At 39.7% G+C, this 52,813-nt stretch carries 37 protein-coding genes; 21 read left to right on the plus strand and 16 right to left on the minus strand.

Going from position 1 to position 52,813, the window contains the following annotated elements:
• Window positions 1-230 precede the first annotated feature (230 nt).
• The 4 genes from M1381_04550 to M1381_04565 all read left to right on the plus strand — a co-directional run bounded on the left by M1381_04550 (window position 231) and on the right by M1381_04565 (window position 6,438).
• Complete coding sequence (locus tag M1381_04550; GenBank protein MCL4478356.1) at window positions 231-2,168, plus strand: acetate--CoA ligase; 1,938 nt, start codon at window positions 231-233, stop codon at window positions 2,166-2,168.
• 131 nt (window positions 2,169-2,299) lie between these two features.
• On the plus strand, window positions 2,300-4,090 hold the full coding sequence (locus tag M1381_04555; GenBank protein ID MCL4478357.1) for a long-chain fatty acid--CoA ligase: 1,791 nt from the start codon (window positions 2,300-2,302) through the stop codon (window positions 4,088-4,090).
• A gap of 76 nt (window positions 4,091-4,166) precedes the next feature.
• Window positions 4,167-5,063, plus strand: coding sequence for an MBL fold metallo-hydrolase (locus M1381_04560; protein ID MCL4478358.1), 897 nt, complete (start codon window positions 4,167-4,169; stop codon window positions 5,061-5,063).
• 1 nt (window position 5,064) lies between these two features.
• Window positions 5,065-6,438 carry an FAD-binding protein gene (locus tag M1381_04565; protein ID MCL4478359.1) on the plus strand — a complete coding sequence of 458 codons (1,374 nt, stop codon included), beginning with the start codon at window positions 5,065-5,067 and terminating at the stop codon, window positions 6,436-6,438.
• Window positions 6,439-6,498: 60 nt separating this feature from the next.
• Here the strand turns inward: M1381_04565 and M1381_04570 are convergent, their stop codons facing one another.
• The 9 genes from M1381_04570 to M1381_04610 all read right to left on the minus strand — a co-directional run bounded on the left by M1381_04570 (window position 6,499) and on the right by M1381_04610 (window position 18,059).
• On the minus strand, window positions 6,499-6,915 hold the full coding sequence (locus M1381_04570; protein MCL4478360.1) for a ferritin: 417 nt from the start codon (window positions 6,913-6,915) through the stop codon (window positions 6,499-6,501).
• A 181-nt stretch (window positions 6,916-7,096) separates the two neighbouring features.
• The gene (locus tag M1381_04575) at window positions 7,097-7,816 is read right to left on the minus strand and encodes a pyridoxine 5'-phosphate synthase (GenBank protein MCL4478361.1); all 720 of its coding nucleotides are present in this window, start codon (window positions 7,814-7,816) and stop codon (window positions 7,097-7,099) included.
• A 5-nt stretch (window positions 7,817-7,821) separates the two neighbouring features.
• Window positions 7,822-9,912, minus strand: coding sequence for a diguanylate cyclase (locus tag M1381_04580; protein ID MCL4478362.1), 2,091 nt, complete (start codon window positions 9,910-9,912; stop codon window positions 7,822-7,824).
• Between the two features lie 322 nt (window positions 9,913-10,234).
• Window positions 10,235-10,558 (minus strand): septum formation initiator family protein, encoded by a 324-nt coding sequence (locus M1381_04585; GenBank protein ID MCL4478363.1) that lies wholly within the window; start codon window positions 10,556-10,558, stop codon window positions 10,235-10,237.
• 7 nt (window positions 10,559-10,565) lie between these two features.
• The gene (locus M1381_04590; protein ID MCL4478364.1) at window positions 10,566-11,915 is read right to left on the minus strand and encodes a S41 family peptidase; all 1,350 of its coding nucleotides are present in this window, start codon (window positions 11,913-11,915) and stop codon (window positions 10,566-10,568) included.
• Between the two features lie 82 nt (window positions 11,916-11,997).
• The gene (locus M1381_04595; GenBank protein MCL4478365.1) at window positions 11,998-13,398 is read right to left on the minus strand and encodes a YchF/TatD family DNA exonuclease; all 1,401 of its coding nucleotides are present in this window, start codon (window positions 13,396-13,398) and stop codon (window positions 11,998-12,000) included.
• On the minus strand, window positions 13,395-15,071 hold the full coding sequence (locus tag M1381_04600; protein ID MCL4478366.1) for an ABC transporter substrate-binding protein: 1,677 nt from the start codon (window positions 15,069-15,071) through the stop codon (window positions 13,395-13,397). Before M1381_04600 ends, M1381_04595 begins: the two co-directional genes overlap by 4 nt.
• Before the next feature lie 524 nt (window positions 15,072-15,595).
• Window positions 15,596-17,356 (minus strand): hypothetical protein, encoded by a 1,761-nt coding sequence (locus M1381_04605; GenBank protein MCL4478367.1) that lies wholly within the window; start codon window positions 17,354-17,356, stop codon window positions 15,596-15,598.
• A gap of 13 nt (window positions 17,357-17,369) precedes the next feature.
• Complete coding sequence (locus M1381_04610; GenBank protein ID MCL4478368.1) at window positions 17,370-18,059, minus strand: response regulator; 690 nt, start codon at window positions 18,057-18,059, stop codon at window positions 17,370-17,372.
• 128 nt (window positions 18,060-18,187) lie between these two features.
• On the opposite strand from M1381_04610, the gene M1381_04615 reads away from it, so the two are divergent.
• From M1381_04615 to hisD, 10 genes are all read left to right on the plus strand, one after another.
• Complete coding sequence (locus M1381_04615; protein MCL4478369.1) at window positions 18,188-19,411, plus strand: glycosyltransferase; 1,224 nt, start codon at window positions 18,188-18,190, stop codon at window positions 19,409-19,411.
• Entirely contained in the window at window positions 19,408-20,367 is a 960-nt protein-coding gene (locus M1381_04620) for a GDP-mannose 4,6-dehydratase (GenBank protein ID MCL4478370.1), read from the plus strand. The genes M1381_04615 and M1381_04620 overlap by 4 nt, the downstream gene beginning before the upstream one ends.
• Window positions 20,367-22,130 carry a hypothetical protein gene (locus M1381_04625; protein ID MCL4478371.1) on the plus strand — a complete coding sequence of 588 codons (1,764 nt, stop codon included), beginning with the start codon at window positions 20,367-20,369 and terminating at the stop codon, window positions 22,128-22,130. Before M1381_04620 ends, M1381_04625 begins: the two co-directional genes overlap by 1 nt.
• A gap of 140 nt (window positions 22,131-22,270) precedes the next feature.
• Window positions 22,271-24,691, plus strand: a complete 2,421-nt coding sequence (locus tag M1381_04630) for a DNA internalization-related competence protein ComEC/Rec2 (GenBank protein ID MCL4478372.1) — start codon at window positions 22,271-22,273, stop codon at window positions 24,689-24,691.
• An 89-nt stretch (window positions 24,692-24,780) separates the two neighbouring features.
• On the plus strand, window positions 24,781-25,806 hold the full coding sequence (gene gmd / locus M1381_04635) for a GDP-mannose 4,6-dehydratase (GenBank protein MCL4478373.1): 1,026 nt from the start codon (window positions 24,781-24,783) through the stop codon (window positions 25,804-25,806).
• On the plus strand, window positions 25,803-26,699 hold the full coding sequence (locus M1381_04640; GenBank protein MCL4478374.1) for a GDP-mannose 4,6-dehydratase: 897 nt from the start codon (window positions 25,803-25,805) through the stop codon (window positions 26,697-26,699). Before gmd ends, M1381_04640 begins: the two co-directional genes overlap by 4 nt.
• A gap of 265 nt (window positions 26,700-26,964) precedes the next feature.
• Window positions 26,965-27,816 carry a peptide chain release factor N(5)-glutamine methyltransferase gene (gene prmC / locus M1381_04645; protein MCL4478375.1) on the plus strand — a complete coding sequence of 284 codons (852 nt, stop codon included), beginning with the start codon at window positions 26,965-26,967 and terminating at the stop codon, window positions 27,814-27,816.
• A gap of 7 nt (window positions 27,817-27,823) precedes the next feature.
• Window positions 27,824-29,095: a UDP-N-acetylglucosamine 1-carboxyvinyltransferase gene (gene murA, locus M1381_04650; protein MCL4478376.1), complete on the plus strand. Its 1,272-nt coding sequence runs from the start codon at window positions 27,824-27,826 to the stop codon at window positions 29,093-29,095.
• Window positions 29,092-29,739 (plus strand): ATP phosphoribosyltransferase, encoded by a 648-nt coding sequence (hisG, locus tag M1381_04655; GenBank protein MCL4478377.1) that lies wholly within the window; start codon window positions 29,092-29,094, stop codon window positions 29,737-29,739. Before murA ends, hisG begins: the two co-directional genes overlap by 4 nt.
• On the plus strand, window positions 29,736-30,992 hold the full coding sequence (hisD, locus tag M1381_04660) for a histidinol dehydrogenase (GenBank protein ID MCL4478378.1): 1,257 nt from the start codon (window positions 29,736-29,738) through the stop codon (window positions 30,990-30,992). The genes hisG and hisD overlap by 4 nt, the downstream gene beginning before the upstream one ends.
• Before the next feature lie 13 nt (window positions 30,993-31,005).
• Here the strand turns inward: hisD and M1381_04665 are convergent, their stop codons facing one another.
• From M1381_04665 to M1381_04695, 7 genes are all read right to left on the minus strand, one after another.
• On the minus strand, window positions 31,006-32,661 hold the full coding sequence (locus M1381_04665) for a nucleotidyltransferase domain-containing protein (GenBank protein MCL4478379.1): 1,656 nt from the start codon (window positions 32,659-32,661) through the stop codon (window positions 31,006-31,008).
• A gap of 11 nt (window positions 32,662-32,672) precedes the next feature.
• The gene (ppc, locus tag M1381_04670; protein ID MCL4478380.1) at window positions 32,673-35,366 is read right to left on the minus strand and encodes a phosphoenolpyruvate carboxylase; all 2,694 of its coding nucleotides are present in this window, start codon (window positions 35,364-35,366) and stop codon (window positions 32,673-32,675) included.
• Window positions 35,367-35,555: 189 nt separating this feature from the next.
• Window positions 35,556-37,937 (minus strand): DNA topoisomerase (ATP-hydrolyzing) subunit B, encoded by a 2,382-nt coding sequence (gyrB, locus tag M1381_04675; GenBank protein MCL4478381.1) that lies wholly within the window; start codon window positions 37,935-37,937, stop codon window positions 35,556-35,558.
• Window positions 37,934-38,362 carry a helix-turn-helix transcriptional regulator gene (locus M1381_04680; protein MCL4478382.1) on the minus strand — a complete coding sequence of 143 codons (429 nt, stop codon included), beginning with the start codon at window positions 38,360-38,362 and terminating at the stop codon, window positions 37,934-37,936. The genes gyrB and M1381_04680 overlap by 4 nt, the downstream gene beginning before the upstream one ends.
• Before the next feature lie 8 nt (window positions 38,363-38,370).
• Window positions 38,371-38,697: a PilZ domain-containing protein gene (locus M1381_04685; GenBank protein MCL4478383.1), complete on the minus strand. Its 327-nt coding sequence runs from the start codon at window positions 38,695-38,697 to the stop codon at window positions 38,371-38,373.
• A 469-nt stretch (window positions 38,698-39,166) separates the two neighbouring features.
• Complete coding sequence (locus tag M1381_04690; protein MCL4478384.1) at window positions 39,167-40,549, minus strand: TldD/PmbA family protein; 1,383 nt, start codon at window positions 40,547-40,549, stop codon at window positions 39,167-39,169.
• Complete coding sequence (locus tag M1381_04695; GenBank protein ID MCL4478385.1) at window positions 40,539-41,831, minus strand: bifunctional folylpolyglutamate synthase/dihydrofolate synthase; 1,293 nt, start codon at window positions 41,829-41,831, stop codon at window positions 40,539-40,541. The genes M1381_04690 and M1381_04695 overlap by 11 nt, the downstream gene beginning before the upstream one ends.
• A gap of 680 nt (window positions 41,832-42,511) precedes the next feature.
• Between M1381_04695 and M1381_04700 the strand changes: the two genes are divergently transcribed.
• From M1381_04700 to M1381_04730, 7 genes are all read left to right on the plus strand, one after another.
• Window positions 42,512-44,077 carry a type I restriction-modification system subunit M gene (locus M1381_04700; protein MCL4478386.1) on the plus strand — a complete coding sequence of 522 codons (1,566 nt, stop codon included), beginning with the start codon at window positions 42,512-42,514 and terminating at the stop codon, window positions 44,075-44,077.
• Between the two features lie 128 nt (window positions 44,078-44,205).
• On the plus strand, window positions 44,206-45,441 hold the full coding sequence (locus M1381_04705; protein ID MCL4478387.1) for a restriction endonuclease subunit S: 1,236 nt from the start codon (window positions 44,206-44,208) through the stop codon (window positions 45,439-45,441).
• Window positions 45,438-46,658, plus strand: a complete 1,221-nt coding sequence (locus M1381_04710) for a hypothetical protein (protein ID MCL4478388.1) — start codon at window positions 45,438-45,440, stop codon at window positions 46,656-46,658. Before M1381_04705 ends, M1381_04710 begins: the two co-directional genes overlap by 4 nt.
• A gap of 31 nt (window positions 46,659-46,689) precedes the next feature.
• A complete protein-coding gene (locus tag M1381_04715) occupies window positions 46,690-48,390 on the plus strand; it encodes an AAA family ATPase (GenBank protein MCL4478389.1) in 1,701 nt (566 codons plus the stop codon).
• Between the two features lie 12 nt (window positions 48,391-48,402).
• Window positions 48,403-48,852, plus strand: coding sequence for a hypothetical protein (locus tag M1381_04720; protein ID MCL4478390.1), 450 nt, complete (start codon window positions 48,403-48,405; stop codon window positions 48,850-48,852).
• The gene (locus M1381_04725) at window positions 48,849-49,613 is read left to right on the plus strand and encodes a DUF1829 domain-containing protein (protein MCL4478391.1); all 765 of its coding nucleotides are present in this window, start codon (window positions 48,849-48,851) and stop codon (window positions 49,611-49,613) included. The genes M1381_04720 and M1381_04725 overlap by 4 nt, the downstream gene beginning before the upstream one ends.
• Before the next feature lie 111 nt (window positions 49,614-49,724).
• On the plus strand, window positions 49,725-52,736 hold the full coding sequence (locus tag M1381_04730; GenBank protein MCL4478392.1) for a type I restriction endonuclease subunit R: 3,012 nt from the start codon (window positions 49,725-49,727) through the stop codon (window positions 52,734-52,736).
• The last annotated feature ends 77 nt before the right edge of the window (window positions 52,737-52,813 follow it).

A 52,813-nucleotide genomic window follows, 5' to 3' on the forward strand; every position in this document is an offset into this window, starting at 1 on the left:
GATGCCGTGACACGCAGGATTAAGGGTACCTTAATGGAGCATTCTCAATTAAAAATGGCTGTCTAATGAATACGCTTACTGACATTTTCACGTGGTAATTAACTGACATATTGACGTGGCTTTAACATATGAAAGACTATGGTGTCATCTTTCATCGAAAAGTTGACATCTTAAAGAGTAAATATTAATGGAGATAAGCTGTCGATCCATATCATAAGGAGGAAAATCTGGTGCCTAAAAAACTTTACTGGAAAGGTTTTAAACAGACCGTATCAAATAGTAATATCCATGCATTTATGAAAGAGAATAAGATTAAAGATTTTGATACCCTTGTTAAACGTTCTCAAAAGGATATTGAGTGGTTCTGGGATGCCGTTAATAAATTTCTCGGTATAGAATGGTATACACCATACGGAAAAGTGCTTGATACAAAGAACGGGATAGAATGGCCAAGATGGTTTGTTAACGGTAAAATAAATATTGTTCACAATTGTGTCGACAGGCATATAAACACATATAGACGTCACAAGGCTGCTCTTGTATGGGAAGGCGAGGATGGGGCTGTTAGAAAACTCACATACCTTGATCTTTATCAAACGATTAATAAGGCTGCGGACGGCTTAAAAAAACTTGGAATTAACAAGGGTGATGCTGTAGGTGTGTTTATGCCAATGGTTCCAGAGACAGCAATAGTCCTTCTATCCATAGCAAAAATAGGGGCTATTTTTATTCCTATTTTTTCCGGATATGGTCCCGAGGCAATAGCATCAAGGCTTAATGACGCATCTGCAAAGGTGCTTTTTACAGCGGATGGCTTTTATAGAAAGGGTAGTATCGTTGAGATGAAAAAAACAGCAGATGCAGCTTTACGGGTGTGCGATTGTGTAAAACATACTGTTGTTTTTAAAAGGCTTAATATTGATGTTCCATGGACAGAATCAAGGGATATAAGCTGGGATGATTTTATAAAAGATAAGAGCGCTGTTGTGCCGTCCGAAAGGCTTGCATCGGAAACGCCGTGGATGGTCATATACACGTCAGGCACAACGGGTAAGCCAAAAGGTGCTGTCCATGTTCACGGCGGCTTTCTTGTAAAACAGGCAGAAGAGCTTGCCTTTCAGGTAGATCTGCAGGATCAAGATATCCTGTTCTGGTTTACAGACATGGGCTGGATCATGGGACCATGGGAGGTTGTCGGCGGACTTGCATTAGGCGGGACGATCTTTTTCTACGAAGGCGCACCGGATTATCCTAAACCTGACAGATTATGGGATATGATAGAAAGACACAGGATTACAGGACTTGGCATATCACCGACTGCCATAAGGGCTCTTATGCGAAACGGGGACGAATGGGTATCATCACATGATCTTTCAAGTCTTCGTATATTTGGTTCGACAGGAGAAACTTGGAATCCTGATCCATGGATGTGGCTGTATAAAAACGTTGGCCGGGGCAGATGTCCCATTATAAACCTGTCGGGCGGTACGGAAATCGGCGCATGCTTCCTTTCCGTACATCCTGTTAAACCTTTAAAACCCTGTTCGCTCGGAGGGCCTTCACTCGGTATGGATGTAGATGTATTTGATGAAAATGCAAAACCGATCCGCAATAAAGTTGGTGAACTTGTTTGTAAAAAACCCTGGCCCAGTATGACAAGAGGGATATGGCATAATTCAGAGCGTTACATAGATACATACTGGAGCAGATGGGCTCATGTGTGGGTGCATGGCGACTGGGCATCCATTGACAAAGACGGATATTGGTTCTTGCATGGCAGATCTGATGATACGATAAAGATAGCAGGGAAAAGACTTGGTCCGGCAGAAGTAGAATCGGTACTTGTTTCGAATAAAGCTGTTTCAGAATCAGCAGCAATAGGTGTACCCGATGAGTTAAAGGGTGAAGTACTCGTATGCTTTGTAATACTCAAGCAGCATTATGAACCCTCGGAAGAATTGAGAAAAGAGCTGATTCATCTTGTCGCAAATGCACTTGGCAAATCAATGCAGCCTAAAACAGTTAAGTTTGTTACAGAGCTTCCGAAAACCAGAAATGCAAAGATACTTAGAAGGTTTGTAAAGGCAAAATATCTTGGTGAGGAGATCAAAGATATCTCATCTCTTGATAATGTATCGGCACTCGTAGCTATAGAGCATGCTATTTGACCGGTAAATTGCAGTATTAAGTTTTTTATCTGTAAATGTGTCATTCGTCTTGCACAGGTAAAATCGAAGAGTGCAGAAGATATTGACTTAATTTAAATAAATGGCTAAAACCTTATAAAAGGAGGTATAATATGAAGTATAAAAGTATTCCTGGAATGTTTTTCTCGCAAGCCGACAAGTATGGGGATAAGCCTGTTCAACAATACAAAAGGGCAGGGCAATGGGTGAATATTACATGGAATCAAATGAAAGGTGAGGTAGAACATATTGCCCTCGGTCTTTTAGAACTCGGTTTAAACAAGGGTGAAAATGTCTGCATACTTGCTGAGAACAGGCCTGAATGGGCACATGCCGATCTTGGTATCGTAGCCGCCGGCGGTGTAAATGCAGCTATATATGCAACAAATACACCTCAGCAGGTTGAGTACATTATTAATGATTCAGAGGCACGATTTATATTTGCATCAAACAAATTACAGCTTGATAAGATTATGAAGATAAGATCTAACATCCCAAAATTAAAAAAAGTGATCGTATTTGACTCTCCCGATACAAACCCTGATCAGAATTTTATAATCAGTCTTGAATCATTAAAAAGCCTTGGCGCATCTGCAAAAGATAAAGCAGCTATTGAAAAACGTTATAATACTATACAGCCGGATGATCTGCTTACAATTGTATACACATCCGGTACAACAGGCGAGCCGAAAGGAGCCATGCTTACGCATAAAAATTTACTTACAAATTGTGAAGACGTTGAAGCATATGTGCCGATAAAGGATACGTACCTCGCTTTATCGTTCCTGCCTTTAAGTCATTCATTTGAGAGAATGGCGGGCTACTACACAATGCTGTTCTACGGCGCAACCATAGCATATGCAGAAAGTATAGATAAGGTAATAAGCAATATCGCAGAGGTAAAACCCAATGTTATGGTATCCGTGCCAAGGGTTTATGAAAAGATGTACGCAAAGATCATTGAAGGAGTAGAGACTGGTTCTTCTTCAAAAAAGAAGATATTTTACTGGGCACTTGATACCGGCAAACAAACAATGCCTTATAAACTTGGCGGTAAACCGATTCCATTTGGCTTAAATCTGAAATATGCAATTGCAAAAAAGCTTGTATTCAGAAAGATTAAGGAGATCCTTGGCGGGAGATTGCTGTTTTTTGTATCAGGCGGGGCTCCGCTATCTAAAGAGCTCGGCGAGTTTTTCTATGCCGCAGACATAATGATTATAGAAGGCTATGGATTGTCGGAAACATCCCCTGTCCTTACGGTAAACCCTTTTGGCAAAATGAAGTATGGAACAGCAGGCAAGCCTATTCCAAACTGTGAAATAAGAATTGCTCCGGACGGCGAAATACTGGCAAAGGGGCCCATGATCATGAAAGGCTATTTTAAAAAACCCGAAGCAACACAGGAAGTCATAGATAAAGACGGCTGGTTTCACACAGGTGATATCGGCTTTCTTGATAATGAGGGTTATCTGCATATAACGGATCGAAAAAAAGACCTTATTGTTACAGCGGGCGGAAAGAATATTGCTCCGCAGCCTATCGAGAACCTTTTAAAAATGAACAGGTATATCGAGCAGGTAGCTATGATAGGCGATAAAAAACCATACTGCGTTGCTCTCGTTACTCCGAAATTTGATGCAGTAGAGGCTTATGCAAAACAGAACAATATCCTTTACAAGGATAGAAAAGAGCTTGTTAGCAACACTCAGGTTGTTGCACTTATCCAAAACGCAATTGACAATGTTAATGCATCACTTGCCAAGTATGAAACCATAAAAAAGTTTAAAGTGCTTCCAACCGAATTTTCTCAGGAAACGGGTGAATTAACACCAACCCTTAAAATAAAAAGAAGGGTTGTTATGGAAAAATATAAGGATACAATAGAGGAACTGTACGTTTAATATAATAGATGAGCCGTTTATAAGGTCAAAGGGAGGAATCATTTATAAGGTTTGTCTCCCTTTACCTTTTATGCAAATGAAACATGTCAACGTGTACGTCATTGGTCATGAAGACCCGATCCTTATAGACACAGGCGCAGATTCGGATGAATCTTATAATGTCTTGTTAGCCTTTTTACGTGAACACGATATAAAGTATATCGATAATATTTATCTAACACACGGGCATATCGATCATTATGGGGCCGCTAAAAGATTAATCGACGATGGTATTGCTAAAAATGTGTACGCACATAAAAATGAGCTAAGCAATATAAGCAGATCTTATGATATGCCTTCATACGCAGAATACCTAAAACAATACGGAATACCCGAAGAGTTGTTCAAGGGATTAAAAGACACATCATCATATTTCGACACCTTTGCACAAATTCCGCTGCACATATCCATAATAGAAACCGGTACAAAGATAAGCTATGATGGCGGCACACTGGAGGTTATACATACACCCGGGCATACAAAAGGATGCGTATGCTTTTATGATAAAGATAAACGTATTATGTTTTCGGGTGACACTCTATTATCAAGACTATCACCCAATCCCCTGCTCGATGTTGATGATACAGGCGGAAGACGAAAAAGCCTTGTAGAATACATTGGAACATTAAATAAGCTTTACAACATGGATATTGAAAAAGTTTATCCGGGCCATTTTGAAATCATCAATGATCACAAAGCTATTATACAAAATTTAATGAACTTTCATTTCAAACGTATGATGCGAATACACAAGCTTATAAAGGATAAACCGGCTACGCCGTATGATATTATGAACATGCTTTTTAAGAATTTAAAACAACAGGAGCTGTTTCTTGGTATTTCAGAAGTCGTAGGGCATCTTGATCTACTTGAAGAAAAGGAAATGGTAACGAGTTTTGAACAGAACGGTTTAGTTTATTATACCGTAAACTGATATGTCTCTTCAAAAAGCTGTTATTAAACAATTAAAAAAGATCTGCCCTGACAGAGTATTTACGGATCAGGAATCTCAAACCCTTTACAGTTATGATGCAACAAAAATAGCCCATAAGCCGGATGTTGTGGTATTCCCCGTAAACGTAAAAGAGATTTCTGAAATTGTTAAGACAGCAAATAATGAATCGATCCCGGTTGTGCCAAGAGGGGCGGGTACAGGACTTACAGGCGGGTCTGTACCCATTATTGCCGGAATTGTTTTGTCTATGGAAAAAATGAATCACCTGTTGTCACTAAAAAAGCCCGATCTCATCGCTGAGGTCGAGCCAGGTATCGTAACGGGTGATTTACAGAATGCTGTACAGGAAGTAAATCTGTTTTATCCCCCTGACCCGGCAAGTCATGAATTCTCAACTATCGGAGGAAATATCGCTGAGAACGCCGGCGGCTTAAGGGCGATAAAGTATGGAACAACATCAAATTACGTGCTCGGGCTTGAGGTTGTTTTACCATCCGGAGACATTTTATGGCTTGGCAAGTACACGCATAAAGGCGTTGTCGGATACAATCTTAATGATCTATTTATAGGCTCAGAGGGAACTTTAGGCATAATAACAAGAGCTGTTCTAAAGCTCATTCCAAAGCCCCAAACAAAAGCTACTATGCTTGTTTCATACAGTGATGTACACACCTCTACAACAACCGTAACCGCTATACTTGATACTGGCATCTTACCATCGGCACTTGAGTTTATGGATCAGGCATCCATAAAAGCGGTATCTCTCTATCAGGGAAAGAATATATTTGACCTGCGTGCAGGCTCTGCCCTGCTCGTAGAAGTAGACGGCTCAGAAGAAACTATACGAGCAGATCTTAATAAGCTAAAAACCACATGTGAAAGATATTTACCAATATCTTTGGAGATCGCATACAATAATGACGCCGATAATTTGTGGAAGGCGCGCAGGGCAATTTCACCTGCACTTGCAAGAATAAAACCGGACAAACTGAACGAAGATATTGTTGTCCCCTTATCAAAGTTGCCGGAACTTGTGGCAGGTGTAGAGCAGATCGGTGCATCTTTAAACGTTCATTATGCAAATTTCGGTCATGCGGGTGACGGAAACATACATGTAAACTTTTTATACGATGCAAAAGATGTATCGGAGTATAAAAGGGCTTTAAGTGCGGTTGAACGGACATTTGATCTTGTTTTGAATCTGGGAGGCTCTATATCGGGCGAACACGGGGTAGGAATTACAAAACTCCCTTACATAACAAAAGAGTTATCCGCACAAACTTATAATCTTATGAAGGCTATCAAGGTGCTTATTGATCCCAACAATATAATGAATCCAGGAAAGGCTGTATGAGTTTAACCTAAAAAATACAATATCAGGGGCAGACACGCATGTCTGCCCTGAATTCTTTTATTACTGTTCTGCAAGTGTTGTAAATGTATTATGATGATCTTCTTCGTCTTCAAGTATGTCTTCAAACAGTTTCTTTGTAACCACATCATTTTCTGCAATAGCTGCTTTAATAATATCCCTGTAAAGTCCTATTGCGTCTTCCTCGTCTTTTATATCTTTGGCCAGTATCTGCTTTAGTTCCCCGCTTATTTCTATGGGTGTTGGTTTTACCGTTGGAATCCCACCAAGGTAATCAAGCCTTTCTGCTATTTTCTCAGCATGCTGCATCTCCTGAATGGCAATCTTTTTTATCGGCTCCCCGACAGCATCTGCAAATGGTCCTCTTATGATGACGTGCTGCCACATGTATTGAATGGAGACCTGAAGCTCTCTTGCGATAGCATCATTTAACATGTCTAAAAGTTTTTTACTTGCCATATTTCCTCCTTCCTATAATTTTCATAGTTCAATAACACTTTTTTGAAATAATTGCAAAGAAAAAAGTTATACAAACATGTTTAAATGCATAGATAATAGTAATCACTGTTACTGAAAACTATGATAAAATACTCAATAGGCAACAAAAAAGAACAGCTCTAATAAACGAGATTTACTGAATTCATCTTGTATTGATCTTTTCTTTCATCTCCCGCACAGCATGCTCGAGTCCGATAAAGACAGCCCTTGCTATAATGGAATGACCTATATTGTATTCTGTTATACTATCAATCTTTGTCAATGGTTCGATATTTACGTAGTTTAACCCATGTCCTGCTGCAATACCTAGCTTCAGTTTTTCCGCAGTTATAACCGCATTTATTATCCGCTGAATTTCTTTTTCCCGTTCGTCCCTTGTTTTTGCTTCACTGTATCGTGCAGTGCTTATTTCAACCACATCAGCACCTGCCCTATGTGATGCTTTAACCTGATCTATTTCTGGATCTATAAAAAGACTGATAATTATGTCTGCATCATGAAACAGCCTTATGTGTTTTTTAAATGTTTCCACATTCAAACTTACTTCAAGCCCTCCTTCTGTTGTAAGTTCTTCTCTCCTCTCGGGCACAATGGTTATGGTGTCCGGTTTAATATCAAGGGCTATCTTAATCATCTCCTGTGTAGATGCCATTTCAAGATTAAACTTTGTTTTGATTAGCCTGCGGGCAAGTTCAAGATCCCTGTCCTGTGTATGCCTGCGATCCTCTCTTAAGTGCATAACAATACTATCCGCTCCCGCAAGTTCAATAAGAGAAATCGCTGATACCGGATCGGGCTCTGCGATCTTTCTTGCCTGCCTAATGGTTGCTATATGATCTATATTAACCCCAAGCTTTTTCATAATTTTTAATCCTCATGTATAATATTAGCATAAATGGTAGTTTTATTTCTACCATTTTTTTTAGAATAGTAAAGTGCATTGTCAGAATGCTCTATAAGTTCTTGCTTATTTTTGGCGTCTTCTGAAAAACAGGCAACCCCTATACTTATGGTAATCTTAACACCTTCAATGTCTCCATCACCAAATGTTACTGCTTCAACTTTCTTTCTCAACCTTTCTATGATCTTGAATGCGCCATTCGTATCTGTGTTTGGCAGAACAACTACGAACTCTTCCCCGCCATACCTTGCAGCATAGTCAACATCTCTTATTGTCTGCATAACAATAGAGGCAAACTTTTTAAGGATAGTATCTCCAAATGGGTGACCGTACGTATCATTTATGGTTTTAAAGTGATCTATATCCATCATGACTACGGATAATTTATGCTTATATCTTTGTCCCTCCCTTATCTTTTCATCAAGATAACCCTGAAAATGCCTGTGGTTATACAGTCCTGTCAAACCGTCGGTAATGGAAAGTTTCTCTAATTTATCAAATAGTATGGAGTTATAAAGCGATATGGCGATCTGACTGATAAGTGTGTTCAGGATGATGCTTAGCCTTTCGCTTAGCGGCTTTTCCATAAATAATATTATTAACCCTACCTCTTCCTCCTTACCGAGTAACGATATGAATGATACATATTTGAATTTTTTATCCGGTTCATAAATATCACAGAGTGATGGCGAGATCTGCTTCATCTGCGATGTATAAAACTGATTAATTGAGCTTACATCTTTTATCTCTGCTCCACCAAGAATCATACCCGTATCTATAACAAATTCTTTATCGATAAGATTATCGCCGATTTCATAGGTCGACACAATTTCATACGTCTCCTCATTGCTTCTCAATGCAAATATCCCCGTATCCATGTTTGTAATCCTTTTGATCTCCTGCAGTGCAATAGTGCCTATCTCGGATGAGTTTATACGGCTTGAAAGATTTTTTACAAATATGTACATAGCCCCCTTTTCATACATATCGTACCTTAACCTGTACTGCAGTTCCATGTTATCCATAAGATCCACAATCTGGTTCGCAATTACAGTAAGAATCTTAACATGCTCATCCGTAAAAGCCTGCACCTCAAGGCTGTCTGCACATATAATACCTATCACATCATCATTTTTTATAACAGGAACAGCCATAAAAGATTTTATCCCTTCATTTCTTGTATAGTAGGGAATATTCTTTATTTCATCCTTCATCTCATTGAGCAGCACACTTTTTCTATTTTTCAATACCCAGCCGATATATGTATCATCATTGCCTACGGTATTATCCATATTGATCCACTCACTGTTTGATAATATTTCTCTGCCTTTTAACTGTAAATCCTTGTCTATAAGGTATAAAATAACTGTATACGAATGGATCGCTGAACGAATCGTTTCTACGATAGAAAATAACCTTTCATTCATCAACGTCATCAACCTGCTTCTTTCCTTCTTAAGCCCCTCTTCCGATATTATCTCCGAATACTTAGGGTTATCTTTTTCTGCTCCTTGAATTATATTGAATTTCACAGGTGCTTCCCTGAGCATGCTGATTTGATTTCGCAGATACTTTATTGTTATTGTTTGGTGCTTTAGTATTAGACCGATAGTTAATACCGTTAACGTTGAGATCACTGCATAAAAAATATCGTTATGCAGCGGCAAAGAATATATATAGGCTCTCAAAAATAAGATGCCAATACCATAGATCACTGCAAGCAATCCGGAAACAATTCCAAAGACAATCGTTATAATAGCAAATAACATGTAAATAGAAGCTGTAAAATTTGTTTTAAATGCGTAATCTCCGTACTGGAGAGCTATAATAAATACTATGCTCATAAATAAAGACAGCATTATATCTTTAATTGTTTGCTGATAATGTGAAAGCAGGTATATTAAGATTGTATAAACAAAAAATAATCCTATGAACGCGAGAAGAAACAGACTGAATTTATTGGAAACAGTACTGAATAGATAGCCTGATGACGCAACACCCAAAAAAATAACAAATAAGCTTATTACAATAATCTGCCTGACTTTTTGATTGCTCATATAAAACACATACCTTATTTACACAGTTAAACCAAAAAATGCAATAAGGAAGTCTGCTCATTTGTTCGGGGTACCCATGCAAGGCATGGGTCGGGAGTTATTTTTCCCTTTATTTCATTTAATCTGCCTTCAAATTTTTTCATAACATCATTGTCCCAGAGTTGGGTCATTGCGTATAAATTTCATAACGCCCCCAGCCCCTCTTATCTCAAGGAGTCAAGCCATCCCGTGTCCAGCATTATTTGTGTGTTAGTAAAGGGGAGGATTTGTTATAAATACATTTTTGGGTTAAGCAATATACTGCACTACATAAAATCTGAGATTAGTTTTGCGCTGGCTTTTGTTCTGTAGGTGCAGTAACAGGTATACCAATCTTATTCTTTTTGAATCTGATAATGATCTCGTTTTTTTTTGCCATACCAAGTTCTTCCCGGGCTATTTTTTCTATATAAAAATCATTATTTTCGAGTAACTTTATCTCTCCTGCAAGTTGTGAATCCTGCTCAAGTAAATGATCTCTTTTATTCTTTAGCTGTGAAACGGTTTTTTTTGATTTCCATAAATCGTATAAGCCGCCGCGCGAGAATATCGTATAAAATGCAAGAGCTAAAGCAAATATAAACAGAAATCTATTAAACCACTTCATCTTAAGATCATTCCTTCGCCTGCGTTACCTTTCCAAACATGTATATGCCTTGCAATATGTCCAGTGCACGTTTTATCTCATTATCCTTAAATAGTTCCTGTTCGTAATTAGTTTCTTTGTTGTTCTCTGTTTTCTGCAATGTTTCCGTCGCGGGGAAATGGCCTTCAAGGTCTTTTTCTCTAATAGCGAATATGTTGGTTGATTCTACACCAACGATTTTTTCTTCATGCATGGTTATATCAGGCTGTATGCCTTCTGCCTGAATCGATTTGCCATTTGGAGTATAGTAAAGCGCCGTCGTAAGCCTGAGTGCAGAGCCATCGTCAAGAGGAATAATGGTCTGGACAGAACCTTTCCCAAAACTCGGTGTACCAACAATGATTGCTCTACGATGATCCTGTAACGCGCCTGCCACTATTTCTGAAGCGCTTGCTGTACCGCCGTTGATAAGTACAACTATAGGATAATCGGGTTCTACATCCTTTCCATCCGCCTTAAATTGGATTTGCTGATCCGGCAACCTGCCTTTTGTATAAACAATCAAGCCGCTCTTAACAAAGCGGGAAGCAACATCAACAGCCTGATTCAACAATCCACCGGGATTATTTCTAAGATCAATGATCAAACCACGAACATTATTGTTTGTCTTTTCATGTATGGCTTTAAGGGCTTTTTCCAATTCATTGTTTGTTGTTTCCTGAAATTGTAAGATCCTTATATAACCATAATTATTATCCAGGACCGCATATTTTACACTTTTAATCTTTATGATCTCCCTTGTAAGAACGAAGTTCCTGGGTTGCTTGAAACCTTCCCTCATAATGGTTAATGTAACTTTTGTCCCGATTGGTCCCCTGATCATGTTTAATGACTGCTCGAGTGTCATTTCCCTGGTAAATTTACCGTCTATCATAACAACCCTGTCCCCTGATTTAATCCCCGCTTTTGCTGCCGGTGTATCTTCTATTGGCGACACAACCGTAAGCCATCCATCTTTCATAGTAATAGTCATGCCTACACCGCCGAATTCACCACTTGTACTTACCTGCATGTCTCTATATTCGTTAGGGGTCATGAACGCCGAATGAGGATCAAGAGAGTTCACCATACCCTTTAAAGCTCCATATATAAGCTTCTGTGTACTTACGGGTTCTACATAATCTTTTTGAACTTTATTTAAAACAGAGGTAAATAAACTAAACTCTTCATACTTGTTTTCGTTTTTGTTTTCGGTATTCTTTTTAGTAACAATGGTAGCTGCTACTGCTGATGTTACCACCAATATAAGTATAAGTATCATCAGCTTCTTAATATTCTTTGGCTTCATTTCTTCTTCCTCCACGGTTATTTTTTTCATACCTTATATCATATTGCCTTTTTTAGCAAAGGCAAGTATATAATACTTATCAATTTAAATGGTAACTTATCCGTATAGGATCTTAATCCGTTTTGTACCTTAATGTTCCTTTGTAATAGGGTCTTACCCTGAACTTAACCCCGAGCATTTCTGCAACCGCCCTTGTTGCATTAACATCAATATCGGGAAGCCCAACCATCGTTGCCGTCACGTCCTTAAATCGCGTTTTAGCCTGCTTTATAAATCCAATAACAGCTTCATAAGAAGCATCGCTGTACTCATTTTTACACAGTTTTATATAAGTCTTTGCATCCGGGGCATTAAGGCTTACCGAAACAGCATCTATATACCGGCTGAGCTCCTTTGTTATATCCCTTCCATAAACAAGATTGCCAAGCCCATCCGTATCAAGCCGTACCGTTTTTGTGCCGTGTTCTTTAAGCCATTTACTTACTAACATAAGTATGTCAAGCCGCTGCGTCGGTTCGCCAAAGCCCACAAAAACGACCTCGTCAAATAATGGCAGCTTCTTTACCGCACCGATAATCTCTTCATAAGAAGGCTCTTTTTTAAACAGCTTCAATTGATAATTTTTTACATAGTAGTCGTTTTTAAATTTAGGGCAGAACACGCATACATTGGTGCATTTGTTCGTTATATTAAGGTAAAGTTTGTTATCAAACACGTATACAATCGTTTTTTCTGTCCCGATACCAAAGGCTTTGAGTGCGTTGTCCAGCAGTATGCCCGACAGCTTATCTTCATTTATGTGTTTCAATTCCGATATTGCCTTTAAAACATACGCTGTGTAAGCCGGCTCATTGCGTTTGCCTCTATAAGGCACCGGAGATAAAAATGGACAATCCGTTTCTATAAGCAGCCGCTCGACAGGTAATTCTGCAACCGCATCTCTTAATGACTTTGCATTTTTAAATGTAATAATTCCATTGATAGAAAGATAAAAGCCAAGTTCAATTGCCTCTGCCGCCTGTTCCATATCACCGCCATAACTATGTATAACACCGCCGACATCCCCTGCATGTGCCTTTTTCAGCATACTCATGGATTCTTTATTTGCGTCCCTGCTGTGGATAACAAGAGGTAAACGCTTTTTTCTTGCAAGCTCTATGAACGCCTCAAAAGCCTTTATCTGTGCCTCTGCCGGTGAATGCATATAATGGTAATCAAGCCCGACCTCCCCTATGGCGATGACCTTTGGCTCGTCCGAAAGTTTATCTATTTCTTGAAGGGTTTGTCCGCTGAACAGGGATGCCTCATGCGGGTGGAGTCCAACTGTCGCATACACATTCTCGTATGCATTCGCAATGTCAACGGCATCGCAATTGCCTTTCATACCCATGCCTGAACCTATGTTTATTATGAATTCTATCCTTGCATTGAATGCGCGTTTAATAACATCTTCCCTGTCCTTACTGTAGTCATCAAAATTCAGGTGCGCGTGTGAATCATAAATTTTAATCATTGTTTTAACCTCATCATCTCGGATCTGTAATTACCAAATACAGTGGGTCTGTAATTTTCAAGTCTGTCCGTATATGCCACAAAGTCTTCCTGCCTCACAATGGGTATAATCGGTAATTCCTTATGCAAGATTAGCTGGACTTTTTTATAATACGTAGCCCGCTTTTCTATATTATATGACTCCGCACCTTTATTCATAAGTGTATCTATCTCCTTTTCCCATGGTGTTGCAGGTGTCTTTTCTCTTGGATCCCATATATGAAGCATGCCGTTTGACATAAGTACATTTGCGCCGTCGTGGGGTTCATATCCGCCTGTAAGTGCTATAAGGGCACAATCCCAGTCAAAGTTTGTTGTTAGCTTTTCCACAAGCGTATTGAAGTCAAGCGGCTTGTAGTTCACCTTAATTCCAAGCCTTGTAATATTCTCAAGTATGATTGATGCAACACTTTCTCTTTGCTGGTTACCCGAATTAGTGAAGAAATCAAACTCAACCCTATTGCCATGCTTATCATAAAGTTTCCCATCTTTAAGATAAAAACCTGCCTTCTTTAATAGTGCCGCTGCCCTGCTGAGATCATAATTATAATCAGGCATGTTAAGGTGATACACCGGCACATTGCGAGGTATAAATGAAACGGCAGGCTCTCCATAGCCCCTGTAAACATCATTTATAATACCCTGTTTATCAATACTATGGGCAATAGCCTTTAAAAAGTCTATGTTTGTAAACCATTCATATTTTGGATTAATTTTGCCATCTTTTGTATAATGCCTTTTGTTTCTATTAAACGAAAGAAACAATATCCCTGTATCAAGCCCTATGTTTTTTACTGTAAAGTGCTTTTTTGTACTCATCTGCTCAAGTCTTGCTACCTCATCTGTTCTTGGCGCATAAATATCTGTTTCTCCTGTAACAAATTTTAGATATTGTGTATCTTGATCCGGGACAATAAGTATAACGCGGGTATTTATATAAGGCAGATGAACACCTTTTTGATCCTTTGCATAATAATGAATGTTCCTCTTAAAGATAATATACTGGCTTGGCACATAGGTATTGATCACATACGGTCCTGCACCTATAATGTCCTCTGGCGGTGTATTTATATTCCATGTTTTTTCAAAGAGATCAGCAGACAACGGCTTTTCCAGTATATTTGCAGGTAAAATAGGCAATCCTCCGAGTGATTCAAGAAATGGATAGAATGGGGCAGGTAATATAAATTCAACTGTATACTTATTAATTTTTTCAACTTTTATCTGCTTACCCTTGATAGTAAAAATATCTCCGTATGATGATAATACATCCGGAGAGTATATAACCTTGAAAGTAAATACGACATCATCCGCTGTTAACGGCTTACCATTGCTAAAATATAAATTATGCTTCAAATTCATCGTTATAATTCTTTTATCACTGCTTATGGTCCATGAACTTGCGAGCTGCGGCTCAACCCGCAAGGTAAAAGGATTTAATCTTGTTAATCCAATAAAAACAGGGTCAAGCACATCGGTTGAGCTTGTTTCATTTGCAACAATAGGATTAAATGTTTTTGGATCAGAGATAACCGCTGTCACAAGCATATTTTTTGGCAGGCTGCTGTACTTTCTAAAATTACAGCCGCCAAGTAAAGCAAGTAATATAAGTATATTAGCAAAAACTCTTTTCATTCATCACCCGTGTCTGTTTTTACTTTCTTCTAATTGATTGTCTATGGTTTTGACAATCCTTTTATGATTTTTTTGATTACACGCTAATTTAAAGCTATTCATGAATTTTATAAGATACAATAAGAATAAGGGTGTTACAATAAAAGATTTTAAAAAATGCTCATGCACTATGGATTCATGGTAGGTAATTGTTGTAGATCATGATGAGTATTTTTATGATAAAAGTACAATTTATTACCACTGTGGCGCATGCGCTGAGGATTTTACAATAGTAGATTTCTATACACAAAGATACTTTATTTTAATAAGAATTATCGCTGGGATGACTGAATCATCTTGTGAATAGAGCTTGCCGTTGACTTTGGAGTGATTTAAATGCATGTATTCAAACAGGACAGACAAGCCTTTCCCCTACAATAAAATACCGATATTCAAGTCCTGCCGTTAGTAAGGGGCGGGCCCATGCGTCTGCGCTAAATGAAAAAGGCAAACACATGGGTCCGCAATTATTAAAAGCCTCTATTCTATGGCAGGAAACTGGTTATTGCCTGTCCTATACGCTGTATTAAATAGTTAAGTTCGAGCAGGCTTGGATTATGCTCAGTACCTGATGCACTGCAAGTAGCCGATACATTGATTCCACCAGCGTTAGGGGTACATGTAGCTGTCGTATACAGGACTTTCCCAAGTGTTGGATCAATAAATGGTATATAGGGCATGCTGCCGCCAATACCATCAGGCGGTATCGGACCTATTGTTGAACCTGTAACAACAGGATTTGGTATACCATTTCCATTAGGACCAAGAAAATGCGGCACATCTGTAATAGTTGCTGTTTTGGGGCAGTAAAACAAGCTTATCTGGCTTGAGCTACATTCGTACTCAAGTATAATGGTAGTTACAATCGGAGCATTCGGGTCGGTTGATGCTGTAAATATATCGCCTGTTATCGTTGTTCCTGAGTAACCGGGCACAACCCACGCAGGAAAAACAGAACGCAAAGAGAACGGATTTTTAAAATACTGGTTAAGATCCAATTCTATATTTCCGGGTATCAAGGATGTCAATATGCCTGTAAGCGTATCAACAGAAAGAAACTTCAATAATTGCTGTATTTCACTCTTCGAAGACGCGCTTAAACTTGCCAACGCCTCATTAAGAATGCCCTGAACAAGCCCTGATTGCAGTAATGTAACAACAACCATTGAAAGCACAGGTGCAATATCAGTATCGAATGTTACAGGCTGTGCATTGGGAGCCCCGTTTATATCATTCTCCACCTGTTGTGCTATCTCTGTTATCGGGCCTCCGGCAGATGAACTAATGGGTATTTGTACGGAGCCCGTAGAATATCCATTTGCTGTTATGGATTTTATATGTAAATAAAGATACTGCGCATTATTGTTAACACCATAGGTGATTACGTTGTTTGATTCATCATGCGGCGGTTTCATAATAAAATTAACCCCGTCTATCAACTGCTGCAATGCTGTTGAAAATGCAAGCTGTGCTGCCTGAATATTTTGCATTCCATCCGCAGGTTCTATTGTCAATGCATCAGGACTTGAAACCATTACAAAACCTAACAGCTCCATGATAGTATCTATGTTTACATTGCTTAATCTGCCCGGAGCCGTTACATAGGACAAGATAGGGCCTAATTGAATATCCATATTAACCGACATCAATAGATCCAATGCACCGTCCAAACCATTTAGAACTGCATCAAGATAATAAACTTCTTCCATGTCATACGTACCGCCAAAATCACCGATCGGATAGAGATTTGCGATTGAGATTGGAAACGAATTTATCTGAAATGTAAAATTCTTATCGCCGCTCTTGATAATGGCATCAAGATAACCCTTTGCCTGATAAACATAAATCATTAAAGCCTGATAGAGTATACTGCCTATAAGCTGGTTTATAGCTGTTGTTCCTTGATAATTGTACTCAGGCATCAATACAGGTGAACTACTGTTAAACACCGAAAAACCGAATGTTGTTAAAAGCGATGAAAGGGTATTAACAAGGACGTCTACCTGATTTAACAGAATGGCCGTTGCAGCCCCAAACCTTGCCTGATTGTTGTTTTGATCATAACTTGTAAGTACCGTTTCAAAGCTTGTTGCTGCATCCGTATATTGATGATTCGTTAACTGCACCTTACCCTGCGCTATAAGGCTGTCTATCTTTTGCTGAGTCGCATTCTGTGACGGACTACAGCTATTGACAAAGAAAACTGCTGCCAGTGATGCCGCTATTAAAATCATTTTCCTGTACATAATCTATCCCCCCTTAATGTTTTATATTTTTACCTATGTACTCTTTTATCGCCGTAATCATCTTCTGTCCTGCTTCCACAAATTCAAGTCCTACACCCTGAATGGCACGCCCGTCCGTTTCTTCTTTGAATGTTCTCATAACCCGCGCCTTGCATTTATGGGTTTCCGCTTTCCCGTTTACATTAAGGATAAGACTTATGGGTAACACGGTGTTAAGCGAAATCATATCGTTTGTTATTATCGAGACACCTGAATAACTCATGTCTTTTGTAAAAGCTGAGATAAGTTTATCCTTGTGTTCATATTTAACCTCTATTGTTATGTTATATCTGTCTTCTTTTCTTATCTTTATATTTACAAATTTCTTAATCTCTTCAAGAAATGAGGACTCATTAATAGGTTTTCTTACAAAATCATCACACCCTGCTTTAAGAGCCTCTGCTTTCCTATCCGTTGAGGTAACCATTACAACCGGGAGTTTCTTTAGTGATGGATCACTCTTGATTATCCTGCAGCACTCAATGCCATTCATCCTCGGCATCTCAAGGTCAAGCAATACTATATCAGGCTTCTCAATCTTTGCCAATTTTAATGCCTCCGCACCGTCCTTGGCTGTTATGATTTTACATTCTGCTCTTTTAAGAAATGAAACCTCAAGGTCAAGAAAGTTCCTCATATCGTCTACCAAAAGAATCTTTAACATATTTACCCCCTTATGCTTGCTTACTCATATAAAAAATATTATAACTTGTCAAATATTTATAGGAGTTTGTTAAATTATACTGATACGAATAGACGCGTTGGGCGTCTTAGTATGAGTAGTATAAAACGATGGATAATCCCGGCAAAAATAAAAAAACAAAGATACTTAGAATCATAGCAAGGCTCAACATAGGTGGCCCTGCAATACATACAATCCTTTTAACCCGCTATCTTGACAATCAATTTGAAACAAAACTCGTTGCAGGTAATGTATCTGAAGGTGAAAAAAGTATGGATTACCTTGCAGACGAACTTGAGGTAAAACCTATCTATATAGAAAAAATGAAAAGGAAAATTTCACTTTTAAATGATATGTCCGCCCTTTTCTCCATTTATACGATTGTCGGAAAGTATAAACCCGATATCGTGCATACACATACTGCAAAAGCAGGAGCAATAGGTAGAACAGCCGTGATTATATATAATCTGACTCATCTGCGATTTGGAGAAGAAAGAATAAGGCTTGTACATACTTTTCATGGCCATGTATTTGATAAATACTTTGGCACATTCAAAACATCTGTTTTTATCCGTATAGAAAGAATATTAGCCGTGTTTACGGATAATATCATAGCAGTAAGTGACAGGTTAAAACATGAACTTGTAAATAAATATAAAATAGCATCTGATCTTAAAATAAAAGTCATCTATAACGGCTATAATCTCGAACCGTTCCTGAGCATCGAAAAGAAATCTGGCGTGTTAAGAGAGCAAATATCTGCAAATTCAGACGAATTGATCATCTCTACCGTTGGAAGACTTGTACCCGTAAAGGGGCATGAATATCTAATAAAGGCACTTAGCAAAATAGATATTCCCTCAAGGCTTGTTATCGTGGGAGACGGCATATTGAGGGATGAGCTTGAAGCACTGGTAAACAAATATGGATTAAATACAAGGGTGCATTTCCTCGGTTATCAAAAGTATTTACAGAACATCTATGCAGGAACGGACATTTTTGTATTAAGCTCATTAAACGAGGGTGCTCCTGTCGCAATTATCGAAGCACTCGCATCCGCAAGGCCTGTAATTGCAACCGATGTCGGTGGCGTGAGAGATATTATAGGCAATATCAAACAATCCATTTCACCGGATACACATGTATGTGAGAGGGGAATGCTTATAGCCCCATCAAAAACTGGCAGCATAATAAAAGCTATTCAATATCTTGTAAATAATACCGGAACAGGGTATATGATGGGATTAAACGGAAGAAGATTTGTAGAAAATAATTTTAACATAAAAAGACTTTTGCATAACATGACTTTGCTTTATAGTGGAGTATTAAAATGAAATCATTAATTACAGGCGGTGCAGGATTCATAGGCTCACACCTAGCAGAAGAACTTCTTAGCATGGGTGATGAGGTTTTTATTCTTGATAATCTTTCAACAGGCAGTTTAGATAATATAAAACACCTTAAAAATAATAAGAACCTGCATGTGACAATTGATACAATACTTAATGAACACATAATCAATGATGCCATAAGTAATGTGGATAGGGTGTTTCATCTTGCAGCAGCAGTAGGAGTTAAGCTGATCATGGAAAGGCCTGTTGATACAATAGAAACAAATGTAATTGGAACAGCAAAGGTTTTAAGTGCATGTAACACCTATAAAAGAAAGATACTGATAACTTCAACATCAGAGGTTTATGGTAAGCATAAGGAGCATCCATTGAGCGAAATGAACAATATGGTTTTGGGCCCGACAAAAAAAAGAAGGTGGGCTTATGCATGCACAAAGGCACTTGATGAATTTCTTGCATTTGCATATCATGAAGAAAAGGAATTGCCTGTTGTGGTTGTAAGATTTTTCAATACAATAGGACCAAAACAGACAAGCAGGTATGGAATGGTTGTACCAAAGTTTGTAAAGAATGCATTGCTTGGCAAACCGATTCCTGTTTATGGAGACGGCTCACAATCCCGCAGCTTTACTTATGTAAAGGATGCCGTAAGAGCTGCTATTATACTGCTCGAAAAGCCGGAGGCAGAGGGGGATGTTTTTAACATAGGTGACAGCAGAGAGATTACAATCTTTGAACTCGCAAAAAAGGTAAAAACGCTTACAAAAAGTGATTCTGAAATCGTTTTTATTCCCTATGATGAGGCATACGGAAAAGGGTTTGAAGATATGGAAAGAAGGGTGCCTGATATATCAAAGATACGTAAATTGATAGGATACGAACCTTCGGTAAATCTGGAACAATCACTTGAGATTATCATAAACCACATGAAGCAGTGATGTTAAAGTATTTACCGGTTATCGTTGGCCTGGCGGTATCAGCTGTACTTATTCCCTTTGTAAAAAGGTTCGCGAAGAGATTGGAAATAATATCAAGTCCAACAGAAGACAGATGGCATAAAAAACCAACCCCTTTGCTGGGCGGCATTGTTATATACATTTCTACAGTAACATCATTCTTATTATTTAAGGGCAATGATTTCCATAGCCTTTCACTCATATTAGCAGGAACGGTTATTTTTTTTCTGGGCGCTGTAGATGATTTCAGACATCTTACACCGCCTATAAAGCTTATAGTAGAGATATCGGTTGCAGTAGCTTTTATACTTTTTACAGGCATAAAATGGGACATAATCGGGAACATCCCGTTGGATATATTTATTACTGTTATATGGCTTGTCGGCATCACAAATGCGTTTAATCTGCTTGATAATATGGATGGTTTATCAGCGGGTATTGCTATCATATCCGGTTCTTTTATATTTCTGTACCTTTTCTCTAATACTCATACCTCCGTATCATCGCTTTTGCTGTCATTAATAGGTGCAATCGCCGGTTTTCTCATTTATAACTTTAATCCTGCATCAATATTTATGGGTGACTCTGGCAGCCTTTTTATAGGGTTTATGCTCGGTAGTATTGTGCTCGTTCCCGAAGTCAACTCACCTGCACAATTACTGCAAATCATATTGTTCCCTGTCCTTATATTTCTTATACCTATTTTTGATACAATTTATGTGGTATTTATGCGAAAGCTGTCCGGTCTTGACGCCATGAAAGGAGGTAAAGACCATACATCTCACAGGCTCGTAAAAATAGGCTTATCGGAGAGGAGTGCGGTACTCCTCCTGTACACTGTCGGCATCTTATCGGGGATTATAGCGTTTTTTGAAAGAAGTATTCCGATCTATATCTATATAGAGGCACTATTTTTATTTATATTATTCCTTTTATTCCTCGGCATATACTTGTCAAAAATTAAAGTTCACGACGCAAATAAAAATGAGAAGGGTGTTGTATCTGTTATTGTAAATATAACATACAAAAGAAGGATCATTGAGATCCTGCTTGATCTCATTCTAATATTTGTATCTTTTTATGGCGCCTACATATTAAGATTTGAAGGGCAGAGTTTTTACACGAATTCCGTAACCATGTTCCAGTCCCTGCCTCTTATACTCGGGCTGCAAATTATAGCATTCTACACAACGGGCGTATACAAAGCCGTATGGAAATATACGGGTGTAACAGAAATCTGGATCATAATAAAAGGGATTGTTATCGGCACAATATTCAGTATGCTTGGGATACTGTTTATATGGAGATTCAACAGCTATTCAAGGACCGTATTCATTATATATGCCATACTACTTTTTATCCTGATGACATTTTCAAGATATGTTTTTAAATCATTTGACCTGTTTTTAAAGAGATCGAACGGTAAAAATCTAAAAAAAGTTCTTATTTATGGTGCGGGTGACGGCGGAGAATTTGCTTTAAATGAGCTTTTAAACAATGAACAACTTGAGCTTATGCCTGTATGCTTTATCGACGATGACAAAATAAAACATGGGAGATCAATTCATAACTATCCTGTAATCGGAGGCATTGAAAAGCTTGAAGATGTAATAACACATTACAGTATAAACGAGGTTATTATATCAACTCCAAAAATAAAGGACAGCAGGTTAGAAAAGATAAAATCGGTATGTAAAAATAATGGTATAAGACTCAGAATATTTTCATTAAAACTTGAAGAATAAAACCGCTCAATCGAGAAATATGCAATGACCCGTTGTTTTGCTTACTCCACAGCCTTTGCCGGTTTTTTAAAATACATTTTCGGCTAAAGACTCATCAAAATATTGATAATAATCGTATACTGTACTATCCCTTAAAGTATATGAGCCTTCTTCCTGTTTTGATAGGACTTGTTTCGGGGATACTGTTAAGTTCCATTCAATTCTTTATCCCTGTTTATGCATACATCATGTATTGTATACTGATTTTGCTGGTATGGTTATTTGTGGATAACAGGTACGTATGGATTGCAGCCATAGCATTGTCTATAGGCATGTTCTCATTATATCGAAACAAGCCTTTGCCGGATAATTGTGCAAGTAATCTTATCAACCGCTCGGATAACAAGAAGATATATATATCAGGCTGGATAAAGGAACCTGTCGGCATTTATCCTGATAAAGAAAGACTATTGTTAAAAATAGAAAGGGTCAACGGCGGGATAACGAATGCCTATGGATGTCTTATTCAGATTACAGTTATTACGAAATATGGACAGAATAAAAATTATTTTACAGGAGACTATATCACTGTATATACAAAACCGAGGAAGCCGTTAAATTATAAAAACCCCGGCTCTTTCGATTATATTGCTTTTCTTGAAAGAAAAGGGATAAGCCTCGGCGGTTATATAAACGATCCAGCCCTTATACAAAAAAATATTAACAGATCTAAAAATAGCGTTATCCGGATGATAGATGTTTTAAGACTGAGTATAAAAGATACAATCGAACTTCATGTTAAAGAACAGGCACCAAGAGGCATTATAGAGGCGCTTGTTATCGGAGAACAAGGCTTTGTATCCCAGGACATAAGAAAGGCATTTGCATCAACGGGCATTATTCACATCATTGTTGTAGCGGGCTTGCACCTTGCAATTATAAGCCACATTTTTTATTTATTCTTTAAATTTCTGCTGTCAAGACTTAGATATCTATGCCTGCATACAAACATACCGAAGCTATCGCTTATATTTACCATATTCCCGACTTTTGCATTTGTGTTAATAAGCGGGGCCAACCTGCCTGTTATAAGAAGCTGTATAATGATTACAGTTTATATTGTCTTTTTTGTATTAAACAGGAATAAGGCAAGATGGAATGCATTATTTTTATCTGCACTGATAATATTACTCTTTGAGCCTTATGCACTCTACAGCGTATCTTTTCATTTATCTTTTTTATCGGTCGGCTCTATCATTGCGTTTGGGCCTTTAATCAAAAGGCTCTCAGAGAATATGCCAATATTGCAGAAACATATATTGGGAAGAGTATTAAAAGGTTCGATAGGAATGTTATGTGTCAGCCTTTTTGTTACGATCGGGCTAGCCGGTGTTCTTGTATACTATTTCAATACATTACCCCTGTTCGGCATTTTATTGAATGTTATAATAATTCCTCTGTTCGGCTATATTATACTGCCTCTGTCATTTTTGTCTTCTTTAACAGGAATCATTATGCCGCAGCTGTCTAACCATTTTTTTGCTGTGTTATCGTTGATTATTAATCTATCTGTGGAGTTTGTGAAAGCTGCCTCGAACCTGTCTTATACTTCAATAACTCTACCAACCCCGGATGTATCGGAACTTGTTCTTTATTATATTATCGTCCTCCTCTTTTTAAATATAAAACGTATTGGATCAAAGTTTACGATTATAGGAGTTAGTATAACAGCCTTAGCCATGTTTCTGGATGCAGGAGCCTGCGTATATAAAACGCATTATAACAAAGAGCTTTCAATCACATTCCTTGACGTAAGGCAGGGTGATTCGGCTCTTATTGAATTTCCTTACGGCAGAACAATGCTCATAGACGGAGGCGGCAGTTTTTCCGGTAACTTCGATATAGGTGAGTCGGTGGTCGCAAGGTATATATGGTCATTAAAAAGAACCTCAATTGATTATGCAGTAGCGTCGCATCCGCAATTTGATCACATAGGCGGACTCGGTTTTATAATAAAGGGTTTTAAGCCGAAAGATATTTATAAAAATGATTGCGATCCGGATACCGTTGTATATGATAATGTCGATCGTGCCATAAAAGGTTCAAATGCCGTACTGCATGTTGTTGATGCTTACACCTCAATAAACGACATAAATGGTGCAAAGGTTGAATTTTTCATAATACCTCATGATAACTGTCTGGCATCACAAAAGGCAATAAACAACACCGCTATTATAACGAAAATAACATACAAAAAGGTCAGCATACTTTTTACCGGAGATATTGAGAAGGATGCGGAGTTTGAAATTGCCGGTTTGTATGGTGATAAAATAAGCGCTACAATTCTAAAAGCAGCGCATCACGGCAGCAACACATCAAACACGGAAGATTTTATAGATGCGGTAAAACCGTCTATCGCTATCATCTCTGTTGGAGAGGGTAATGCATTCCGCATGCCCGCTAAAGCCGTTTTAAAAAGGTTTTTTAAAAGAGATGTACGCGTTTTCAGAACAGACAGAAGCGGCGCAATAAAGGTCACAACAGATGGAGAAAAGATACATATCGTTCCCTATATCAAATGATGCCGTCCAAACATAATTTTATGGACAGTTCCGTTGAATAAAGTTATAGGATACTCTCATTAATTAATAATATATAAAAGGAGATAAAAGTGAAAACAGCACTAATTACAGGTATCACGGGCCAGGACGGAGCTTATCTCGCAGAGCTGCTTTTGGAAAAGGGCTATGCAGTGTACGGATCATACAGAAGACTATCAATGCCGAACTTCTGGAGGCTTGAAGAGCTTGGCATCTTAAACGATGTAAAACTCATAGAAATGGATCTTCACGATACGGGCAATATAATAAGGGTGCTTGAAAAGATAAAACCTGATGAGGTTTACAATCTTGCCGCACAAAGTTTTGTTGCCGTATCTTTTGAAGAGCCCATTCTTACCGGTGAGGTTACGGCACTCGGTGCCGCAAGGGTCCTTGAATCGATAAGGATCGTAAACCCGGGTATAAAGTTCTATCAGGCATCCTCATCCGAGATGTTCGGCAAGGTCCAGCAAATTCCACAGAATGAAAACACGCCATTTTATCCAAGAAGCCCGTACGCTGTTGCAAAGCTCTATGCCCATTGGCTCACAGTAAATTATAGAGAGTCTTACAACATATTCGGATGTTCCGGGATCCTCTTCAATCATGAATCTCCTCTCAGGGGTATTGAGTTTGTTACAAGAAAGATCACGGATGCCGCTGCAAGAACAAGGTATGGATTAATGCGCACACTTGAACTTGGTAACCTTGATGCAAAGAGAGACTGGGGATACGCACCCGAGTATGTTGAATCCATGCGGCTTATGCTTCAACAAAAAGAACCAGACAATTATGTTGTTGCTACCGGCAGGTCCCATTCTGTAAGAGACTTTGTTAATTACGCTTATGAGTATGCAGGACTCAAACTCGAATGGTCGGGCAAAGGTTACGGCGAATCGGCAAGGGATAAAAAAACCGGCAAGGTGGTTGTAAAAAGTTCTAAAAGGTTCTACAGGCCTTCAGAGGTTTACGAGCTTACGGGTGATTTTCAAAAAGCAAAAAAGAAGCTTAAATGGAAACCGGAAACGGATTTTAAAAAGCTTGTGGAGATAATGGCAGAGGCTGATCTGAAAAGAATTTCAACCCTCAAGAAATGAAAGTACTTATAACAGGTATAAACGGATTTGTCGGGAGATACTTGAAAAGCCATCTTTTATCTCTCGGATATGATGTTTATGGTACCGATAATCAATCACATGACGTGGATACGTTTCAAGCGGATATAAAGGATAAGGATGAACTCTCTAAGATTCTATCATGGGTAAAGCCTGACGAGATATATCATCTTGCCGGTATATCTCATGTCACTCTCGGTAAGACGGAAGATTATTATCAGGTCAATACGGTAGGCACGTTAAATCTATACGAGGCAGTCAAGCAATCATGCCCGGAAGCAAAGATATTGTTTATCAGTTCTTCAAATGTGTACGGCACTGTTCCTGAACATGAACAGCCGATAACAGAACGGCAGCCGTTACATCCGGTCAGCCATTATGCATCGAGTAAGGCCGGTGCTGAGATGCTTTCATACACATACATATCCGAAGGGTTGCACATAGTAATATCAAGATCATTCAATCATACTGGCACCGGTCAATTGGAGAATTTTATTATACCGAAGCTTGTCAAGGCATTCGCTGCAAAACAGCCGTTTATCGAGCTCGGAAACACACATACAAAGAGGGACTTTCTTGATGTAAGGGATGTCGTTAGAGCGTACAGAATTATTGCTGAAAACGGCAGTCCCGGGGATGTGTTTAATGTATGCTCAGGAACCACATACTCCATTGATGATATTATAGGTTATATGCATGGTTTAACAAATCATAGAATCGAGATAAGGCATGCAAAGGCGTTCATGCGAAGCATTGATCCGGTGCTCTTTGTCGGCGATAATACAAAGATTAAAAAACTCGGCTGGAACCCTGAAATCCCATTAACAAAAACAATAGAAGACATGCTGAAAGCTTGCAGTGAGAGGCTGATATAGATCTTATAAAATGTATTTTTGGCTTAACCTAAAAATGCATTTGAAAAAACAGAACCCATAATCTCAATATTTAAGTCCATTTCCTTTGCTTATCAATGTTTTGTTCCCTTTATTGTCATTCAGCGATTGAAGCGAATCCGGTTCTCTTTCCCTCTGAAAAGAGTGCATGGATGCTTCTCCTGCTGTTTTCCCCTGGCAAAGGAACCGTGATTTGTCGTTTTAAAGTATTGTAATCTACCCTGTATTCTTGTAGTTTAAAACATATATGCCGGACATTGATCACATATACCGATGGGCTGATACTTATTTTAATAAAACGGGTCTACCGATACCCTACAGGGAATTAAAGATTATTATTTCCGAAATAGCCGGCATCCCAAAGCAAAAGGTCATAGCAAAAAACAATATTGTCATATCAGAATCAAACTTTAGAAGGTTAAAGTATACTATAAAAAAACGTGCTGGCGGTTATCCACTACAATACTTGTTAGGACATATTGAATTCATGGGGATTGATTTCTTCACCGGCCGGGGTGTTTTTATCCCGAGACCTGAGACAGAACTTGTTGTAGAAACAGCTATAAAGTTCATCGAGCAATATCAATACAAACATGTCCTGGATCTGTGCTGCGGCAGCGGCGTGATTGGATTAAGTATTGCCCTTTTAAAACAACCCGTAAATGTAAGTCTTACCGATATATCCAAAAAAGCCATTATACTATCCAAAAAGAATTGTGAAAAACTCGGAATTTGTTCCACAGTAACATTCTACAGAGGTGAACTCTTCTCATCGTTACCGAGGGATATCAAATTTGATCTTATCGTAACAAATCCGCCTTACGTGCCTCATCACAGGATTGCTCATCTGCAGAAAGAACTTTATTACGAGCCGCTAAATGCACTGGACGGAGGTTCAAAAGGTATGAAATTAATAAATAGTATAATCGGGCAGGCCGGCGATTTTCTTACTGAAAGGGGTATGCTTGTAATGGAGCATGATCACACAGAGACGGAGCATATTAAGGCACTTACCCGGAAAACAAAAGGTTTTAAGAGCCTTAAGATCTTAAATGATCTTGCAGGTTTTCAACGAGTAAGTATACTTGGTAAATCTTAAATTTATTATGGACAAATTTGTTATAGAAGGCGGATATAAATTAAACGGCTCCGTAAAAATAAGCGGGGCCAAGAACGCAGCATTGCCTGCAATGGCTGCGTCTATACTTACAACCGGGGACGTCTTTCTCAAGGGTGTCCCGGCACTTCTGGATGTAATCACAATGCAGAAGCTCCTTATTAAAATGGGCGCAGAGATAAAAGAAGATAAAGACGGCAGTGATACGGTATTAAAGATCAACACATCAAATCTGAATACGTATGAGGCACCCTATGAACTTGTTAAAACAATGCGTGCATCCATACTCGTGCTAGGTCCCATGGTGGCAAGATTCGGAAAGGCAAGGGTATCAATGCCTGGCGGCTGTGCGATCGGCGAAAGACCTGTTAATCTGCATTTAAAAGGGCTTGAAGCACTTGGTGCAAAGGTTTCGATAGATCATGGATACATTGATGTAGCAGCCGGCAGCCTGAAAGGCGCAAAAATTGTTTTTGATGAGATTACCGTAACGGGTACAGAAAACATAATAATGACGGCAATATTTGCAAAGGGCACAACAATTATAGAGAATGCGGCAAAAGAGCCCGAGGTTGTAAGCCTTGCAGATCAATTGAATCTTATGGGTGCAAAGATACATGGTGCTGGTACGAATAAAATTGTTATTGAAGGGATCGATAGATTGCATGGATGCACTTATGATATCATTCCTGACCGCATTGAGGCAGGAACTTATATCATAGCCGCATCCGCAGGCGGGAACGAAGTGGAGGTAAAAGGATGTATCCCAAGACATATCGACGCATTGCTGTTCAAGTTAAAAGAGGCTGGCATCAGATGCAGAGAAGAAAAAAACAGAATAATAGTTAAAAATGATAAAAAGCACCGGCTCATGAGTGTTAGCGTAAAAACAATGCCTTATCCAAATTTTCCTACGGACCTTCAAGCACAATTTATGGTACTTATGACTCAGGGAAACAGCTCAAGCATTATAACAGAAACCATATTTGAAAACAGGTTCATGCATGTCGCAGAACTAAGAAGGATGGGAGCTGATATCAAGATTGAAGGTAATGTGGCAAAAATAAACGGGAAAACAAAATTGATGGGTACGCAATTAATGGCGACGGATCTTAGAGCAAGTGCATCTCTCGTTATAGCTGGGTTAATAGCTGAGGGTACGACAGAGATATCAAGGATCTATCATTTGGACAGAGGTTATGAAACAATGGAAAAGAAATTATCTATACTCGGAGCTAAAGTAAGAAGGATAAATGTATGAAGATAAAAATAGGATTACCCAAAGGCAGACTTTTAAGCGATGCGGTCTATGCGTTGAAAAAAGCGGGTTTTGATTTTTCGGATGCACTTAAAGAATCACGCAAGCTCGTCTTTAAAGATAAAAATGGTTTATCAGAGGCGATCGTTATAAGGGCTGTTGATCTGCTGACTTATGTTGAATACGGTGCGGTTGATCTCGGTATAATCGGTTATGATCTGGTTCTGGAACAGAGGAGGGATATCATAACGGTAATGGCGTTCAATTTCGGTAGATGCCACCTGTCTATAGCAGAGCCCGTAAAAAGCAACGTAATGAAACGTGCTGTAGCAGGTTATCAGGCATCTCTCTCCGGTATAAGGGTAGGGACAAAATATCCTTACCTCGCATACAAATATTTTAATGAAAAAGGGTATCAGGCTGACATTATCAAATTATACGGTGCTATCGAGCTTGCCCCGCTATATGGACTTTCTGATATAATAGTAGATCTTGTCTCAACCGGTGAGACACTAAAGGCAAACGGACTTATCGAAAGAGAACACATAATACAATCGTCTGCAAGACTTGTTGCAAATAAAGCCTCCTTAAGACTTAATGAAACCGTGATGCAAAATGTTATCGAAAAGCTAAAGAAGGTGTCATGATAAGGATTATTCCTCAATCTGAGATTCAATCCGCTCTATCAAAAAGAAAAGTCCTAAGTGAAGACATATATCCATTAGTTTTCAAGATCGTTAATGATGTAAAGGACCATGGGGACAGATCTCTTTTTAAATTCATAAAGCAATATGATCATAAAAGCAGCGGTTCGTTCATTGTGGAAAATAAAGTAATGGATCAATCCATGAAACAGATTCCAAGCGATGTAGAACAGGCATTGATATTTGCTATCGAAAGGGTAACCGCGTTTCATGAGCAAGAAAAGAGTCACATCAGTTCATGGATAAAAAAAGATGTAAGCAACGTTACATACGGAGAGCTGTTTTCACCCATAGACAGTGTTGGATTATATGTACCCGGGGGCAGCGCCTCTTATCCATCTTCCGTAATAATGAATGCCGTACCTGCAATTGTAGCAGGGGTACATGATATATACATTGCAACACCTTCCGATGATAAACATATCTATGCCGCTGCAAGAATGCTTGGTATCAAAAAGATATATAGAATGGGCGGTGCTCATGCTGTTTCTGCATTGGCATACGGAACAGAAAGCGTAGGCAAGGTTGATAAAATCGTAGGACCCGGCAACAGATACGTAACACTTGCCAAAAAGCTCGTGTACGGGGATGTCGGCATTGATACTATAGCAGGGCCAAGCGAGGTCGTCGTTATAGCCGACCACACAGCGAACCCGGCATTTATAGCAATGGATCTTATGGCACAGGCGGAACATGATGAACACGCGATGAGTGTTCTTATTACATTTAAAAAAAGTTATGTAAACGACGTTAATGAAAAGATCAATCAAAACATAAACACGCTCAACAGAAGGCGGATAATAAAGAAAAGTTTAGACAAATATGGTTTTGCGGTAATAGCAAGGGATGCAAAGCATGCAATGGATATTGCAAACGCGATTGCACCTGAACACCTTGAACTTGCAGTGGGCTCGCCAAAATCATATCTAAAATACCTCAAGCACGCAGGTGCTGTGTTCATCGGCAGCTTTACTCCGGAAGTCCTTGGAGATTATGTTGCAGGCCCGGATCATGTTTTACCAACAATGGGTACGGCAAGATTTTCATCAGGACTCGGGGTACACGATTTTATGAAAAGAACCACCATGCTTGAGGTAAATAAAGATTCGTTTGGATTTTTAGGCACCCACGCAATAACATTGGGAACAATGGAAGGGCTTGATGCACATGCAATGGCAGTAAAAATAAGGCTGTGAAACCAGAGAAACTTCACTCATCCATCTGTAAATATTGTTTCAATCTTTTTCTGATAGGCTGAGGAATAGGGACATCCAGTTCCAAAAGCCTTGCCTCATATTTTTTAAACGACTCAAAGTGCCTGGATGTTCTTACAAGTGTATGTATTACCTCTCTCATAGTTGCTTCTACTTCTTTCCTGTAATTATCCTTTTCATATAGCAATGCTTCATATTTTCTGAATAGCCTGTGATGAACAGGCCTGCAAATAGCCCTGTAAAATATAAATCTGCCTGTAACACTTGATGAATAATCTTCGTTTATAATAGCCTCCTCGACAGCTTTCAGATTTATCGCATCCACTATTTCAACCGGGTATGTTTCACTGCCGTATTCCTTTAATACTGATTTGAACTTTTCAATCCTCTCTTCAAGATTGGCGTCGGGGTCTCCCTCCGTGATCGGTGCCTCATAATAAACAACAATATCTATATCGGATTCTTTATCTGCCATACCAAACAATGTTGAACCAACGAGATCAAAAGCAATGGGTGAGCCTTTTGCCTCCATTGCCAGAGCAACATTCTTCAGCATTTTTATTCTATCATTTGTTTCCGGTGATTCATAATGCCTAAAGAAATGTTTAACCGTATTAAAAAGCTGGATCTCTTCAACATGATAAACGGGAACCGGTTTGGATAACTCATCATGAATATTTTCTTTTAAACCTTTGTATCTCGCTTCATCGAGAACTATTGTTCTTAAACTGTCTCCCTCCGGGATATAATCTACTATATCATAAGGTCTATATTCTTCCACTCGCTTCAAAATCACCCTTTTTATCTTATGCTCTTCTATGGTGATTTTAGCATAATAACCGCCGTCCATAAACTTGCCTTCAGGAGTTGCAACCGCACCAAAATTTGATGGATTACTATAAAACACATTATTATTATATTCACATCCGTACGCCTCATGTAAATGTCCGCTCAAAACAATAAGGGGTTTTATCTCATCCGCTGCACTTGCAATTCCTCTACTGCCTATGGAGCCGTAAGAAGCAAAATAGTCAAGGTGTCCGTACGCGGGTTGATGACATACAAAGATATCAGGCTTAGTTTCAACAAAAAACTCATAAGGCTCCGAATATTCATTACTCTCTATAAATCTTACTGCCTTTCTTTCTGGAACACCCGGTGTCCTGATGTTGGCACCGCCATAACCGCCTATCCTTATTCCATCCATTTCATATATTTTTTTATGTATTTGTCTATGTGCCATAGCCGTGAACGATAGGTCCATATCATAATTACCTGGCAAAACTATTATAGGGGCTTTTCTTACCATAGAGAATACCAGCTCCATTTTTGAATATTTATCAGCCATTGTGGCAAGCGCTCTCTCGGACAATCTTAGATACTCCTCTGCCTTATTCTTAAAATCATCATTTATTTCTTTTTTTAAAAGGCCTTCCACATATTCTTCCAAAACCGTTCCAGGGGATTCCCTCTCCCTCATTACATGAAAGATATCCTGCAGTTCAACGAACCTTGTTGATGTATTAGGCGAATAAAACGGTGCATAAATCAAATCTCCGCTTATTATGTATAGATCCGCAAATGTTACTTCGAGCAATTTTTCCATAGATGATCTTGCTCCATGTACATCCGTAATGTAAATTATTTCCATAAATTATATCCTTATCCTGTGTTTTTAAGCCCTGCTGATATTGCATTGATGCTTAACAGAACAGGGTAGATAAACTCTTTTTTATGCACATCCGTTATCTTACCATATTTTAGTTCTCTTAAAAGGATTATTTGAATATATGTTGGAGCGTCTATGTATGGATTCCGCAACTCTAATGATCTATTCAATTGAGGCTGTTTCTCGAGCAAATTACCCTGCCCTGTTATAAGTAAAAGCATGCTTTTACTTAATTTATATTCCTTTTCTATTACGTTAAAGAATGTTTTGGAACCATTTATAGCATCTGCCAATGCAGAATATAATTTTGCAATATGCATGTCGGCTTTTTTCATACTCATCTCTATACCATCTATAAGAACATTAAAGAACTGCCATTCATTATACATATCTTTTAGATAATTAAGGTTTTTCTTTCCCGCGCTGATAAATTTATTTATAGCGTAACCAAAGGAAAACCAGCCCGGTATATTGTACCTGCTCTGTGCCCAGCTAAACGTCCACGGAATCGCCCTGATAGAATTAATAGTTTTTGCCTTTACACGGAATGCAGGCCTTGAACTTATGTTTAACATGGATATCTCACTAATAGGTGTTACCGAGAAAAAATAATCGGCTAATAAAGGATTATTACGTATATTTTTGGTATAAAACATGTACGCATCATCTGCAATTTGATCCATGATATTCTCATATAAATTAAGCTTATCTGCGTTCAGCTTTTTGTTATCAAGATCAGCAGAAACAACCCCAGATACAATTGATTCAAGGTTGTAAAATGCGGTGTTAATATTTGCATATTTAGATGAAACGACTTCACCCTGCTCGGTAAGTTTTACGTAGCCATTGACGCTGCCTTCCGGCTGTGACTTAACAGCGTCATAAGCTGGTCCACCTCCCCTTCCAATGCTGCCGCCTCGGCCGTGAAAAAACAATAATCTCACGTTATGCTCAGATGCCAAATTGATTAGCCTTTCCTGGGCTTTGTAAAGCGACCATCTTGATTTAAGGATACCTCCATCCTTGTTACTGTCGGAGTAACCAAGCATTATTTCCTGTTTCATGCCGGAATGTTTTAAAATCTGTTTATAAAATGGATCTTCAAATGCCTGCTTCATTACGGAGGCAGAGTTGTCGAGATCATTTATGGTTTCAAAAAGCGGCACAATACCAATATCAGATCTGAATCCAATTTTATCCTTATGCAGCAGGCCTGCTGTTTTAAAAAGTAATGCGACTTCAAGGATATCACTAAAGTCGTGAGCCATACTTATTACATAACTTTTTATAGCATCGTTACTTATAGAATTCTTTATTACTTTTATAGTCTCAAAAACCTTAATATCCCCCATTACAGTATCCAAATGCTTTAAAGATACCTTACGGTTCCCTTGCAGATTGTTTTTCAGTATCCGTTGTTTTTCCGTTTCTTTCTTGCCTGCATAATTACCGTTAAGGAGTTTATCTATAACATGCTCATGAATACTATGATGCTGCCTTATATCAAGTGATGCAAGGTGAAATCCGAAGATATGCGCTTTTATAATAAGCGGCTCTAATTCTTCTGCTGCTATATCACCCGCTTTCCCGGAGCACAGGCTGTTTTTAATTAAATTCATGTCATCAATGAATTCTTTGGCAGAGCGGTATCCACCCCTCAACCCATCTCTCCGTGCCATAAGCCTTCCATAAATCAACGTGAGTTTCTGTCTGTAATATTCCGAGGAACTGATATTGTTATAATCCATTTTTGACAGCAGATGTTTTAATATATATTTATCAATCTCTATGGATCGTTTCATAATGGCTGTTGCAGGAATGCGTCTGTCCGACATAGAAAGGCTTCTAAATAGCACCCTTATATCATCCATGTATAAATCCAATATGACTTTTTGTTGTGTAAGAACCGTTTCATGTACAGTCTTATATGTAACATTTGGATTGCCATCCATGTCCCCGCCTATCCACGATCCAAAACTTATAAAATCATGCGGGGCGGTTAAATCAGGGTATGCATTCTTAACCGCATTATTTGTTTTTTTATAAAGCTTATAGATTAAAGGATAAAATGAATGTCTAAAATAAAACATCCCATTAAATACTTCATCCGATACCTTTATCCTCTTATGTCTGATCTCGTCCGTCTGCCAGAGTTTTGTAATTTCATTTTTTATTTTATATAAGGTTTCTCTTTTTTGGTGAACAGTTAAATGATCCCGTTCATATATCTCCAGATACTCATATATCACGCGATGTTTTCTTAGAATGGTGTGTCTCTTTGTCTCTGTTGGATGGGCGGTTATGACAGGTATTACTTTTAGATTTTCTACAATACCTCTTACCCGATCAAGACTTTCCCCTTGTTTTTTGATATGTGCTAAACACGCTTCTATGGATGTATAATCGGTTTTTTTATAACCAGGATCAAGCCTGTACTTTTGCGCATGGTATTCTTCTGCAATATTAACAAGCTGGAAGTAAACCGCAAAAGCCCTTATTAAGCCTTCCAATCTTGAAGGATTAAGCTTGTACAGGTAATCTATTATCTGCTTCTCGAGAAACCCGCTGTATTTTTTTCTAAGTTTTTTTACGCTTAACCGTATAAACTCTTCCTGCCCAAAGAAATCTTCGCCCTCTTGTTCTTTCAATACTTCACCCAGCAAATGGCCAAGCAGATTTATGGTCATTGAAAGTGAATTAATCTTTTCACCGGAATTGCCTGAAGTTTCGTGATTTTGTGAGCTTATACTGTAGCCCTTTCCACACCCATATTACCATGTACCAAGCCGTACAAGATTAAACACCTCATTTACAGCCCTATGGGCCGGCATTACCGTGTACATGATTAAAATATTTAGGCAGCGTTTTCTCATAAATTATATATCCAGATTTGCTACATGGAGTGCATTATCTTCTATAAAAGTTCTTCTTGCTTCTACATTGTCTCCCATGAGAATAGTAAATATCTGTTCCGCCGCTACAGTATCCTCTATCTTTACCTGAAGCATTACTCTCTTCTCCGGATTCATCGTTGTTTCCCATAACTGTTCCGGATTCATTTCTCCAAGACCTTTGTACCTCTGAATGTACAGCCCTTTTTGGGAATGTTCTATAAAATAATTGAGCAATTCTCTTATTCTTTTTACTCCTGCCTTTTCGGTTCCATCAACCACCGTGTACGGCCCAGGTATCCTTTCGGTAATTGAACTATGCATTTTTTTTAAAGTTTGGAACTCCGGTGATTTCATAAATTCAGCATCAAACTCGGTCTTTCTTACAACACCTCTATTTGAAACGACCATGCTTATCTTTAGATTTTCATCCTTGCTCTGTTCTATGGTTAGAAACTTTCCTGTTCTATCTTTAAACCCCTTGATAAACTTTTCAACCACATCCTTCGGTTTCCCCTCTGTAAATATGCTGTCGGCACCTTCTGAAACAAAGAAATCAAGCAGTTCTGAATTACCCTCCCTGCTCAATTTATCAAGTAAATCGTAGTATTTTACAGCTATCAACAGGCTATCCTTCAGAACATTCGCAGGAATCTGATTACCGCTCTTTGTCATTACGCTTAATTTGCTCACTCCTTCTTCAATCAAAAACAACTTTAACTCTTCATCATCCTTTATGTACCTATGGGAATTACCTCTTTTGATCATATATAAAGGAGGCTGAGCGATATAAATATAGTTCTTTTCTATAAGTTCCGGGAAATGCCTGAAAAAGAATGTAAGCAACAATGTCCTGATATGAGAGCCGTCAACATCGGCATCCGTCATTATAATTATTTTATGGTACCTTAATTTCTCTATATTTTTATCCGTTTCTCCGACCCCGGTTCCAAGGGCTGAAATGAGTACTCTTATCTCTTCCGAGGCAAGCATCTGATCAAACCTTGCTTTATAAACATTTAAAATTTTTCCCTTTAAAGGCAGTATAGCCTGGTTTTTTCTATCTCTGCCCTGTTTCGCAGAGCCACCCGCAGAATCTCCCTCAACTATGAATAATTCGCTCAAAGACGGATCCTTTTCCTGACAGTCAGCAAGCTTACCGGGAAGTGAATCAGAAGACAATGCGTTTTTTCTTCTTACAAGCTCTCTTGCCCTTCTTGCCGCCTCTCTTGCCCTTGCGGCTTCTATAACCTTTTTTATTATGTTTTTTGTAATCTGTGGATTCTCTTCAAATATAGAATAGAGTTGATCCCCTGCCTGCGATTCTACAAAGCCCTTTATGTCCGTGTTGCCAAGCCTCTCTTTTGTCTGCCCTTCAAACTGAGGATTAGATAGTTTAATACTTATAACAGCGGTTAATCCTTCCCTTACATCATCGCCTGTGATCTCGGCATCTGCCTGTTTGATTAAGCCGCTTTCGACCGCATACTTATTGATCGCCCTTGTCAAAGCCGATTTGAAACCCGACAGATGCGTGCCGCCATCATGGGTATTTATATTATTTGCAAATGAATAAATAATCTCGTTATAGCCGTCATTATACTGAAATGCACACTCAAACTCTATCATATCCTTTGTAAGAGAAAAATAGAAAGGTTTGTTGTGAGCCACACTTTTATTTTTATTAAGATATTGAACGAACTCAATGAGTCCACCAGCATATTTAAATATATTTGACTTGCCAGTTCGCTCATCCGTTATTGAAATCGTCACACCTTTATTTAAGAATGCAAGCTCCCGTAATCTCGAAGATAACGTATCAAAACTGAAATTCGTTGTCTCAAAGATATTTACATCGGGTTTAAATCTTATCTTTGTTCCTGTAAAATCGGATTTACCTATGATTCGTAACGGTTCCTGCGGCTCTCCGTATTTGTATCTTTGATAGAATTTTTTACCTTCCCTCCTTATCTCGAGTTCAAGATCCTCTGACAATGCATTTACGACAGACACACCTACACCATGCAGCCCCCCTGAAACCCTGTATGTTTTATTATCAAATTTACCGCCTGCATGTAGTTTTGTCATTACAACTTCTGCGGCGGTCTTATTTTCCTCTATATGAAGATCTGTCGGAATACCTCTGCCGTTATCGTCGACAGTAACACTGCCATCAATATGTATCAAAACGGATATCCTATCACAATAACCCACAAGTGCCTCATCAATGCTGTTATCAACAATCTCATAAACAAGATGGTGTAACCCGCCCTCCGAGGTGTTGCCTATATACATTGCAGGCCGTTTTCTAACAGCTTCCAGCCCTTCAAGGACCTTTATGCTTGTAGCGTTATAACTTGAAGTCATGAAACTTTTTCTTTTCTTTCAATATTGATAAAACTCTGAACAAGCTCTATTATTTTTTCTTTGAGTTTTTCGTTATTGAGCTTAACTACCATCTCAAGCAATCGCCACTCATGTGTTCTGGGTTTTATTATATGACCAAGAAAAACAATACCCTGTTCCGGGTCTTTTTGAGCTTTAGGTGACGGACCATGAAAGAGCCAGTCGACTGTAACATTACCCATTTCCGCTATCTTAACAAGTGCTTCTAAAGAAGGAGTAATCTGATCGTTTTCGTAAACGCTTACGGCATCCTGTGATTTACCAAGTAATTTACCAAACGCTGTCTGGCTCATATCCTTTCTAATAAGCCTTATCCTCTGTCCCATTGTTAATTTTGATGGATCTGCCTGCCTCAACTCTTCATTAACATTCTTACTTAATCTCATATCTCCCCCTATATATTGTTTATACCTTTTTTCAGATCAAGCTTTATGCTTTCATTCATGTCTAAAAATTCAATACCCATACCGGGTGTTTTGTACTGTCCAATAGCTTTGCTCTCTTCTACCCATATTACCTTACCTTTAAGTTTCAACTTTTTTTTAATGCCCGGCATGTAGAAATCAACGAATACAATTGAACCGGGTCTTACCACCCTTTCCGTTTCAATAAAAACTCCGCCAACGGCTATATCTTTGGTATATCCTATTTCCATATCACTACCATCCATAAAGTCTATCATAACCTTTATTTTTTTTCTAATATATTTTCTTTTTTCCATAATTCAATGTTCTATTATAGCAACAATTAGTAGATAGTCAATTATATAAATATCCTTGCCGGGTTTTATCTTTGTAAGGCAATTATTCCTGATGTGATTTCCATGCAAATTTATTGTAGGGGCGGTTCGGAGAATCACACTGTTTGGAGCAAGCCGAAGGTTTGAGAAGGTACTATGTTACTTCCCCTCACCCCAAGCTTAAAAAGCTATATATTTTTGAACTAATTATGATATCTTAAAAATAAACCCGGATAGAAAGCAAAAAATGGCAACCCATCGGCCGCCACTACATAATAATCCAATTCTACACACCAATGAGATCTACTGTTAGAGGAGAAAGAAAAACCGGATTCCAGTTCCCCGTTTTTATGAGGACGAATTTCATAGAAATGACACTATATGACCCCGGTTTATCGCTTACTACACACACTTCTTTATTTTTAAAATGTATTTTTTGGTTAAGCTATCTCTATTTTTTACCGCCGACAAGGATTCTTGGTATTCTAAGTGTTGGTTGACCGTCTGCAACCGGTACACCCTGTGACTCTTTACCGCATGTGCCTATGCCGTAACCTATATCACTGCCTACCCTGTCTATCTCGCCAAGCACTTTCGGACCATTACCAAGCATCGTTGCACCTTCTACAGGAGGCCCTATCTTACCATGTTCTATGATATGTGCTTCCGTAATCTCAAAAACAAAATCACCTGTTGCCGTATTAACCTCTCCGCCCCCCATTTTAAAAACGAGCAGTCCATTATCAACCTCCGCTATGATCTCATCGGGATTATCTTTCCCGCTAAGGATAAGGGTATTTGTCATTCTCGGTATAGGCGGATATCTGAATGATTCTCTCCTGCCGTTTGATGTCGGCTGTGAATGCTGTTCCATGGCGTGTTTGAGATCAAAGAGATAGCCTTTTAAAATCCCCTCCTCTATAACGACATTGCGTTTTGCTTTTGTACCTTCATCATCGTAGTTAAACGATCCCCTCATGCCGGGAATGGTTGGATCATCGACCACATTTATGGTGCTTGCTGCTACCTGCTGGCCCAGTTTTCCTGTGTAAACGGACAGTCCTCTGTATACAAGATCAGCTTCAAGCCCGTGCCCCACGGCTTCATGGATCATCGTTCCTCCTGCCTCGCTTGATAAAACAACCGTCATTTGTCCACCCGGTATTGATATGCTATTAGACATCTTTACAGCCCTGTTAGCTGCTGTTTTTGCCGTTCGGATGTGTGCATCATTATCAAATAGCTCCATGCCGATGGAACCACCGAGAGACTCATAACCCGTATATAGCCTGCCGTCCGTTTGAAGTATTGTATTCACACTTATAGTCGTTCTAATCTGTTCGTCTTCTACAGATGCGTCTTCTGTCGAAAAAACCGCAATCTTTCTTACACTATCGATATACCCTGACTGAACCTGTATTATTTGATCGCTTACTTTATATGCTTCTCTCTGTGCCGCCATAAGGATACCGGCCTTCCTGCTCATGCTTGCACCAGGCGGGGTTTGGATCACGTTAGTTGCAGCCCTGATAAGACCTGGTAAAACGATACGCTTGTGTGCAATATTGGTTATCATGTATTCCGACAGCGTGCTTAAAAGTGTTCTGATGCCCTCCTCTGTTGTAGTGGTTGTTGATGCGTAATACACGGTGTTATTGTAAAACAATCTTAATCCAACGCCGGAGTCTATGCCAGATATCGCCTTGTCCACCTTTTTCGATTCGCCCCTGATGTTTGTAAAAGTTGTCTCTTCAAAAAATAGTTCTGCAAATCCAGCTCCGCCTTTGAGTGCATCCTCAAGTATATTATCGATATTTATCCCTTTATAATTCATAAGTCCCGTCCTTTGAATTGGTTAATTTAATATCTTCAAGATAATGCTTTATCTCACCTATAAGGTATATCGAGCCTGTAACTATTACTAAACCGTCATCAGGAGTATATCTTACAGCTGCATCATACGCTTTATAAGATGAAATAACAATTGCCGACTCAATGCCTTTTACATGATTATTTAGCTCAACAGGTGCCAATGAGCGCTCTCCCTGGTATGCTGTAAAGATATAATAATCTGCAACCTCAGAAAGCATGTCCAACATCTGGCGCCACTCCTTATCGCGTGATACCCCGAACAATACGGTTATACGCTTATTATTATAAAACCTTTTCACTGTCTCTATAAGTGTCTTAATACCTGCAGGATTATGTGCAACATCCATTATTACAACAGGCTTTTCTCTAATCTTTTCAAACCTGCCCTGCCATACTGTATTGATAAGCCCTCTTTTTATTTCTTCGTCTGAAATTCCGGTCCCTAACCTTTCAAGAAGGATTACGGTTTGTATCGCAGCAGACGCATTGCTCATTTGATGTGTACCTGTAAGTGATAACTTTACATTATGTACGGTCCTTAAGATACTTCTAAACTCCATACCAGACTCATTTTCATCATAAAAGAAATCCTTATCGATGGCGTATAAAAGGCCGCCTTTGTTTTTACTTGTTGTTTCCAGTATATCCCTCGATACAATAGTTTTATCTGTCGTAACAAAAGGTTTCCCGGTTCTTATTATCCCCGCCTTCTCATAAGCTATCTCTTCAAGTGTAGTCCCAAGATATCTCTGGTGATCCATCGCAATATTTGTTATTACTGATATGTCGGGTTCTGTTGCATTTGTAGCATCAAATCTGCCGCCCATACCGACTTCAAGCACTGCCATGTCAATACGTTGTTCGCTAAAGTATTTTAATGCAACGGCTGTCAGGAACTCAAAGTACGTTGTATCCGAAAGCCCTGAATGTTGATCTATAATATTAAAAAGCTGCCCTGATATACTTTCAATATCCTCATCTCCTATTGCATTGAAGTTTACCCTTATGCGTTCGTTCATCATCATAAGATGCGGTGATGTGTATAAACCAGTTTTATGACCCGCTGCTCTGAGGATTGATTCTATCATTGCGCATGTTGAACCTTTTCCATTTGTCCCGCCGACAATGATAATTCCGTAATCCTTTTCAGGATGTCCCATATATGAAAGTATTGCAGATATACGTTCAAGTCCCGGCTTTATCCCGTATTTTTCAAGAAGTTGAATGCGTTTCTTTATTTCCATACTGGTAAATATAAAACTTATTTTGTAAAATAATCAAAGCATTTATACAAATTCCCCCGCTCTGTTATCCCGCGATTGATGCGTGGGACTTTATAGCCCTAAAACTCCTTTAGCAAACTGATCGATAAACACAAATAATGATGGACACGGGATGGTTTGATCCACCTCTTAATCTAAAAGGGGGATGGAGAACAGATCCTTGTTTCTCTCTATATTGCGTGTCAGGCAAGAGTTGTGGGTAATGATTAGATGGGCTTTGTTTTTCATAAATATCCCTCTCTTTTCTCCAGTATCCGCGACATAAATACGGATAACGTTGCCCTACAAGTGAATCTTACAGTCATTATGCCATCACTGATCTCTTGACAGGTGCACTTTAAATGAGTGATCCCTGTCTCTCCTTTATCAAAGGCAGACTATAATATCCATCTCTGAAGCTGTATCTTTCGGTTAGATTTTTACATGACAAGATGATACCCTCCATGGTTAGATTTTACATGACTCGATTCGAAGTCTTGAGTATTTCGTAGAATGAGTCTATAACGAATCAGTTAACCCGTCATCGAATACAGACCTTTCAGGGGATTTGGGTTATGAAGTTCAGTAAAATCGCAAAAACGGAATTCTTCTGCATCACCCCTCTTAGAGTAAGAGGGGGTGGGGGCGTTACGGTATAGCTCATGGCACGCAAGGTAAAGACTGATAAAAAGCAGAACAGCAACGGCGCAACACTTGGGTTTGAAGAAAAACTGTGGCAGGCCGCAGACAAGATGCGCAACAACATGGACGCAGCCGAGTACAAACACGTTGTTCTTGGCCTTATCTTTCTGAAATATATATCAGACGCCTTCGAGGAACTTCGCGCAAAACTTGATGCAGATAAAAAGAGTGGAGCAGATCCAGAAGACCGTGATGAATACATGGCTGCGAATATCTTCTGGGTACCCAAAAAAGCCCGCTGGGCATACCTTCAGGCCAATGCAAAACAACCCAGCATAGGCAAGCTCATTGATGATGCCATGTTTGCTATCGAGAGCGACAACAAGGTATTGAAAGGTGTGCTGCCGAAGACCTATGCACGCCAGGAACTCGACAAGAAGCGGCTCGGCGAGCTGATAGACCTTATCGGTACTATAGGCATGGGCGACAAAGAGAACCGTTCAAAAGACATTCTCGGCCGTGTTTATGAATATTTTCTTTCCGAGTTTGCCAGTGCAGAGGGTAAAAAAGGCGGCCAGTTCTATACGCCGCGATGTGTAGTCCAGACGCTTGTCGAGATGCTTGCGCCGTATAAAGGCCGCGTATATGACCCGTGCTGCGGCTCAGGAGGCATGTTTGTCCAGAGCGAAAAGTTCATTGAACAGCATGGCGGAAAGGTCGGGGATATCAGCGTTTATGGACAGGAGTCCAATCCCACGACATGGCGGCTTGCAAAGATGAACCTTGCCATACGGGGTATTGACGCAAACCTTGGACAGGAGAATGCAGACAGCTTCCATCGCGACCTCCATCCCGATTTGAAGGCAGATTACGTACTCGCCAATCCGCATTTTAATGATAGCGACTGGGGAGGTGCGCGTTTGCGTGAAGACAAGCGCTGGAAATACGGCATACCTCCTGTTGGTAATGCTAACTTCGCATGGGTACAGCATTTTATCTACCATTTAAGCCCGACCGGTATTGCCGGGTACGTACTTGCAAACGGCAGTATGTCCAGCAACACGAGCGGCGAGGGAGAGATTCGTAAAAATATGATAGAGGCCGATCTGGTTGATTGCATGGTTGCCCTGCCGGGTCAGCTTTTCTACTCTACACAGATACCGGTATGCCTGTGGTTTGTAGCACGTGATAAGAGAAACAACCGGTTCCGTGACAGACGCGGGCATGTACTTTTTATTGATGCCCGTAATCTTGGCACCATGATCGACCGTGTGCATAGAGAGCTTACAGAAGAAGACATCCATAAAATTACTGACACCTATCACGCGTGGCGAGGAGACCTTAAGCAGAAATATAAAGACATTCCGGGCTTCTGCAAATCAGCCACCCTTGATAAAATCCGTAGTCACGGACACATTCTCACCCCGGGACGGTACGTCGGAGCAGAGGAAATCGAGGATGACGGCGAGCCATTCGATGAAAAAATGACCCGACTCACCAAACAGCTCGAACAACAATTATCAGAAAGTGCAAAACTCGAAGAGCAGATTCGGAAAAATTTGAAAGGGTTGGGATATGGGTTATAGAAAAGGGTGGTCACTGCCCGCACAATTCAGATACGGCGCTACCCGCATGACAATTATTTCACGCACCATCACCGCTGCCCTACAAAACAGCCTTCCCAGCATTAAAGATCTGGAAAAGGAGCATGGGTATGGCGAGTAAAAGAGTAATGATTCGGATAGGTGATATAGGAAGAGTTGTAACTGGTAAGACACCACCGACAGCTGATACTGAAAATTATGGTGGCAAGCTACCTTTTATTACCCCATCCGATATGGATGGCAATAAATATATATATCGAACCGCGCGTACTATAAGCGAAAAGGGAGCTAAACCTCTAAAGAATTTGCACGTACCACCAAAAACAGTTTTTGTTTCTTGTATCGGATCTGACATGGGTAAGGTTGGTATGACAAGAGTTGAATCGGTGACCAATCAGCAGATCAATTCTATTGTTGTAAAGAACGGAATAGACCCAGACTATATCTACTACAATCTTTACTCACGTAAAAATGAATTTCAGCGATTAGCGACAAGCGGCTCGGCACAACCTATACTTAATAAAGGTCATTTTTCGCAGCTGAAAATTATTCTACCGACTATTGCCGAGCAGCGTGCCATTGCTCGTGTCCTTGGCACGCTTGACGAAAAGATCGAACTGAACAAGAAAATGAACGAGATACTTGAGGCAATGGCAAGGGCAATATTCAAATCATGGTTCATTGATTTTGACCCCGTTCATGCCAAAGCCAAAGGCCGCGATCCCAAACTCCCCAAACAAATCACCGACTTATTTCCCGATAGCTTTGAACAATCCCAGCTTGGGGAAATTCCGAAGGGTTGGAGAGGAGAGACTCTTGGTAGTATCCTTGAGCTAGCTTATGGTAAAGGCCTCAGAGAACAAGACAGACGCTTGGGGTATATCCCTGTACACGGCTCCAATGGTCAAGTTGGCTGGCATGACAAAAAACTTGTTGACGGGCCAGGTATCATAGTTGGGCGTAAAGGTAACCCGGGGATTGTAACATGGTCTCACACAGACTTTTACCCTATTGATACTACATTCTACGTAGTACCTAAACAGAAAGAATTAAGTCTTTATTACTTATTCTATGCTCTTCAGTTACAAGATTTGCCTTCGCTAAATGCAGATTCCGCAGTGCCTGGACTAAACCGCCACCTCGCTTATATGAACTTGCAAGTTGTTCCAGAAAATAAAGTAGTAAAAATATTCGATGCATTTGTTATACCGGTTTATAAGAAAATATTTAAAAATGAACAAGAAATTAGCATTCTCGCCGCCATCCGCGACACTCTTTTGCCAAAGCTATTGTCGGGTGAGATAAGGATAAAGGATACGGAGAAATTTGCGGAGGCAACTATATGACTGATCAGTTATTTTCAATAGAGAATCTTTACAGTTTTTTACAAGATCGTGAACAAGGGATGTTTCAAGAAATTGAGGAAATGCAAGCGGATAGATTACTCAACACTAAAGTTGACGATTTATATGATTATTTTGAACAAAGGTATAAAATTGACATTCCAAGTTTGAAAGAAAATGAAATCGCTACCGATCAAGAAGAAGCGAATGTAGACATTAGTCGCGATCCTTATCGTAGAATAGTTGCCCCAGGAAGCCCATTCTACATTAAAGGAACAGCATTGAAATTTTTTGTTCCTTTTGAAGGTGATCCGGAATTGTTAAAATACAAGCCGTCTACTTTTACCTACAATTCTCCGCTCTGTACGATTAAACAAAATGAAATCGTATTTACTTATACGCGAACGGATCATAACGCTGAAGCAGTAAAAGCGGAATTTACACGCCACTTATCTGTTGTCCGTCAAAACCTTAAATCAGTAATAAATGATGCTGGGGCGTTTAACAATTCGATACGAACAAAAGCACAAAATAGGATAGAGATACGCCGACAGAAGTTACTTAATGATCAGGGATTGGCAGCTTCCTTAGGTTTTCCTCTCAGACGAAGAGATAATGCGCCACAGACATTTGCTGTTCCAACGGTTCGTAAAAAAATTCAAATACCTGTACCTTCAAGCAGCACCCCTTTAGCTCCAGAACCAACACTTGATATGAAAGAATATGAGAACATACTATCAATCATTTCTAATATGGTTAAGGTAATAGAAAGAAGTCCAAACTCTTTTAAAACAATACGTGAAGAAGATCTAAGACAACACTTCTTGGTGCAGCTAAATGGCCAATATGAAGGACAAGCTACTGGTGAAACCTTTAATTCTCAAGGCAAGACGGATATATTGATAAGGCATGAGGACAAAAATATTTTCATTGCCGAATGTAAATTCTGGTATGGTCAGGAATCTTTAACAAAAGCAATAGATCAACTACTGGGCTATATCACATGGCGTGATACCAAAACGGCTTTATTGATATTCAACAGGAACAAAAACTTTTCATCGGTTTTATCTAAGATTCCCGAAGTCATAAAAGCTCATCCAAATTATAAGGAGGCATTATCGTATAGTTCTGCATCTGGTTTTAGATACATTCTACATCACAAAGATGATAAATACCGCGACATCATATTAACTATACTTGCTTTCGAGGTGCCTGCATGAAAGAGACAGAGCTATTTGCAGAGAAAATGATATGAAAATCAGTCATCTATCAATAAGAAATTTCCGTTCCATAGAAGAACTCGATATAGAACTACCACAGATTTGTGCTCTTGTTGGTCCAAACAATGCTGGCAAAAGCAATATTCTTCTTGCTATTTATAAAGTTCTTGGCCATGAATGGGCGAATGTTAATTCGTTTGATGAGGACGATGTCTACCTAAGAAACAATGAAAGAGATATAACATTATCCTTAACTTTTGAGTCACCTCTTCCATATCAAAAATTCAAGAATTCAGAACCAACAAATATTCATGGCATTTCATTTTTCTATACGCGTTATAAAGTTGGAGAAAACAAAGGTCAAAGGAGATTAGAACAGCAATGTTTTGATGATAAAGGCAAAGTGGTAAATATATTAGCAAAAGCACCCCAAAAAGGTGAACAACACCAATACCAGCCACTTCTTGGAATACCATCAGAAGTAAAAGAAAGCATACCTCTTATATACATTGGGACAAATCGCTCTTTGAAGGAACAGTTACCCGCTGCAAAATATTCTCTGCTTCGACAGCTATTCGAAGATATAAATAAAGACTTCCACTCTTCAAGTCAAATAGCTCAAGTCACACAAGACGATGGCACATTTAAAAGCATCACCAAGTCTGAGAAGTTCTACAAGTTGTTAGAAGAAGCGATGGATTGTCTTAGAACAGATTCTTTTGTGGAACTGGAAACCGCGATAAAAAAGCACGCATTGCAACAACTTGGTTTTGATCCCGATGTTGATACCGATAAACTGGATTTCTACTTTGCCCCCTTTAATGCTATTGAGTTTTACAAATCTCTTGATCTTCGGGTTAAAGAAGGGAAATTTAATATAAGTGCAACAGAGTTAGGGGGTGGAATACAAAACGCTCTTGTCTTATCCATACTACAGGCCTTCGAAGAAAGGAGGAAAAGAGGAGCCATTTTTCTTATAGAGGAGCCAGAGATGTTTCTTCACCCTCAGATGCAGCGTACATTGAACAAAACACTGCGGCAAATCGGCGAAAATAATCAAATAATCTATACTACTCATTCTACTCATTTTGTTTTGATTCCTAACTATCATGAGATTCTACTTGTGCGTAAAGAAAGTAACGGTTCTTATGTTATTAAATCGAACCTTCCAAAAGATGAACATATGAAAGAAAAAATGATTAAAGAACTTGACCCAGAAAGAAACGAATTGTTCTTTGCATCGAGACTGTTACTTGTTGAAGGGGATACTGAGAAGCTCGCCCTACCTGAATATGCCAAGAGGCTTAATCTGGATTTAGACAGAGAAGGAGCGACAATTGTGGAGGTGGGGGGCAAACGGAATCTGCCCGAATTTGCTGACGTGGCCACCTCTTTTGGTATTCCAACAGGAATTCTTTATGATATTGATTCCTCAGATTTTGATAATAAAGAAGATGAGAAGAAATTTAACAAAGGTCTTGATGATAGAAACAATCCTTCAAAAAATATTCGTGTTTGGGCACTTGATAAGAAATATGAAGATCATTTAAAAAGAGCTCTCGGAGGAGATGGTAAGTATGCTGAAGTTTGTCAAAAGTATTCTCATACAGGTAAACCTACCAAAGCACGTCTTATAGCAATGGATATGGCATTGCCTATACCGGAACCAATAGAGGGTGTACTAACATGGCTTGCCAACAGAGAAGGTAAGAAGCAGAAATATAAAATATAAGGAGTCACTATAATGGCAGAAATAAACCTTACCCAATCTGAAGCCAACTTACTCATCTCGATGGAGAAGCATCGAGTGGATGAGACCAAATGGGAATATCCGGGGCTTGGTGGTGCCATTTGTATCCCACTAACCTCTGCAAATAAGAGAGAAAATTTCTTGCTTGATATGAGCCGTGGCCGAATTAATTTGTTAAAAGGTAAATATCAAAACCGTTCCCGGAATGTTATCGTTCTTGTACGTCTATGTTTTGGTGGCCCACCGCATCATAACCCAGATGGTCAAGATGTGATACCACCCCATTTGCACGTTTACCATGAAGGATTTGGTGATAAATGGGCTATAGAAGTTCCGCCAGATAAATTCGGTAACCCTGCTGATCTATGGCAGACATTGCATGATTTTATGGAATTTTGTAATATCGTAGAGCCACCAATTATTGAGAGAGGACTTTTTATATGATTGATGAAATTCAAAAGCTATTGGACGATTACGTAAATTGGCTAAAGGATAAAACAAAACTTCGTCAGTTGAAAGATATAGTCGAGATTACTACACCTTATCTCGACAGACACAATGATTATCTACAGATATATGCCAAACGTGACAATGGAGGATTCTTTCTTACCGATGACGGCTATATTATCACAGACTTGAAGCAGTCAGGCTGTGAGCTGGAAAGCAAAAAGCGAAAGGACCTGCTGACTATGACACTCAACGGCTTTGGCGTTAGATTGGATGGGGATGCATTAGTGGTACATGCTTCGCCGGACAATTTCGCTATGCAGAAACATAATTTAGTCCAGTCGATGTTAGCAGTTAACGATCTTTTTTACCTTGCAGAGCCTATCGTTGCCAGTCTTTTTCTGGAAGATGTTACTGCATGGCTTGACTTGAATGAGATCCGTTATACCCCAAAAGTAAAGTTTACAGGCAAGACAGGTTATGATCATTTGTTTGATTTTGTTATTCCAGCTTCAAGAAGACGCCCGGAACGTATCTTAAAAGCGATCAATTCACCTAATCGAGACACTGCCCAGGTTGTAGCTTTTTCCTGGATAGATACAAAAGAAGTCAGACCTGCAAATTCAAAAGCATACGCTGTTTTAAACGATATAGAACATGCTCCGTTGGTATCAGTACTGGACGCACTGAGAAACTATGATGTATACCCAGTGCTGTGGAGTAAGAGAGAAGAAATAAAAGAAGAGCTTGCCGCATAAAATGCAGATGAATAACCCAACCTCCGATTTAATTCCGCCGCACGGCGGGTATCGCAAGCTGAAAAGCTTTCAAATTTCACAGTTGGTGTATGAGGTCGTAAGGAAAACCCAATGAGTGCTGTTGCAGAATCCACGGTAGAGCAGGCTGCTCTGGATTGGTTCAGGGAACTTGGATATGGGATTAAATTTGGGCCAGAGATAGCAGCAGGGGAGTTGTTTGCAGAGCGCACAAGCTACAGCGAAGTCATCCTTGAAAACAGGCTCCACACTGCATTGCTAAACATCAATCCAAAAATCCCTTCTGAGGCTATTGAAGATGCCTTCCGAAAGATTTCCCGAATCGACTTTCCATCACCCGTGCAAGCCAATCATCTGTTTCATCAGATGCTGGTAAATGGCGTGGATGTAGAATATCGTGCAGACAATCGGGTGGTGCATGATATTGTTCGGCTTGTTGATTTTGAGAACCGGGATAATAATGATTGGTTGGTAGTCAATCAGTTTACCGTGATCGAAGGCCAAAGTAACCGACGCCCCGATATCATTCTTTTTCTCAACGGCCTGCCGCTTGTTGTGATCGAACTCAAAAATCCTGCCGACGAAAATGCCACGATCTGGACAGCGTTCAATCAGCTTCAGACCTACAAACAGCAGATCCCCTCTCTTTTTACTTTCAATGAGGTGCTTGTTGTGTCAGACGGACTTGAAGCGCGTTGTGGCTCTCTGACCGCTGATCATGAATGGTATCTGCCATGGCGTACGATCGAGGGGCAGAAACTTACCTCAGAGTCTGTTCCACAATTAGAAGTGCTTATCAAGGGAATGTTTGATCGTAACAGGTTCTTGCGCTTTCTCAGGCATTTTATCGTTTTTGAGGAAGAAAACAACGGATTGAGTAAAAAGCTGGCAGGCTATCATCAATACCATGCTGTTAATGTTGCAGTGCTGGAAACAATCAGGGCTTCTTACGAGCGTAGTTTACCCTTGTATATTCTGGAAGGCGAAGAAGCGAAGCAGGGCATTTACCAGACAATATCGGGCCACGGTGTTCAGGGTGACCATAAAATAGGGGTTGTATGGCATACCCAAGGATCAGGGAAAAGCCTGACCATGGCGTTTTACGCAGGACGGATTGTTCTTGAGCCCGCAATGAAAAACCCAACACTTGTAGTCATTACTGACAGAAATGACCTTGACGATCAGCTCTTTGGTACCTTCTCCAGGTGTCATGAACTCCTGCGACAGAAGCCTGCGCAGGTGGAGAGCCGCGCGCAGTTGCGTGAGCTGTTACAAGTTGCATCAGGCGGTATTGTCTTTACGACCGTTCAAAAGTTCTTGCCGGAACAAAAAGGCGACAACTTTCCCAAACTTTCAGACAGACATAATATTGTGGTTATTGCGGATGAGGCGCATAGGAGCCAGTATGATTTTATAGACGGGTTTGCGCGGCACATGCGGGATGCCCTGCCGAACGCCTCTTTTGTCGGGTTTACCGGAACACCGATAGAACTTACCGACAAAAACACACGAAATGTTTTTGGCGATTACATAAGCATTTACGACATTCAGCGGGCTGTGCAGGACGGTGCAACCGTGCCGATCTATTATGAGAGCAGACTCGCCAGGCTTGAATTGAAAGAATCAGAAAAGCCACGTCTTGATGAAGAGTTTGAGGAAATTACAGAACAGGAAGAAGAAGCATACAAAGAAAAACTAAAAACGAAATGGGCGCAGCTTGAGTCCGTAGTAGGTACGGACAAGCGCATTCGGCTTATAGCACAGGACATAGTAAACCACTTTGAAAACCGTCTCGATGCTATGGACGGGAAGGGAATGATTGTGTGCATGAGCCGCAGGATATGCATTGAGCTTTACAATGCCATCATCAAGCTTCGGCCTGGATGGCACAGTGATGAAGATGATAAGGGGTTCTTAAAGGTTGTCATGACCGGCTCTGCATCCGATCCGCTCGATTGGCAGCAGCATATAAGAACCAAGCCAAGGCGTGAAGCGATGGCCAATAACTTCAAAAAAGTAGATCATCCTTTCAAATTAGCCATTGTCCGGGATATGTGGCTGACAGGGTTTGATGCCCCAAGTCTGCACACGATGTATGTGGACAAACCTATGCGTGGTCACAGCCTGATGCAAGCCATTGCAAGGGTCAACCGGGTATTCAGAGACAAACCCGGAGGGCTAGTTGTGGATTATCTCGGACTTGCAGATTATCTTCGTAAGGCGCTTGCCAACTATACAGAGAGCGGGGGTACAGGAAGAACAGCCATTAATCAAGAAGAGTCAGTTGCCGTGATGATGGAAAAATATGAAGTTTGCTGTGATTTGTTCCACGGCTTTGACTGGACGCTCTGGACAACGGGTTCTCCGATTGAGCGTATCCGCCTGCTGCCTATGGCGCAGGAGCATATTCTGGAACAGGAAGACGGGAAGACCAGACTATTAAAAGCTGTAACAGAACTATCTCAGGCTTTTGCCTTGTCTGTTCCGCATAATAAGGCAATAGCTATCAGGGACGATGTGGCTTTCTTTCAGGCAGTTAGATCCGCGCTGAGCAAGTCAGGTGCACCAAGTCCTAAAGCAGAGGAAACGCTGGAGCATGCCATCAGACAACTTGTTTCCAAGGCTATAGCATCGGATCAAGTCGTTGATATATTTGCAGCGGCAGGGCTCAAAAAACCAGACATTTCAATTCTATCCGATGACTTTCTGGCAGAAGTGCGTGGCATGCCCCAGAAAAACCTTGCTGTCGAACTTCTCCGCAAGCTTCTGAATGACGAGATCAAGTCACGAGCGCTGAAAAACCTCGTACAGTCCCGCTCATTTGCAGAGATGCTTGAACGCTCCATACGCGCGTATCGGAATAGGGCCATTGAAAGCGCTCAAGTGATTGAAGAGCTGATTGTTATTGCGAAAGAAATGAGGAAAGCAAACCTCAGAGGTGAGAAACTCAATCTTTCTGATGATGAGGTCGCATTCTACGATGCTCTGGAAACCAATGATAGCGCAGTAAAAGTCCTCGGTGACGAGACACTGAGAATCATCGCACAGGAGCTTGTTAAAGCAGTGCATAACAGCGTTACCCGAATCGAGTCATGTAAAATCTAACCATGGAGGGTATCATCTTGTCATGTAAAAATCTAACCGAAAGATACAGCTTCAGAGATGGATATTATAGTCTGCCT

The sequence above is a fragment of the Deltaproteobacteria bacterium genome, assembly GCA_023382265.1.
Lineage (GTDB): Bacteria > JAMCPX01 > JAMCPX01 > JAMCPX01 > JAMCPX01 > JAMCPX01.

Coding starts and splice junctions, on each gene's coding strand:
- M1381_04555 (MCL4478357.1), top strand. CDS start 2,300: ATGAAGTATAAAAGTATTCCTGGAATGTTTTTCTCGCAAGCCGACAAG.
- M1381_04560 (MCL4478358.1), top strand. CDS start 4,167: ATGAAACATGTCAACGTGTACGTCATTGGTCATGAAGACCCGATCCTT.
- M1381_04565 (MCL4478359.1), top strand. CDS start 5,065: ATGTCTCTTCAAAAAGCTGTTATTAAACAATTAAAAAAGATCTGCCCT.
- M1381_04570 (MCL4478360.1), bottom strand. CDS start 6,915: ATGGCAAGTAAAAAACTTTTAGACATGTTAAATGATGCTATCGCAAGA.
- M1381_04575 (MCL4478361.1), bottom strand. CDS start 7,816: ATGAAAAAGCTTGGGGTTAATATAGATCATATAGCAACCATTAGGCAG.
- M1381_04580 (MCL4478362.1), bottom strand. CDS start 9,912: ATGAGCAATCAAAAAGTCAGGCAGATTATTGTAATAAGCTTATTTGTT.
- M1381_04585 (MCL4478363.1), bottom strand. CDS start 10,558: ATGAAGTGGTTTAATAGATTTCTGTTTATATTTGCTTTAGCTCTTGCA.
- M1381_04590 (MCL4478364.1), bottom strand. CDS start 11,915: ATGAAAAAAATAACCGTGGAGGAAGAAGAAATGAAGCCAAAGAATATT.
- M1381_04595 (MCL4478365.1), bottom strand. CDS start 13,398: ATGATTAAAATTTATGATTCACACGCGCACCTGAATTTTGATGACTAC.
- M1381_04600 (MCL4478366.1), bottom strand. CDS start 15,071: ATGAAAAGAGTTTTTGCTAATATACTTATATTACTTGCTTTACTTGGC.
- M1381_04605 (MCL4478367.1), bottom strand. CDS start 17,356: ATGTACAGGAAAATGATTTTAATAGCGGCATCACTGGCAGCAGTTTTC.
- M1381_04610 (MCL4478368.1), bottom strand. CDS start 18,059: ATGTTAAAGATTCTTTTGGTAGACGATATGAGGAACTTTCTTGACCTT.
- M1381_04615 (MCL4478369.1), top strand. CDS start 18,188: ATGGATAATCCCGGCAAAAATAAAAAAACAAAGATACTTAGAATCATA.
- M1381_04620 (MCL4478370.1), top strand. CDS start 19,408: ATGAAATCATTAATTACAGGCGGTGCAGGATTCATAGGCTCACACCTA.
- M1381_04625 (MCL4478371.1), top strand. CDS start 20,367: ATGTTAAAGTATTTACCGGTTATCGTTGGCCTGGCGGTATCAGCTGTA.
- M1381_04630 (MCL4478372.1), top strand. CDS start 22,271: ATGAGCCTTCTTCCTGTTTTGATAGGACTTGTTTCGGGGATACTGTTA.
- M1381_04640 (MCL4478374.1), top strand. CDS start 25,803: ATGAAAGTACTTATAACAGGTATAAACGGATTTGTCGGGAGATACTTG.
- prmC (MCL4478375.1), top strand. CDS start 26,965: ATGCCGGACATTGATCACATATACCGATGGGCTGATACTTATTTTAAT.
- murA (MCL4478376.1), top strand. CDS start 27,824: ATGGACAAATTTGTTATAGAAGGCGGATATAAATTAAACGGCTCCGTA.
- hisG (MCL4478377.1), top strand. CDS start 29,092: ATGAAGATAAAAATAGGATTACCCAAAGGCAGACTTTTAAGCGATGCG.
- hisD (MCL4478378.1), top strand. CDS start 29,736: ATGATAAGGATTATTCCTCAATCTGAGATTCAATCCGCTCTATCAAAA.
- M1381_04665 (MCL4478379.1), bottom strand. CDS start 32,661: ATGGAAATAATTTACATTACGGATGTACATGGAGCAAGATCATCTATG.
- ppc (MCL4478380.1), bottom strand. CDS start 35,366: ATGACCATAAATCTGCTTGGCCATTTGCTGGGTGAAGTATTGAAAGAA.
- gyrB (MCL4478381.1), bottom strand. CDS start 37,937: ATGACTTCAAGTTATAACGCTACAAGCATAAAGGTCCTTGAAGGGCTG.
- M1381_04680 (MCL4478382.1), bottom strand. CDS start 38,362: ATGAGATTAAGTAAGAATGTTAATGAAGAGTTGAGGCAGGCAGATCCA.
- M1381_04685 (MCL4478383.1), bottom strand. CDS start 38,697: ATGGAAAAAAGAAAATATATTAGAAAAAAAATAAAGGTTATGATAGAC.
- M1381_04690 (MCL4478384.1), bottom strand. CDS start 40,549: ATGAATTATAAAGGGATAAATATCGATAATATACTTGAGGATGCACTC.
- M1381_04695 (MCL4478385.1), bottom strand. CDS start 41,831: ATGGAAATAAAGAAACGCATTCAACTTCTTGAAAAATACGGGATAAAG.
- M1381_04700 (MCL4478386.1), top strand. CDS start 42,512: ATGGCACGCAAGGTAAAGACTGATAAAAAGCAGAACAGCAACGGCGCA.
- M1381_04705 (MCL4478387.1), top strand. CDS start 44,206: ATGGCGAGTAAAAGAGTAATGATTCGGATAGGTGATATAGGAAGAGTT.
- M1381_04710 (MCL4478388.1), top strand. CDS start 45,438: ATGACTGATCAGTTATTTTCAATAGAGAATCTTTACAGTTTTTTACAA.
- M1381_04715 (MCL4478389.1), top strand. CDS start 46,690: ATGAAAATCAGTCATCTATCAATAAGAAATTTCCGTTCCATAGAAGAA.
- M1381_04720 (MCL4478390.1), top strand. CDS start 48,403: ATGGCAGAAATAAACCTTACCCAATCTGAAGCCAACTTACTCATCTCG.
- M1381_04725 (MCL4478391.1), top strand. CDS start 48,849: ATGATTGATGAAATTCAAAAGCTATTGGACGATTACGTAAATTGGCTA.
- M1381_04730 (MCL4478392.1), top strand. CDS start 49,725: ATGAGTGCTGTTGCAGAATCCACGGTAGAGCAGGCTGCTCTGGATTGG.